Source organism: Bradyrhizobium sp. in8p8 (assembly GCF_000426845.1).
GTDB lineage: Bacteria > Pseudomonadota > Alphaproteobacteria > Rhizobiales > Xanthobacteraceae > Bradyrhizobium > Bradyrhizobium japonicum_C.
The window spans coordinates 520001-576163 of sequence record NZ_AUGD01000001.1 but is presented as its reverse complement, the minus strand read 5'-3'; the positions used below and the strand labels follow the sequence as shown (position 1 = coordinate 576163).

Here is a 56163-nt window from a genome sequence, read left to right as displayed (position 1 = left end):
TCAACTTCACCGACCCGCACACCGAGGTCGATGGCGAACGGTCGTCGATGAAGACCAAGCACCCGATCCTCTCGGATCCGAATGTGCGGAAGGCACTTGCCTTGCTGGTCGACCGCGAGTCCGTCAAGAAGGCGATCTACGGTCGTGCAGGCCGCACCACCGCCAACTACCTCAACGGTCCCGAGAAATTCGTTTCCAAGAACACCTCGTGGGAGTTCAACATCGAGAAGGCCTCGAAGATGCTCGACGATGCTGGATGGAAGGTCGGATCGGACGGCATCCGCGAGAAAGACGGAAAGAAGTTCAAACTTCTATACCAGACATCGACCAACGGTCCGCGCCAGAAGACCCAGGCGATCGTCAAGCAGGCCTGCCAGAAGGCCGGCATCGATGTGGAGCTGAAGTCGGTCGTTGCCTCGGTGTTCTTCTCGTCGGACGTTGCCAATCCCGACACCTACCCCAAATTCTATGCCGACATCGAGGAGTTCCAGATCCCGATGACGCAGCCGGATCCGGCGTTGCACATGCGCCGCTACATCTCCGCCAACGTGGCCACCAAGGAGAACAAATGGCAGGGGCAGAATTTCCCGCGATACGTCAACAAAGACTATGATGCCGCCATTGCGGCGGCCGAGACCGAAACCGATCCGGTCAAGCGCGCCGCGCTCTACATCAAGTGCAACGACCTGCTTTGGCAGGACACGGTGTTCATTCCGGTGATGCATCGCCTTAAGGTGGAAGCCGCGGCCAACACCCTGAGGCCAGCGCTGAGCGGCTGGGCGAACGAGACTGACAACATCCAGGACTGGTACCGGGAGGCTTGATCGCAGGCTAGACGGGGGTCCTCCCTATGAGTCAGTACGTCCTGCGTCGCCTCTTGATCGCCATTCCGAGCCTGCTGGCCATCTCGCTTGTGCTGTTCGTCGTGCTCGCGCTCGCCCCCGGCGATCCGTTCTCGGAATTGGCGACCAATCCGAACGTTCCGCCCGAAGTGCAGGCCGCACTTCGGGCCAAGTTCGGGCTCGACGATCCGATCTACCTTCGTTACCTGCACTGGCTCAACGCCATGCTGCACGGCGACTGGGGTTTCTCCTTCGTCAGCCGGATGGACGTCGACACGTTGATCCTCCAACGCCTTCCGGCCACGCTCTACGTGATCGGTTCGGCGCAGATCCTGGCGCTCCTGATCGCGATTCCCGTCGGCGTCTATGCCGCCACCAAGCCGTATTCGCTGTTCGACCAGATCGCGAATACGCTCGCCTTCGTCGGCTTCTCGCTGCCGACCTTCTTCACCGGCATTCTGTTCATCCTGATCTTCTCGGTCACGCTGGACTGGCTGCCTTTCGTCTATACCACCGACATCAAGGCGACCGGCATTCATTGGGTGCTGGAGATGATCCGGCAGGCGATCATGCCGGTGGCGGTGCTCGGCCTGTTCCAGGCGGCGTCGATGACGCGCTTCGTACGTTCGGCGATGCTCGACGTGATCCGGCTCGACTATGTCACCACGGCCCGTGCCAAGGGCCTTGGTCAGGCCACCGTCATCGTCAAGCATGTGATGCGCAACGCCATGATCCCGGTCGTCACGCTCATCGCGTTGCAGATGCCCGCGGTGTTCGGCGGCGCCATCGTCACCGAGCAGATCTTCCGCATCCCAGGCATCGGCTCGCTTCTGATCACCTCCATCCTTTCCAACGACACACCGGTGGTGATGGCCGTCACCTTCGTCTTCGCGTGCCTCGTCGTGCTGTTCAATCTCATCGCGGACGTCCTCTATGGCTGGCTTGACCCTCGCATCTCCCTCCGCTGAGCGGCGGGTCTACTCGCCCTGGCGCGAGACGTGGCGACGCTACAGCCGCCACAAGCTTGCCGTTGTCAGCGCTTTCCTGCTCCTGGTTCTTGTCCTGGCGGTGGTGTTCGGTCCGTTCGTTTGGCGGGTCAAGATCGATGAGATCGACATTGTGGCGGGTCTGCAGGGGCCGTCGCTGGCCCATCCGTTCGGTACTGACGACCTCGGGCAGGACATCCTCGCCCGCATGATCTATGGCGGGCGCATCTCGCTCGCGGTCGGTCTGGCCGCGATGCTGGTTTCGGTCTTTATCGGCGTGCTGATCGGCGCGCTGGCCGGTATGTCGCGCGGCGCGCTCGGACACGGCCTGATGTGGCTGACGGATCTGTTCCTGTCGCTGCCGCAATTGCCGCTGCTCTTGCTCCTGATCTATCTCTTCCGCGACGGGCTGAAGCAGGTGTTCGGGCCCGAAGGCGGCATCTTCATCCTGATCGTGCTGGTGATCGGGGGGCTCCGCTGGATGCCGGTCGCGCGCCTCGTGCGCGCGCAGTTCCTGTCGATCCGCGAAAAGGAATTCGTGGAGGCTGCACGTGCGCTCGGCGCAAGTCCGCTGCGGCAGGTGATAAAGCACATTCTGCCCAATGCGCTTGGTCCGGTGATCATCGCGGGCACCATCGACGTCGCCGCCGCCATCATCGCGGAATCGACGCTGTCGTTCCTCGGACTCGGCTTTCCGCCGGATACCCCGACCTGGGGCCGACTGCTGTACGATGCCAAGGATTTCCTCGATATCGGCCCGCATTGGGCGTTGTTTCCGGGCGGCGCGATCTTCATCGCGGTGGTCGCCATCAACTTCATCGGCGACGGCCTGCGTGACGCGCTCGATGCGCGGCGGGTGATCTGATGGCGCCGCTGCTCGAGATCAAGGGCCTCAAGACCCACTTCTCCACCGACGACGGCATCCTCCAGGCCGTCGACGGCGTCGACATCACCATCAACAAGGGGGAGACGCTCTGCGTCGTCGGCGAGTCCGGCTGCGGCAAGACCGTCACCGCAATGTCGATCCTGAAGCTGATCGCGATGCCGCCGGGCCGGATCGCGGCGGGCCAGATCATCTTCGAGGGCCGCGATCTCGTTCCGCTGACGAGCAATCAGCTCGACGAGATCAGGGCCAAGGAGATCGGCTTCATCTTCCAGGAGCCGATGACCTCGCTCAACCCGGTGCTCACCATCGGCGAGCAGATCGCCGAGAGCCTGCGCCGCCACGAGGCGGTGACGAGAAAACAGGCCCTGGAACGCACCATCGAGATGCTGAAGCTGGTGCAGATCCCGAACGCGGAAGGCCGCGTGCACAATTATCCGCACCAGTTCTCCGGCGGCATGCGCCAGCGCGTGATGATCGCGATGGCGCTCGCCTGCAAGCCGAAGCTGATCATCGCCGACGAGCCGACCACCGCGCTCGACGTCACCATCCAGGCGCAGATCCTCGACCTCTTGCAGGACATGAAGGACCGCTTCGGCATGGCGGTGATGCTGATCACCCATGCCATGGGCGTCGTCGCGGAGACGGCGCAGCGCGTGGTCGTGATGTATGCCGGCAAGGTGGTGGAGGAGGCGCTCGTCGACGACCTCTTCGGCGACCCCCGCCATCCCTATACGCAAGGGTTGATCCGCTCGATCCCGCGCATCGACCTCGACGCCGAGCACAAGACGCGGCTCGAGGCGATCGGCGGCTCGGTGCCGATCCTGATCAATCCGCCGGTCGGCTGTCGCTTCGCGCCGCGCTGCAAGTTCGCCATGAACGTCTGCACCGAGAGGGAGCCGCTGTTGCGCGAGATTGCGCCCGGCCATCGCATGGCCTGTCACTTGGGAGATACCGGCCTCGGAGGCGCAGCATGAGCGAACCGTTGCTGCGCGTCAGCGGCCTGAAGAAACATTTTCCCGTGCTCGGCGGCCTGCTGTCGCGGCAGGTCGGCACCGTCTATGCGGTCGACGGCGTGTCGTTCTCGGTCAACCGGGGCGAGACGCTCGGCCTCGTCGGCGAGTCCGGCTGCGGCAAATCGACGACGGGGCGCTGCGTGCTGCGCCTGATCGAGCCGACGGACGGCGAGGTCACCTTCGACGGCCAGGACGTGCGCAAGCTCGGCGGCAACGATCTGCGCGCGATGCGGCGGAACATGCAGCTGGTATTCCAGGACCCGTTCGCCTCGCTCAATCCGCGCATGACGGTCGGCGCGATCCTCGGCGAGGCCTTCACCATCCACAATCTGGCGACCTCCGCCAAGGAGCGTGAGGAGCGCGTCGCGGGCCTGCTGGTCAAGGTCGGGCTCAAGGCCGAGCACATGCGGCGCTATCCGCATGAATTCTCCGGCGGCCAGCGCCAGCGCATCGTGATCGCGCGCGCGCTCGCGGTCGAGCCGAAGCTGATCGTCTGCGATGAGCCGGTGTCCGCGCTCGACGTGTCGATCCAGGCCCAGGTCATCAACCTCCTTGAGGATCTTCAGGCCGAACTGAACCTCACCTATCTCTTCGTCGCGCACGACCTCTCGGTGGTCGAGCACATCTCCGACCGCGTCGCCGTGATGTATCTCGGCCGTATCGTCGAGCTGGCGAAAGCGAGCGACCTCTACCGCACTCCGCAGCATCCCTACACCAGGGCGCTGCTGTCTGCGGTGCCGGTGCCCGACCCAAAGCTCAAGCGCGAACGCATCCGTCTCAAGGGCGACGTGCCGAGTCCGATGAAGCCGCCGTCAGGCTGTCACTTCCACACCCGCTGCCCGATCGCTCAGCCGCGCTGCGCCGAGGTCGCGCCGGAGCTGAGGGAAGGGGCGGGCGGGCACTTCGTGGCGTGTCATCTGGCCTGACCTATGTTACCCGAAGGGAGCCGGTATTCCGAAGGACTTCCGTTCACCGATGTGGGATGTGCAAACAGGTCATGTGCCGAGATAGCGGATCGGCCGCGACCTCGGGACCGCCGTCACTCCTCCAGCGTGAAGCCGACGCGCAAGGTGACTTGAAAGTGGCCGACCGTACCGTTCTCGATGTGACCGCGCGTCTGCACCACCTCGAACCACTTCATTTCGCGAACGGTCTTCGAGGCGCGGCCGATCGCGTTCTTGATCGCGTCCTCGATCGAGGTCTCGGACGATCCGACCAGGTCCAGAATCTTGTAAACGTGGTCTTTCTCGGCTGCGGGCATGATGGCCTCCCTCGGTTGTGCGGCACGCATCGACGCGTGGGCTTCCATTTGAACGACCGCCGGCCGGTCCGGTTCCGTCCTGCGCGATGCCCCCGCATGCGCCATTCGAGGTGGAGCGGCTGGTGCTGGGCTGCTAAGCGCTATCCATGGACACGGCACGGCGCGACAGGACGATCGGCTCACTCTGCCTGGGCGTGACGGCATGCGGCTGGGCACTGAACTGGCCGCTGATGAAGCTTCTGCTCCAGCAATGGCCGCCGCTGTTCGCGCGCGGCCTTGCGGGCGTTTGCGCCTCGCTCATTCTCGCCGCCCTCGTGCTGAGCCGGAAGGAGTCCTTCGCCGTTCCGCGCGAAGCCGTCCCGCGGCTTCTGTTTGCGACCTTCACCAACGTCTTCGCCTGGATGGGGCTCGGCACGGTCGCGATGAAATATGTGAGCGTGAGCGAGGGCGCTCTGCTCGCCTACACCATGCCGATCTGGGCGATGCTGTTCGCCTGGCCGGTGCTCAACACGCGGCCGGCGCCCCGGGACATTTTCGGGCTCGTCCTCGGCGTTGCCGGCGTCACGCTGCTCCTGAGCGGCAACGGCCTTGCGTTCAGCGCCGACAAGCTGCTGGGCATCGTGCTCGCGCTGCTCTGCGCCATCCTCTTCGCCCTCGGCAACGTGCTCAACCGCAAGCCGCTGCCGATGCCGCCGCTGGTCGTCGTTGTCTGGCAGGTCGGGCTCGGCTGCGCCACGATGCTGATCCTCGGCGTCGTGTTCGAGCATCCCGATATCACCGCGATTACCCCGCTGGGACTCGGCTGCTTCGCCTACATGACGCTGGTGCCGATGGGCCTCTGCTACGTCACCTGGTTCGAGACGCTGCGCCGTCTGCCACCGACCACGGCCTCGACCGGCATGCTGATCGTGCCGGTGATCGGCGTGATCTCCGCCGCCATCATTCTGGGCGAGCCGCTGGGCTATCGCGAATGGACGGCGATGGCGCTCACGCTCGGCGGCGTGACGCTCGCTCTGCAGCGGGGATAACCTGCGGAGGCCCGCCCTACGGATCGAGCTCCGTATCCCAGTAGAGATAGTCGAGCCAGCTGTCGTGCAGATAGTTCGGCGGAAACAACCGGCCGTTGCGGTGGAGCTGGTGCACGGTCGGCGCGAACGCGCTCTGGCGCGGAAACATCTTTGCTTGCGCCGGCGTCAGGTTGCCCTTGCGCAGATTGCACGGCGAGCATGCCGCGACCACGTTCTCCCAGGTGGTCTGGCCGCCTTTGCTGCGCGGGATGATGTGATCGAAGGTGAGGTCTTCTGGCGAGCCGCAATATTGGCAGGCGAAACGATCGCGCAGGAAGACGTTGAAACGGGTGAAGGCCGGATGAGTGGTCGGCTTGACGAATGATTTGAGCGAGACGACGCTGGGAAGCTGCATCTGCAGCGTGGGACTGTGGACCGCCTGATCGTAATGCGCGACGATGTTGACGCGGTCGAGGAACACCGCCTTGATCGCGTCCTGCCACGACCACAACGACAGTGGGTAGTAACTCAGCGGCCGGAAGTCCGCATTCAGCACCAACACCGGCCAACTGCCTTGCGAGACATGTGCGTTCAAGTAACGCTCCCGGCCTCCAATGTACGCTGCGAAGCAGCATGTAGTGACATACTACATGCAGCGTGACGGGATTGTGAAGCCCGTTGAGCGACTTATTCAGGCGCGAGCAATGCGGCGGCGGGGTGGCAAAAGCGGTCAAAACGCTGCGATCCCGGCGGGCGTGTGAAACCGCTTGTCCGCACCTCATGGACTTGCAATGGCGGCTACTCCCGTACCCGCTCCAGCTTCTGCAGGCACCGCGTCGTGCGCACCGCGGCCGGCATCTCCTCGTCCGGAAAGCTGGACTGCCAGTTGGTGACGCCGACCTCGCCGACATAAATGTCGCCCTTCGAGTCCAGTGCGATGCCATGCGGTGCCAGGAACTTGCCGCTGGCAAGGCCCGGACCTTCCTCGCCGCCCAACCGTGCGATGCGATTTCCCTTGGCGTCCACGATCGACAGTCGGGGGCCGAGATTGGGTACATTGCGGTTGATGGAAAGGCCGGGGCCGAGTTCGCCGATCACGAAGGTGGGACTCCTGCCGCCGTAGCAGCACAGCGCACAGGGCCGATGCAGATTGTTCCACTGCGTCTCGTACTTGCCCTCGCCGTTGAACACTTGCACGCGATGGTTCTCGCGGTCGGCGACATAGACCCAGCCGTCGGCGTCTGTGGCGATATTGTGCACGATATTGAACTGGCCGGGATCGGTGCCCGGCTCGCCCCAGCTTTTTATCAGCTTGCCGTCCGGCGTGAACTTGTGCACGCGGGCGTTGCCGTAACCGTCGGAGACGTAGATCTCGCCCTTCGGCGAGAGCGCAGTGTGGGTGCAGCGGTGGAACGGCTCGCCGCTCATGAACGGCGCCGGCTTTGCCGGGATGCCGATCGTGAGCAACACCTTTCCTTCCGCAGTGCATTTTCGCACGGTGTGATCGCCGTCGTCGGTGCAATAGAGATGGTCGTCGGCATCGATGTGCAGTCCGTGCGCGCGGGAGAACAGGCCTTCGCCCCAACTGCGCAAAAAGTTTCCCTCGCGATCCAGCACCACCATCGGGTGTGCGCCGCGGTTGAAGACGTAGATGCGGTCCTTGCTGTCAACGGCGACCGAGGCGACGTCCGTGAGCTGCCAGCCGTCCGGGAGCTTGGCGAAGTCTTCGACAACGCGGTAGCGGTGCTCGCCGGCGCCGAGAATGGCGGGCATTGGTCTCTCCTCACCCGTTGCAGAGATACGCATCGCGTCCAACGACGCGAGGGTTAAGCCGTGCCCTCCTCACGCCCCAAAATCCCTTCCTCGATCGCCTTGATCTGGAGCGCGAGGTATTTCGAATTGATGCGGCATTGTGCGAGGCTACCGGCGATGAACCAGAGGCCGGGTTGCTTCGTGCGCGCATACATGTTGCGCAGCTCGAAGCCGTCGCCGAAGCCCCAGATCGGGCCGACATGGTCGGCGACACCATCGCCGAACAGCTTTCTCACCAGATATTCCTGCGGCTTGTAGCCGGTCGAAAGCACGATGAGGTCGGCCGCAATGGTCGAGCCGTCCTTCATCCGGGCGCCCTCGGCAACGAAGCTGTCGATATCGGAGAACTGCTTGAGCCTGATCTTGCCCTCGAGGATCAGGTTCGAGCAGCCGACGTTGAAATAATACCCGCCGCCACGGGTGAGGTATTTGAACTGCCAGCCGGTCCCGGCCTCGCCGAAGTCGAGCTTGAAGCCGACGCGGGCGAGGCCCTCGAGCAGCTCCTTGTCGAGCTCCTTCGACTGCTCGGTCAGCATCACGTGCGTCTTCTTCGCGAGCGGCGTCGGCATCGACGCCGCGATCAGATCATTGTCCTCGAGCGTACCCTCGTTGTAGGTGGCGTAAGCGAGCTGCGCTGAGGGCTCGATGTTGGTAACGAGTGTCGGCGAGCGCTGGACCAGCGTCACCTCGGCGCCGCTGGAATACAGGTCCTGCGCGATGTCGTGGCCGCTGTTGCCGGTGCCGATGACGATGGCGCGCTTGCCGGTCCAGTTCTCACCGTCTTCGTAGCGGCTCGAATGCACCAGCGTGCCCTTGAAATTGGAAAGCGTCGGAATGTCCGGAATATTGGCGATGCCGCTGACGCCGGTCGCCATGATCACATGGCGCGGATGCATGGTGCGTCGGCTGCCATCGGCACGGCGCAGCCTCACGGTCCAGTGGCCCTTCGCCTCCTCGTACGCGCCGCCTTCGAACTCGGTGCCGGTCCAGAAGTTCAGCTCCATGGCATCGACGTAAGCTTCGAACCAGTTGGCGAGCTTGTCCTTCGGGATGTAGGTCGGCCAGTTCGGCGGGAACGGCATGTAGGGGAGATGATTGACCTGCACCTGGTTGTGCAGGGTGAGCGCGTGATAGCGCTTGCGCCAATTGTCCCCGATCCGCGCCTCGCGATCGACGATCAGCGTGTCGACCTTCAATTGCTTCAGCCGCGCCGCTATCGCAAGCCCAGCCTGGCCGCCGCCAACCACCAGCACGGCCGGGTCGCGGTCGGCGTAGTCGCGCGAGGCGTTGCGGAGATCGAGCCAGTTCGGCCCGCGGAAATCGCGGGAATAGGCCTGACCGCGCGGCCGGGAGGTGCCGAGCTGTTCCTCGTAGCCTTTCAATTCATCGAGGGCGGTCAGCAGCGTCCATGCCTTCAGGCGGTCGCCGTCGGCAGGGTCCGGGACGAGCCGCACGATGCCGCTGCCGCGGCCGATTGCGGTCTCGAAATCGAAGATCGCTTCGATGGTATTGGTGCCGGCGCGGGTAACCCAGCGTGGCGGCGCGCGGTTCGGAGCGATCCTGAAATTGGTCGGCGCGGCCTTGGGCGCGCGCGCGGCCAATTCCCGCGTGATCGGATCGGCGCCCGCGATCGTCTGCAGGTTCCAGCTCAGCGCCAGTACGTCGCGCCAGAAGCCGTCTGCAAGGAAGAGGCGCTTCAGGGCGGCATCAGGCTTGCCCAGGGCGCGCTCGAATTCATCGAGCCAGGACTGTGCGGAGACGTAAATATCCTTGGTCTTGTCCAGCATGCGCGACCTCATGGCGGCCTTCGCGGCGTTTCCTCTGAGGCTGACGCTATACGCTTTCGCAGACCGCCAAAAGCCGGTGACCCGAGTAATGCCGGCATATAGCCCTGCTCGGGCGGAATAGGCCGCGTGATTCTTCAAGCCCGGGATTTCGGGGCCGCCGGCTCAGGCCCGTCCGGTTTCCAGTCCGCCCAATAGGGATCGCGCAGCTTGCGCTTGAAGATCTTCCCGGTTGCCTCGCGCGGCATCGCATCCAGGAACTGGACTTCCTTGGGCACCTTGAAGTTGGCCAGCCGCTCGCGCAGAAAGGCCTGCACCGCGGCAGCTGAGAGCTGCACGCCCCTTTCCGGCTCGATGCAGGCGCACAGCCGTTCGCCATATTCCGCATCCGGGATGCCGAACACGGCGCAGTCGCGCACCCCATGCATCCCGATCAGCACGTTCTCGATCTCGGCGGGGTAGATGTTGACCCCGCCTGATATCACCATGTCGCGCTTGCGGTCGCACAGGAACAGATAGCCGTCCTCGTCGAGATAGCCGACGTCGCCGACACTGACCAGACCGTCGCGCCCTGCTTCCGCCCGGGCTTGCGCCTTACCGTGATAATCAAAGTCGGGCACCGCCCTCTGGCGCATGTAGATCTCGCCGACTTCGCCAGCGCCGCACTGGCTGCCGTCGTCGCGGAAGATCCTGATGATGCCGCCCTCGATTGCCCGGCCGACCGTGCCGGGCTTCTTCAACGCTTCCTCGGCCGAGTGCCAGACCGGAATCCCGGTCTCGGTCGAGCCGAAATATTCGTTGATGACGGGTCCCCACCAATCGATCATCGCCTTCTTCACCTCGGGCGGGCAGGGCGCGGCGCCGTGCACGACGAAGCGCAGCGACGACAGGTCGTAGCGCCGCCTGACTGTGTCAGGAAGGCGCAACAGCCGGACGAACATGGTCGGTACCATGTGGATATGCGTCACACGGTGGCGCTCGATCAGAGCCAGCAGTTCCTCTGCCTCGAACCGCGGCTGCAGGACGATCGTGCAGCCGTTGCGGAACGCCATCATGCCATAGGAGTGCGGGGCCGAGTGGTACATGGGCCCGTTGATCAGCACGACCTGGCCCTCGCGCGGCTTGATGCCGTATGTGATCGCGCCGACGCGTTCTGATGCGGCGGCCTGATCCGGCTGCATCGGCATCCGGCGCACGCCCTTCGGCATGCCGGTGGTACCGGACGTATAGATCATTGCGGCAGCTCGCCTCGGCGGCTCCTGTGATTCCGGGTGATCCTCCCGCCAGCGATCCCAATCGGTCATTCCGGACGGGACCTGCGCCAGCGCCGCGGGCACGGCGAACGTAGCCTTGAGTTCGGGCGGGGTCTCGACCACGAGGAGGCGGAAGTCTGGTGGCAGGCCGGAGCGGATTTGCGGCAGCAGGTCGGCGTGGCAAACCAGGATGTTTGCGCCGCTATCGGCCAAAATGTATCGGACCTCTTCGGCCTTGAGATGCCAGTTGATCGGCACCACCGGGCTCCCCAGGGCGGCCGAAGCTGCCACCACCTCGAACAGGGCGAAATCGTTACGCAGCATCATTGCGACAGGTGCGCCCTCGGCAAGGCCAAGCGCGCGAAACCCGCTGGCGGCGCGTCTGATGCGTGCCTGGATTTCGCTGTAGCTAATCCGGCGGTCGCCGCTGATGATCATGGGCCTATCCTCCTTCCGGGATGTCAGCGGTCATCCAGCACGTCGCCGAATCCCACCCAGCTCTTGCCATTGAAGCGCCGGAGCCTCAGCTGCTGGAAAGGAAGATAATCGTCGGGCCCGGTCGCAACCGTTATGCCCGGTAGCAGCAACGGCAGCTGGACGTCCTTGAGCGAGGCTGCCTGGCGCATGATGTTGTCGCGGCTGAAGTCATCCTTGCAGGCCTTGAGTACGGTCATGAGCAGGGTCGCATAATGATAGCCGGCCGCATAGTTGGAGTTGGAGAGGTCGGCGGCGGGCATGTATTGCTTCATGAACGCGAAGTATTCCTTCACGCCAGGATCGTCGGCCCATTGCGGATCCATCGTGTCCTTTTGATTGCTGGACGAGATCAGGCCGACCGCGTTGTCGAGCCCAGCCGGCTCCAGGAACGAGATCGACGAGGCCGAGGTCGGCACGAAGAACAGTTCGGGTTTCCAGCCGAGCTCGGCTACGCCCTTGATCATCTGCGAGGTGAACTTTCCGAGCACGACCCCGAACAGCACGTCGGCGCCCGAAGCCTTCAAGGCCGATAGCTGCGAGCTGATCGTCGGCGCGCTGGTCTCGTATGTCGCTTCGGCCACGATCATGCTGTTGGCCTTGTCGCCGAGCGCGCGCTTGAAGCCTGCCACATAGTCGCGGCCGAAATCGTCGTTCTGGGACAGGATGGCGATCTTGGCGCCCGGCTTGGTGCGCAGCACGTGCTTGGCATAGACCACGCCCTCGGATTCGTAGGCGGCCATGCCGGGCATGGTCCACGGATATTTCTGCGGATCGGCCCATTTCGTCGCGCCGGAGAGCACGAACAGCTGGGGCACCTTCTTGCCGTTGAGATAGCGCTGCACGGCGCTGTTGGTGGCGGTGCCGAGCGAGCCGAACATCATCAGCACTTCGTCCTGCTCCACCAGCTTGCGGGTCTGCTCGACCGTCTTGGGCGGAGAGTAGGCATCGTCCAGCGTGATGAACTTGACCTTGCGACCGTTGATGCCGCCCTCGGCATTGATCTTCTCGAAGAAGGCTTCTTGCGTCCGCCCGATCGTGCCGAAGCCGGAGGCAGGGCCGCTATAAGGCAGGGTCTGCCCGATGCGGATCTCGCCGGCGCCTTCGGCATGGGCGCCGCTCGCGCCAAGTGTCAGCAACGATAGTCCGATCAGTGCGGCTGCCTGCTTCATGATGTCCTCCCGTGTTTATTCAGTCCGAGACGTCAGGCGCTCACGCGCATCAGGAAATCGCGCCGCGCCTGGTCGAATTCCCCCTTCATGCGCTCGACGAGCTCGGCGACCGGCGGGGCATCCACGATCTGGCCGATACCCTGGCCTGATCCCCAGATGTCGCGCCACGCTTTCGATTTCATGTTGCCGCCGGAGCCGAAATTCATCTTCGATTTGTCGGCAGCGGGAAGATTGTCCGGGTCCAGCCCTGCGGCCGCGATTGAGGGGCCCAGGTAATTGCCGTGCACGCCGGTGAACAGGTTGGTGTAGACGATGTCGTGCGCGGCGTGCCGCGTCAGCGCGGACTTGTAGGCGTCGTCCGCATTGGCTTCCTGGGTCGCGATGAAACGCGTGCCCATATAGGCGAGGTCGGCGCCGAGCGTCAGCGCGGAGGCGATGCCGAAGCCGTCACTGATCGCGCCCGACAGCAGGATCGCTCCACCAAACCACTGCTTGACTTCGCGCACCAATGCGAAGGGCGACAGCGTGCCGGCGTGTCCGCCCGCACCGGCGCAGACCAGGATCAGGCCGTCTACGCCCTGCTCGGCGGCTTTCCGCGCATGCTTGACGTTGATGACGTCGTGGAACACCAGCCCGCCATAAGAATGCGCGGCTTCAACAATCTCCGCCGGCGGCCGCAGCGAGGTGATGATGATCGGCGCCTTGTGCTTCACGCAGATCTCCATGTCCTTCATCAGTCGATCGTTGGAGGCATGGCAGATCTGGTTGACGGCGTAGGGGGCGACCTTCTTGCCGGGATTGCGCGATCTGTATTCCCCGAGCTCGTCCTCGATGCGGCTCAGCCACTCGTCGAGCTTCTCGACTGGGCGGGCATTGAGTGCAGGAAAGGAGCCGACGACGCCCGCCTTGCACTGGGCGATCACCAGCTCCGGCCCGGAAACGATGAAGAGGGGAGAGCCGACGACGGGCAGTTCCAGCGAATCCTTCAAGAGAGTGGGCAGCGCCATCTTGTCCTCCCGAAACGCGGCCCGCCGGCGGGCGGACGACGTGACGTTTCCTGTTGATTGTCGTGCGGGCGGAGTGCCGCCGGTTGCGGATTGACGGCCACTATAAGGTTGGACGGCGCGGTCCGGCCGTTCAATAATGAACGAAGGGCCATTCAAATGTGAACGGAGCTGCCGATGGACTGGGACCTTTGCAAGACCTTTGTCGCAGTCGCCGACACCGGCAGCTTCACCGCTGCCGCGCGCCGGCTGCACACCAGCCATCCTACGGTCAGCCGCAAGATCGCGGCCCTCGAAGCCCAGCTCGGCACGCGATTGGTGGCGCGCGCCGCAGATGGCCTGGCGCTGACCGCGGATGGAAGGACCTTGCGCGAGCACGCCGAGGCGATGGCGGCCGCGGCGCTACGGGCTGAGACCGCGGTGGCGGCGGGAGGGCACAAGGCGCGCGGCATCGTCAAGCTGTCGATCGGCGCGACGCTGGCCTCGCACTGGCTGATGCCGCGGTTGCCGACCTTCCTGCGTGCGCACGATCATATCCAGCTCGAGATCATCACTCATCCGTTTCCGGCAAGCGTACGCCGGCGTGAGGCCGACGTGGTGCTGCGGCCAGTCGACAGTGGAGAGGAGAATCTGGTCGGCCGCAAGATCGGCCGTCTCGGCACCGGCTTCTATGCCTCGCGCGACTATGCCGCCGGCCGGTCCCTGCCGGAGCGCCGCGGCGATTGGAAGGAGCACAGCGTCATCGGCTTCGCCGACCAAGCATCCAATGTGCAGCTCGCGCGCTGGAGCGATGTCGTCACGCAACAGGCGAGGGTGGTGATGCGCTGCTCGTCCCAGGGGGACATGCTGGCGGCGGTTCGTGCCGGAATTGGCATCTCCGCGCTGTCATGCTTCGTCGCTGAAACCTATTCGGATCTCGTGCGCGTCGCTCCGCAGAAGCTCGCGAGTATCGCCGATCTCTGGCTGCTGGCCCATCCCGACCTCGTGGAGCTCCCGGCGGTGCGCGCCGTGGTCGATTTCGTCGCCGAATGCGCCCGGGCCGACCGCGCCAGGCTGCGCGGCTAGCCTGATCCCGCCAGCACGCCCTCTCGCTTCTTCACGGCGCGGTAATAGCTCCACCACAGATGCGCCGCCGCACCGCGCAGCGGGCGCCAGGGTTCGGCGAGCGGTGCCATCTGCTTCTCCGTCGGTCGCGCCTTGAGGCCTAGCCCGATCCGGATGCCCTCCTGCACGGCGAGGTCGCCGGCCGGCCAGGCATCGCCATGGCCCAGGCAGAACAGCAGGTAGACGTCGGCGGTCCAGGGGCCGATGCCGGGCAGCGCGATCAGCGTGTGATGGGCGGCATCGGCATCTTCCTCCGCGAGCACGTCGAGGTTCAGCCGCTCGGCGGCGATCTCGCGGGCGAGATGTTTGAGCGTCTTGATCTTGGCGGCGGAGAGGCCGAGCCGTCCCAGCCGGTCGGTGCGGGCCCGTCGCACGGCATCGTGATCAAACGGATCGAAGGCGGCCGAAAGACGTCCCCAGATCGCCGCGGCGCTCGCGGTGGAAAGCTGCTGCCCGCAGACGATGTGCGCGAGCCCGGTAAAGCCCGGCTCGCGCCGCCGCAGCGCCGGCATGCCTGCGATCTCCAGAATCGGCTTCAGCCGCGGATCGCGCTTGATCAGCGCGTGGACGGCCTCTTCGAGATCGGACTGGGTTTCGAGATGGATGGTCATGGTGTTTGGCTCGTGCTGCGCGGGCTTGACCCGTGCATCCATCTCCTATCGTAACAGAGTCCTTGGACGATGGATGGCCGGGTCAAGCCCGGCCATGACGAGATTCATCTGATGGCACAACCCGTTTTCCGATTTGCCCCCAGCCCCAATGGCCTCCTGCATCTCGGCCACGCCTATTCCGCGCTGCTCAACTTTGATCGCGCGCAAGAGACCGGCGGGCGGATGTTGCTGCGGATCGAGGACATCGATGCGACACGCTGCCGGCCGGACTATGAGACGGCGATCTACGAGGATCTCGACTGGCTCGGAATTGCCTGGGAGACGCCGGTGCGACGGCAGTCGGAGCATCTCGCCGACTATCGTGCTGCGTTGGAAAAGCTGTCTGCGCTTGGTCTCGTCTATCCCGCCTTCGAAAGCCGCGCCGAGATCGCAAGGCTCATCGCCGCGCGCGAGGTGGAAGGGCCATGGCCGCGCGATCCCGACGGTGCGCCGCTTTATCCCGGCGCCGCCAGATCACTGTCGGCCGACGAGCGGTCGCAGTTGATCGCCTCGGGCGCGCCGTATGCGCTGCGGCTCGACATGCCTGCCGCCTGCCGCCGTGCCGCCCGTCTGAGTTGGAATGAACTCGGCGAGGGGCCGGCCGGCGAGTACGGCATCGTCGCGGCGCGGCCGGAGGCGTGGGGCGACGTGATCCTGGCCCGCAAGGAGACGCCGACCAGCTACCATCTGTCGGTGGTGGTCGACGACGCGCTCCAGGGCGTCAGCGAGATCGTGCGGGGCCGGGACCTGTTTTACGCCACCGCGGTGCACCGCTTGCTCCAGGTCCTGCTCGGCCTGCCGGAGCCCGCCTACCGCCATCACCGGCTGATTCGCGATGAGGCGGGCCGGAAGCTGTCGAAATCGAGCCGGTCGACCGGTTTGCGTGCCTTGCGCGCGGCCGGAGTCACGCCCGCTCGCATCCGCCAGCTGATGGGATTAGATTAAGTTTCTCTGGGGGTTAGCAAAACGTCGCCGTGACTCCGGGTGTTCCTCCGTGCCATGCTTGGCCAGCGCGGGGTTCGAAGAGAGTACTTCGAAGGGGATTCATGGCGGCGAAAACGCGTCCAGTGCGCACAACACGGACGTCCAGGCGGCTGCCTCGAAAGCGGTCCGGGACGGCCGGAAAGGCGCGTAAGCGCAGCAACACGACCGTCGCGCCGGGCGTGGTCCAGGCAGCGCTGGCTGCCTTTGCTCATGAGGTCCGCACCCCCCTGACCGGCATTCTGGCGATCAGCGACCTGCTCGCGACGTCAGATCTCGGGGAACGAGAGCGGCGCTGGGCCGACACCATCAAGGCCGGTGCCGAGCACCTGGCGAGCCTTGCCACGCTGTTCGTGGACGCTGCCCGAACCGGCAAGGGAACGGGGAAGGGTGGCAGCAAGCTGCGGCAGGACCTGTTTGACCTGAGGACGCTTGCCCGCAGCGCCGGCGATTCGCTGACCGGCCGCGCCGCTGCCAAGGGTCTCCAGGCCGAGGTTGATATCTCCGAAAAGCTTCCCGGACTTGTGGTCGGTGATCCCGTCCGCCTGCGCGCCGCGCTCGAGAACCTGATCGACAACGCGGTGAAATTCACCGACCAAGGCGGCGTGGCGCTCGCCGTCGCGCCATGGCGTCCCGGTAAAGGTCGAGCGAAGGGCAAAGGCAGGGTCGGCGTCGCCTTCGAGGTGTCCGACAGCGGCATCGGCCTCACCATGGCCGAGATCAAGCGGCTGTTCCGCCCGTTCACCCAGGCCAATGTCACCATCGCCTCGCGCTTCGGCGGCGCCGGCTTGGGGCTTTCCTCGGTCAAGCAATTGGCGCGTGCGATGGGCGGCGACATCACGGTCGCACCGCGTCGCGGTGGCGGTGCCACTTTCACATTGACGGTGTCGCTGGATGCGGCAGGATCGGGCAAGAGCCGCAAGGCGAAGGACGGCAGCGAGCCCGAGGCGATCGCCGCCCTTCGCGTGCTCAGCGTCGAGGATAATCCGTTCGGCCGCGTCGTGCTCAACACCATTCTGACCGAGCTTGGCCATCATGCCGAGTTCATCGGGCGCGGCGAGGATGCCGTGAACCGGCTGGAGCAGGGCGCATTCGACGCGGTGCTGATGGACATGGTGCTGCCGGGCATCGATGGCGTCGAAGCTATCCGGCGGATCCGGACCCTGCCGTCTCCGCTGGCTCAGATCCCGATCATCGGCGTGTCCGGCCGCGGCGAGGACGAGGCGGCCTCGCGCGAGGCCGGTGCCGACGCCTTCCTTGTCAAGCCTGTGTCTCCCCGGGCTTTAGCGACTGCGCTGCTTGAAGCGACACGCCGTGAGGAAGCCGAGACTTGATGATCGCGGCGTTGAGCTCGCCGCCGTAAACGAAGATCGCGGCGATGAAATACAGGAACACCAGCGCGATGATCACCGAGGCGAGGCCCGCATACATCGTCACGTAATTGTTGGCGAAGCGCGCCAGATACTGTCCGAAGACGATGCCGGAGATCAGCGACGCCACCACGGTGAAGATGATGCCCGGCATGATCTGGAGGAAGCTGCGTCGCCCCGCCGGCAGCCAAGCGTGCAGGATGAACAGCGCCAACACCAGCGCGCTGATGGTGATGCCGTAGCGCAGCCAAGTGAGAATGCTTTCGTTCGATTCGACGAACAGTGGAATGTGGCGTCGTGCGGCCTCGATGATCAGCGGACCGAGCACGATCAGGAACGCCATCGCGAGCGCAGTGAAGGCTGCGATGAGCGTGTAGGCAATGGATTCCAGCCGCAGCCAATACCAGCTCCGCATCTCCACCACCGCGTAGGCACGGTTGAGCGCCACCCGCAGCGCCTCGACGCCGTTGGAAGCGAAATAGACCGACAGCGCCGCGCCGATGGTCAGAAGTCCGGTGCGGGTAGTGGTGAGCACGTCATGGACCTCGCCCGAGATGGAATCGGCGACCTGCTTGGGCCAGACCTGAAGCATCAGGCTGGCGGCCTGATCGGCAAGCTCCTTGGAGCCGAAGAAGCCGGCGAGCGAGGTCAGCACGATCAGGAACGGGAACAGCGCCATCAGCGTCGACAGCGCGATGTGGCTTGCGATAGCCCAGCCGTCATCGGCGAGGAACGTGTAGAACGCGTCCATCACCACAGCGTAGATGTAGCGGATCGCTTTCATGCCCGGCCTAAACGACTGCTCTCTCCCCCCGCACGCTGGGAGATGTCAGGACAGCTGGCAATGGGCGCAAATCGGTAATCATGGTGCTACCATCTGATATTATCGGTCCGAAAGCCAGTTCGCGAAGCGCCCTGCCGTCATTCCGGGGGGCGCGAAGCGCGAGCCCGGAATCCATCTGGCCGCAGGCAGGTAGCCCGATGGATGCCCGGCTCGCGCTTCGCATCGCCCCGGAATCACGCCGGAGGCTGTCGCGGCGCCATGGCGCATCCGTGCACACAGTGTTATCTACCCTCAAATGGCATCTCTCCTGAGTACTTTCATCCTGCCGGCGGCAGCCGGCGCCGTGGCGTTGGTGCTGCTGCTCGGGCTCATCAACATGATGCGTGGCGGCTCGCCCAACACCTCGCAGAAGCTGATGCGCTGGCGCGTACTGCTTCAGTTCGTGGCGATCATCATCGCGATGGCCGCGGTCTGGGCGATGGGACGCTGACATGGTCGTATTGAACCGCATCTACACGAAGACCGGCGACGACGGCACGACGGCGCTGGGAACCGGTGAGCGCCGCCCCAAATACGATCTGCGCATCGAGGCCTATGGCACCGTTGACGAGACCAATGCCGCAATCGGCGTGGTCAGGCTCCACACCCGGGACATGCCCGAACTCGATGCGATGCTCGGCCGCATCCAGAATGATCTGTTCGATCTCGGTGCCGATCTCGCCGTGCCCGAACGGGAGGGGAAAGCCGAGCGGCTGCGGGTGGTGGCGAGCCAGGTCGAACGGCTCGAGCGCGACATCGACAGGCTCAACGACAAGCTCGCGCCGCTGACCTCCTTCGTGCTTCCGGGTGGCACGCCCGCCGCTGCCCATCTGCATGTGGCCCGAACGATATGCCGCCGGGCGGAACGTGTGATCGTGGAACTGGCGGCTCGGCCAGCCGAGACGGTTAACGCGGCTGGCATTCACTATATGAATCGCCTGTCCGACTTCCTGTTCGTGGCCAGCCGTGCTGCCAACGGCAATGGCGCCGGCGACGTGCTCTGGGTTCCCGGCCAGAACCGCTGACCCATCGCGCGCCCGCATCTCAGAGGGCCAAAATTAGAGCCGTTCGCGCGTTGACCGGGGCAGATCGGGCCTTTAGGTTCCGCGCCAGTTGATAACCCCCCTCCCAAATTGAGTGAAAGAGGATCGATGAAGGTCTTAGTGCCGGTAAAGCGGGTGGTCGATTACAACGTCAAGGTCCGCGTCAAGGGCGATGGATCGGGCGTTGAACTCGCCAACGTTAAAATGTCCATGAATCCGTTCGACGAGATCGCGGTCGAGGAAGCGCTGCGCCTGAAGGAAGCCGGCAAGGCCACTGAGGTTGTGGTGGTCTCGATCGGACCGGCGCAGGCGTCGGAGACGATCCGCACCGGCCTCGCCATGGGTGCCGACCGAGGCATCCTGGTGAAGGCCGAGGGCAATGTCGAGCCGCTCGCTGTCGCCAAGATCCTGAAGAAGGTCGCGGAAGAAGAGCAACCGGGCCTGATCATCCTCGGCAAGCAGGCGATCGACGATGACTCGAACCAGACCGGACAGATGCTGGCCGCGCTGCTCGGCTGGTCGCAGGCGACGTTCGCCTCCAAGCTCGAGGTCGAAGGGTCCGACTTCAAGGTCACCCGCGAAGTCGACGGCGGCCTGCAGACCGTGAAGCTGAAGGGGCCCGCGATCGTCACCACCGATCTTCGCCTCAACGAGCCACGCTACGCTTCGCTGCCCAACATCATGAAGGCCAAGAAGAAGCCGATCGCGGAGAAGACCGTGGCCGATTACGGCGTCGACGTCGCAGCGCGTCTCGAGATTCTCAAGACGACGGAGCCGGCCGGCCGCAAGGCAGGCGTCAAGGTCAAGGACGTCGCCGAGCTCGTGTCGAAACTCAAGAACGAAGCCGGGGTGCTCTGATGACGACGCTTCTAATTGCCGAACACGACAACGCGTCGCTCAAGGACGCTACCAACAAGGCTCTCACCGCAGCTGCCGCGCTCGGCGCGGACGTCGAGGTGCTGGTCGCCGGGCAGAATGCCAAGGCCGCGGCCGATGCCGCCGCGAAGCTTGCCGGCGTGAAGAAGGTGTTGCTCGCCGATGGCGATCTCTACGCGCACGACCTGGCCGAGCCGCTGGCCGCGCTGGTCGTATCGCTGGCGTCCGGCTACGACGCGATCGTCGCGCCGGCGACCTCGCGCTTCAAGAACGTGATGCCGCGCATTGCCGCCCTGCTTGACGTCATGCAGGTCTCGGAGATCATCAAGGTGGTCGCGCCCGACACATTCGAGCGGCCGATCTATGCCGGCAACGCCATCCAGACCGTGAAGTCGAAGGATGCCAAGAAGGTGATCACGGTGCGGACCTCCACCTTCGCCGCAGCGGGCGAAGGCGGCAGTGCGCCGGTCGAGAACGTTGCCGCGGCGGCCGATCCCGGCCTGTCGACCTTCGTCGGTGAGGAGGTCGCCAAGAGCGATCGTCCCGAGCTGACCTCGGCCAAGATCATCGTCTCCGGTGGCCGCGCGATGCAAAGCCGCGAGAACTTCGCCAAGTACATCGAGCCGCTCGCCGACAAGCTCGGCGCTGGCGTCGGTGCCTCGCGCGCCGCGGTCGACGCCGGCTATGCGCCGAACGACTGGCAGGTCGGCCAGACCGGCAAGGTCGTGGCCCCGGAGCTTTACGTTGCCGTCGGCATTTCCGGCGCCATCCAGCATCTGGCCGGCATGAAGGATTCCAAGGTGATCGTCGCGATCAACAAGGATGAGGACGCGCCGATCTTCCAGGTCGCCGATTACGGCTTGGTTGCAGATCTCTACCAGGCGGTTCCGGAGCTTACGGCCGAGCTCGGCAAGCTCGGCAAGTAAAAGGCAGGAAAAACACCGGCCGGAGGTATAAGCTCCGGCCGGTGTTGCATTTCTGAGGCGCTTTCTTTGGCGTTGGGCGCGCCTTCGAAGCGATCCAATCTAGGTTTCGAGCCAAGGTTCTGATTAAATCGATCCTCCCGGCTCGGGGGATAGGCAGGCGCGACATGCGCGCCGTTCCGGTGGATGACATTATGGCGGCAGAGATCAAGAAGGTCGGCGTGATCGGCGCGGGTCAGATGGGCAATGGCATCGCGCATGTCGCGGCGCTCGCCGGCTTCGACGTGATGCTCAACGACGTTTCGGCCGACCGCCTCAAGTCCGGCATGGCCACCATCAACGGCAATCTGGCGCGCCAGGTCTCCAAGAAGGTCGTCACCGAGGAGGCCAAGACCAAGGCGCTGGCGCGCATCTCGCCCGCGGAGAAGCTCGACGACCTCGCCGATTGCGACCTCGTCATCGAAACCGCGGTCGAGAAGGAAGAGGTCAAGCGCAAGATCTTCCACGAGCTCTGCGCCGTGTTGAAACCGGAGGCGATCATCGCCTCCGACACGTCGTCGATCTCGATCACGCGGCTGGCCGCCGCCACCGACCGGCCCGAGCGCTTCATCGGCATTCACTTCATGAATCCGGTGCCGTTGATGGAGTTGGTCGAGCTGATCCGCGGCATCGCTACTGACGACTCCACCTTCGAGACCGCCAAGGAATTCGTTGGCAAGCTCGGCAAGCAGGTCGCGGTCTCCGAGGATTTCCCCGCCTTCATCGTCAACCGCATCCTGCTGCCGATGATCAACGAGGCGATCTACACGCTGTACGAAGGCGTCGGCAATGTCGAGGCGATCGACGCCGCCATGAAGCTCGGGGCGCACCATCCCATGGGCCCGCTGGAGCTTGCCGACTTCATCGGTCTCGATACCTGCCTCTCCATCATGCAGGTGCTGCATGAGGGGCTGGCCGACTCCAAGTACCGCCCGTGCCCGTTGCTGGTGAAGTACGTCGAGGCCGGCTGGCTCGGCCGCAAGACCCAGCGCGGCTTCTACGATTACCGCGGCGCCAAGCCGGTTCCGACTCGTTGATCCGTTTCGTGACAATTCATGTCGCGTTAACCTCTCGCGCCTAGGTTACGGCCGGTAAGAGGGTTCGCGTAATGGACATGATGGCAATGGTCAGCACCATGCTGGCCGCTCAGCAAGGTGCGCTGCAGTCGAACATCGCGGCGACGCTGACCATGCAGAACATGGACATGGAGAAATCCACCGTCCTGACCCTGATGGGTGCCGGGCAGCCCTCGCTTGCCAATGTCGGTCCTGGCGTGGGCGGCAATCTCAACGTCACCGCCTGAGCTATTCTAGAGCGACGCGGCGGCCTTGCCGGTAGCGGCCCGGATCAGCTTGAGCGCGTCTTCGCTCGCCCATTCCGCCGGCCCCGCGATCGTCGCGATCTCGCAGCCTTGGGGATCGACCAGCACCGAGGTCGGCATGCCCAGCGCCCGGCCCACAGCCTTAAGATCCTGGAAAACCTTGGCTTTTTGGTCGCTGAAATAGGCGAGCCTGACAAGATTGGCCTCTTTCAGGAACGTCTTGGGCTTGTCCGGGTCGCGGGTGTCGATGTTGATCGCCACCACCTCGAAATTCGGGCCCGACAGCTTGCCCTGGAGCTCGTCCAGCGCCGGCATCTCCTTGCGGCAGGGCACGCACCACGTGGCCCAGAGGTTCACCAGCAGCGTCTTGCCGCGAAAGTCGGACAGTTTTTTCGGCTTGCCGTCGGCGTCCTCGAAGGCGAGGTCGGGCAGCTTCAACGGGGCGCTCGCCATGGTCAGCGCCGCCAACTCACCGTGGGCGAGGGGGGCGATCTTTTGCGCCGTCGCCACCGCCGGCTTGCAGGTCGGGTCGCCGGAAGGCGCCCGGCTCAGGCCGAACCCGTACAGTGCGGCGAAGCCGGCCAGGCCCACGACCGTCACGGCGGCGACGATGAGGGGGATCCGGCGCGTGGCCGAGGGCGTCTTGTCGAGCATATCGTTTGTCATCCGGTCGCAGATATGGCTATCAGGGGCCTCTTAATACGGCTGGTTGCGGCCAGCAAATGCGCGGTAATTCGAGGCGTGAGCACGGGATCATGAGCAACAAGATGTGGGGCGGCCGATTCTCGGAACGTCCCGACGAGATCATGGAAGAGATCAACGTCTCCATCGACGTCGATCGTCACCTGTTCGCCCAGGACATTGCCGCGTCCAAGGCCCACGCCGCGATGCTGGCCGACCAGGGCATCATCACGGCCTCTGATGCGAAAAATATCGGCAAGGGTCTAGACACGATCTTGTCAGAGATCGGCAAGGGCGGCTTCGAGTTCAAGCGCGCGCTCGAGGACATTCACATGAACGTCGAGAGCCGCCTGTCGGAGCTGATCGGTCCGGCGGCCGGGAGGCTGCACACCGCGCGCTCGCGCAACGACCAGGTCGCGACTGATTTCCGCCTGTTCGTCCGCGACGTCATCGACGAGACCGATGCGGCGCTGGCCGCGTTCCAGCAGGCGCTGGTCGAGCGCGCGCTGGAGCATGCCGCGACCGTCATGCCCGGTTTCACGCATCTGCAGACCGCGCAGCCCGTGACCTTCGGCCACCATTTGCTCGCCTATGTCGAGATGGCCGCGCGCGACCGCGGCCGGTTCCAGGATGCGCGCAAGCGGCTCAATGAATCCCCGCTCGGCGCGGCCGCGCTGGCCGGCACCTCGTTCCCGATCGATCGCCACGCCACCGCGAAGGCGCTTCTGTTCGACCGGCCGATGGCGAACTCGCTCGACGCGGTCTCCGACCGCGACTTCGTGCTGGAGACGTTGTCGGCGGCCGCGATTTGCGCCGTGCACATGTCGCGCTTTGCCGAGGAGATCGTGATCTGGACCTCGCCTTTGGTCGGCCTGATCCGACTCAGCGACAAGTTCACGACCGGCTCCTCGATCATGCCGCAGAAGCGCAACCCGGATGCTGCCGAGCTGGTGCGCGCCAAGACCGGCCGCGTCATCGGCGCGCTCAATGGCCTCCTGATCGTCATGAAGGGCCTGCCGCTCGCCTATCAAAAGGACATGCAGGAGGACAAGCAGGGCGCCATGGAAGGGTTCGCTGCGCTGTCGCTGGCGATCCGCGCCATGACCGGCATGGTCCACGACCTCGTGCCCGACGAAGCCAAGATGAAGGCGGCCGCAGGCGAGGGCTACGCCACCGCGACCGACCTCGCCGACTGGCTGGTGCGGACCTTGAAGATGCCGTTCCGCGAGGCCCATCACGTCACCGGCCGCATCGTCGCCAAGGCCGCCGAGGGCGGCGTCGCCCTGCACGAACTGCCGCTCAAGGAGATGCAGGCGATCGAGCCAAGAATCACCAAGGATGTCCTCGGTGTGCTCTCGGTCGAATCCTCGGTGAAGAGCCGCACCAGCTTTGGCGGCACTGCGCCGAAGAACGTGGCGGCTCAGGCCAAGGCCTGGGCGAAGCGGCTGGAAAAAGAGCGAAAACGGGGCTGAGGGTAAAATTTCGCTGATGTTTCATAGTCATCCGGCTCTCGCCAGAGCGCGCCAATCTCTGTATGGTGCGGCCCGCGTAGTGGGGATTTCGTCGTGACGTCAAAGTTTCGCCCGGCCGGCTCGGGGTGGGCCATCATTGTCTTGAGCCTGACGGCGCTCGCGCTCGCCGGCTGCGGCCGCAAGGGCCCGCTGGACTTGCCGCCGACCGCGTCAACCGCCGGCGGTGCCGCACCGACCGATACCGAGACCGAAGCCCAGAGGACGCCGAGCGTGTTCAACCCAACCTACGGTGCGGATGCCGCACCCGCGGCAGGCAGGGGCAGGAAGAAACCGTTCATTCTCGACCCGCTCCTGGACGAACCTCCCGGCAAGAGATAAGCCGGCACAACCGAGCCCACGCCATGAACCATTTCGATTATCGCAACGGCGTGCTGCACGCCGAGGCGGTGAATCTGTCCGAGCTGGCCGCGACCGTCGGCACGCCGTTCTATTGCTATTCGACTGCAACGCTCGAGCGGCACTACCGCGTCTTCGCGGACGCCTTCGCCGGCGAGAAGGTGCTGGTCTGCTACGCCATGAAGGCGAACTCGAACCAGTCGGTGCTGCGCACGCTGGCCAAGCTCGGCGCCGGTGCTGACGTCGTCTCCGGCGGCGAGCTGAAGCGCGCACTGGCCGCCGGCATTCCCGCCAGCAAGATCGTCTTCTCCGGCGTCGGCAAGACGGAAGAGGAGCTGCGCGCAGCGCTCGCTGCCGACATCCTTTGTCTCAACGTCGAATCGGAGCCCGAGCTCGAATTGTTGTCGCGCCTGGCGACAGAGACGGGCAAGACCGCCCGGATCTCGCTGCGCGTCAACCCCGACGTCGATGCCGGCACGCATGCAAAAATCTCCACCGGCAAGTCCGAGAACAAGTTCGGCATCCCGATCGTGCATGCCCGCGAGGTCTACGCGCGCGCCGCGAAGCTCCCGGGCATCGAGGTGACCGGGGCCGACGTGCATATCGGCAGCCAGATCACCGACCTTTCCGGCATGGAGACCGCGTTCCGCATCCTCTCCGAATTCGTGCAGACGCTGCGCGCCGATGGCCACAACATCAGCCACGTCGATTTCGGCGGCGGCCTCGGCATTCCCTATGACATGGACGGCGAGGTGCCGCCGGCGCCGGATGCCTATGCCGCCATGGTCAAGCGCGTCAGCCACAATCTCGGTTGCACGCTGATGTTCGAGCCGGGCCGTATGATCGTCGGCAACGCCGGCATCCTGGTCACGAAGGTCATTTATGTGAAGCACGGCGACGGCAAGAATTTCGTCATCATCGATGCAGCCATGAACGATTTGATCCGCCCGACGCTGTATGAGGCCTATCACGACATCTTGCCGGTGAAGCAGCCCGCGAAGGGTGCCGCCTCCATCAAGGCGGACGTCGTCGGCCCCGTCTGCGAAACCGGCGACTATCTCGCCCTCGATCGCACGCTGCCGACGCCGAAGGCGGGCGATCTCCTCGCCATCATGACCGCAGGCGCCTACGGTGCGGTGCAGGCCGGTACATACAACACCAGGCCGCTGGTGCCCGAGGTGCTGGTGAAGGGCGACCAATATGCCGTGGTGCGCCCGCGCGTCGAGGTCGAGCAGCTGATCGCGATGGACAAGCCTGCGCCGTGGCTGTGAGCTGACGACCCGCTGCAACGACCTCGGTGTCGTCCCCGCGAAGGCGGGGACCCATAACAACAGGGATAAGTTGCTCCGCGAAATCGGTCACTACGAGTCTTCGCCAAATCCTGCCCCGTGATTATGGGTCCCGGGCTCGCGCTTCGCGCGCCCCGGGGACGACAGCGGAGATTGGGGCGGCTATTTTCCTGCCAATCCACCCTTCGCTCCACCCACCACCACCCCCGCCTTCTTCTCGATCGGCTTGATCGCCGCGGTGAAATCGGACTCGGCGCCTTCCGTGCTGATCACCGTCTCCCATAGCCGCCCGACTGCGTCCGCAACCTCCATCGACAGGCCGAGCTGCTTCATCTCCTCCAGCGCCAGGCGCACGTCCTTCACCATCAATCCGGTGGCGAAGCCGAAATCGAACGTGCGCGGCAGCACCGCGCGCGGGAATTTATCGCGGCTCGCGGTATTCATGCCCGAGCCCGCATTGATGACGTCGATCATCACTGCGGGATCGAGGCCGGCCTTCACGCCCATCACCACCGCTTCCGAGGTCGCCACGATCGCGGTCGCTGACAGGAAATTGTTGGCGAGCTTCATGGTCTGCGCCGCGCCGGGCTTCTCGCCGATGAAGAAGACCTTTCCGATGACGTCGAGCGCAGGCTTCAACAGCTCGAACTCGGCCCTAGGCCCCGACACCATCACCGCAAGCGTGCCCTTCTCGGCGCCGCCGACGCCGCCGGAGACGGGACAGTCGATCTGCACGATGTTGCGCTTGGCGAGCAGGCCATGAATCTTCGCAGCCATCGCCGAGCCGACGGTCGACAGATCGACGAAGCGCTTGGCGCGTCTGCCCTCGATCACGCCGTTTGCGCCCGTCGCGACCTCGAGCGAAGCCTGCAGCGAGGGCAGGCTCGCCATGACCGTCTCGACCTGATCGGCGACGTCCTTTGGCGAAGTCGCCGGCGTGGCGCCGCGCACCACGAGCTTGTCCATGATCTCCTTACGCGTATCGAAAACGACGAGCCTGTGTCCCGCCTCGATCAGCCGCCGCGCCATCGGGAAGCCCATGTTTCCAAGCCCGATGAATCCGATGTCCATGGTGATCCTTCCTCCCGTCGTCATTGCTTCGTTGCTTCGCTCCCGATCACGGAGCAATACGATTTCAGAGCGGCTATCCTGTCTTACGCCTTGCCGTCGATCTCCGCGAACACCTCGCGCGCGATCCGAAAGCTGTCGACTGCGGCCGGCATGCCGCCGTAGATCGCGACCTGCATCAGGATCTCGCGGATCTCGTCGCGCGTCACGCCATTGGTCAGGGCGCCCTTCAAATGCGCCCGAAACTCGTGCTGGCGGTTGAGGATCGCGATCATCGCGATGTTGAGCATGCTGCGGGTCTTGCGCGGCAGCTCCTCGCGGCCCCATACCGTGCCCCAGCAATATTCGTTGAGCATCTCCTGGAACGGGCGATTGAAATCGTCGACGTTTTTCAGGGCGTTGTTGACATAGGCCTCGCCCAGCACCGCTTTGCGGACTTCCAGGCCCTTGTCGTGCATCTTCTTGTCCATGACGTTTCCTTCGTTTCTCTGGTGGATGGCGCGCGGAAATTACGGGGTTGTTCCGAGCCAGTCACGTCCTCGTGTTATGCGGGAAAAGGGGGCTCTCCCGTACAGGAACGGATGCCTCAGTGCTGCCGTTGTGATACGCTTTGCTCTACCGGGCAACCTGGAGAGTTGATTGAACGGCGTCACCCCCGACCCGTCAGACCCGATCCGCAACAGTGATGCGCTGTCGCGGCTGAAGCTGGCGCAGGCCCTCGACCGGGCTACTTATGCCATCGCGTGGGAGCGTGCCTGGCCCAATGTGGCGCGCCTCCTGACCGTCGTCGGCCTGTTTCTGGTGGTGTCCTGGGCCGGCCTCTGGCTGGCGGTGCCGTTCCTGGCCCGGGCCATTGGCCTGGGGCTCTTCGCCGCCGTCGCACTTGCCGCCCTGTTCCCGTTGAGTCGCTTCCGCTGGCCGAGCCGCGAGGAAGCGCTCGCCCGGCTCGATCGTGGCTCCGGCATCCGTCACCGCCCGGCCACCACGCTCACGGACACGCTGACCTCGCAGGATCCGGTCGCGCAGGCGCTGTGGCAGGCGCAGCGCGAGCGTACGCTGGCCTCCCTCAAGCGCATCCACGCCGGTCTGCCGCACCCGCGGCTCGCGCTTCACGACCCCTGGGCGCTGCGGGCGCTGGTCATGGTGATGCTGGTTGCGACCTTCTTCGCCGCCGGTGACGAGCGTGCGATGCGGCTTGGCGCCGCCTTCAACTGGAATGGGGTGCTGGCGCCGACCAATGTTCGCGTCGACGCCTGGGTCACGCCGCCGCTCTATACCGGCAAGCCGCCGGTTATCCTGTCGGCCGCCAACAAGGAGGCCGCGGCGCTGCCCGCCAGCGGTCCTCTCGCCGTTCCCGCCGGCTCGACCCTGATCGTGCGCTCGTCCGGCGGTAGCCTCGATGTCGCCGTCTCGGGCGGCCTCAAGGAGGTGGCTCCCACCGAGGCTAGCCCCCAGGGGACCAACGAAAGGCATTTTGCCATTTCCGGCGACGGCACTGCACATGTCCGCGCGCCCTCCGGACAGCCGCAATGGGCCTTTGCGGCAACGCCAGACCGTGCGCCGACGATCGCGCTCGCCAAGGACCCGGAGCGCCAGGCGCGCGGCGCACTCCAGCTCTCCTACAAGATCGAGGACGATTACGGCGTCACCGGCGCCGAGGCGAAATTTGCCCTGCGTTCGACCGATGCCCCGGACGACACCAAGGACCCCGCCAAGGATGCGCCGAAGGCTGCCGGCGACGGCGACACCAGGACGGCTGCGCGTCCGCTGTTCCAGCCACCGCGATTCCCGCTCGCGCTGCCGAATGCGCGGACCCGCAACGCTGTCGGACAGTCGGTGAAGGATCTCAGCGAGGATCCCTATGCCGGCGCCGAGGTCGCGCTGACCCTCACGGCCAAGGACGAGGCCGGCAATGAGGCCACAAGCGAGGCATTCAATATGCGCCTGCCCGAACGGCTCTTCACGAAGCCGGTGGCACGTGCACTGATCGAGCAGCGCCGCATTCTCGCGCTCGACGCCAACAAGAACTCCGACGTGTATGCGGCGCTCGACGCCCTGATGATTGCGCCGGAAATGTTTACGCCGGAGCCCGGACAATATCTCGGCCTGCACAGCGTGGCCCGGCAGCTCGAGGCCGCGCGCACCGACGATGCCCTGCGCGAGGTCGTGGCGAGCCTGTGGGCGCTTGCGGTGACGATCGAGGACGGCAAGATCTCCGACGTCGAGAAGGCCCTGCGCGCAGCTCAGGATGCGCTGAAGCAGGCCTTGGAGCGCGGCGCGAGCGATGAAGAGATCAAGAAGCTCACGCAGGATCTGCGTCAGGCGCTGAACGATTTCATGCGCCAGCTTGCCGAGCAGCTCCGCAACAACAATGATCCGCAGCAGCTGGCGCGGCCGCTCGACCCTAATACCAAGGTCCTGCGGCAGCAGGATCTGCAGAACATGATCGACCGGATGGAGCGTCTGTCGCGGTCCGGCGACAAGGATGCCGCCAAGCAGCTGCTCGACCAGCTCCAGCAGATGCTGGAGGGCCTCCAGATGGCGCAGCCGGGGCAAGCCGGCGAGAGCGACATGGAGCAGGCGCTCAACGAGCTCGGCGATATGATCCGCAAGCAGCAGCAATTGCGCGACAAGACTTTCAAGCAGGGCCAGGATTCCCGGCGCGAACGCTCGCGCGGCAAGCAGCAACAGGGCGATCAGTCCATGTCCGAGCTGCAGCAGGACCAGCAGGGGCTGCGCGATCGGCTGAAGAAGTTGCAGGACGAGCTTGCCAAGCGCGGCCTTGGGCAGAAGGGAGAGAAGGGGCAGAAAGGACAGCAGGGACAGAAGGGCCAGCAAGGCGACCAGGGCCAGCCGGGTCAGAACGGCGATCAGGACGGCGACCAGGGCGATGACGACGGCGGTCTGGATGCCGCCGACGGTGCCATGGGCGATGCGGGATCAAAGCTCGGGGAGGGCAACGCCGACGGCGCCGTGGATTCGCAGGGCAAGGCGCTCGACGCGATGCGCAAGGGTGCGCAGAAGATGGCCGAGGCCATGCAGCAGGGCGATGGCGACGGCCAGGGCGATGGCCCTGGACAGCGCGCCGGGCGCCAGCAGAGCGGCGGCAACCAGACCGATCCGCTCGGCCGTCCGCTGCACGGGCGCGAATATGGCGACGATTACACGGTCAAGATTCCCGGCGAGATCGACACCCAGCGTGTTCGCCGCATTCTCGAAGAGCTCCGCCGCCGTCTCGGCGATCCCTCGCGCCCGCAGATCGAGCTCGATTACATCGAGCGGCTGCTGAAGGAGTTTTGAGCGGCAATCTGGAGAAGCAGCGCCGCTATCTCTTCTTCACTGCCAGCGCATCGGCAACCGCCGTGCGAATATCTGCGACCGAGAACGGCTTGGTCACGACATCATGGACCAGCGCATTCAGGTTCGAGGCGCGCTCGCGCTGGTCGGCAAAGCCGGTCATCAGCAAAATCGTCAGATCGGGGAAATCGCGCGCGGCGGAGAGCGCCAGCGCGATGCCGTCCATGACCGGCATCTGGATGTCGGTGAGCAGCAGGTCGAAAGCGCCGTGTTCGCGGGTCAGGATCTCCAGCGCCTCGGCGCCGTCCTGGGCGGTGACGGTCTCGTGGCCGTCCATCGCGATGGCGCGCGCCACAAGCGTGCGCATCGAGTCCTCGTCGTCGGCGATCAAGATTTTCGGCATGAGACCAACCTTTGGGCCCTGCGGGGTCGATTATACGCTGTCGCCGGCAATGTCGCGCCGGTTGAAGAAGCGAACGTCGATGTTGCGGCCCTCCGGCGGGGGCGAGGCGAGGCGCGAGCGGAAGAAGGCGCGCTCGCCGGGCCGCAGCACGGTCTGTTCCAGTACCGTATTCCAGGCGTAGATCTCCGCGCCTTGCGCGTCGCGCACGGCAAAGCGCAAGCGTGGGATATCGAGCGGCTTCTTACCCTGGCCGACGATCACGCCCTCGATGACCAGCACCTGCTTACCGTCTACGGTCTCGCTGGAGAGCTTGACGTCCTTGAAGGCGAGGCTCCGCAGGTTCACCTCGAGGCCGACCATCTTGTAGAACGCCGCCGTCTGCGGCAGCAGCCGCACCACGTCGCCGCGCCAGATCACCAGCGCCAGCACCAGTGCGCCCATCGCGGCGCAGGCGGTCGGCAGGCCAAAATAGGACCTGGGCGGAGCCGCGGTAGCAACCGGGCGACTTACCCGTGCGCCGCGGCGGCGGAACAGGCCGGAGAACCAGGATTGATGCTGCGCGCCGACGACCTCCGCCTCGGCCTGCCGAGCCGCCGCTGACCATTCGTCCTCGGCTTCCCTGGCAGCTTCGTCCGGCCAGTCGCTGGCAATCGAGGGACTGTCAACGACCGGCGCATCAGCGACGCCGTCGTCCTTGGCATAGGAGTTCCATTGCTCGGCGAGATCGGACTGCTCGTCGGCTCGGCCGGCCGCGGCCATGGCCGGAACGGAGGCCTCCTCGATCGCGTCCTCGGGATGAGCGATCCAGGTCTCTTTGCAGCGGGAACAGCGGACGGCCCGTCCGTTCGCCCCCAGGCTCGCAAGCTTGATCGCGTAGGATGTCATACAATGGGGGCAGACGATATGCATGGACGAGCCTTGATGCATGGACTGGTCTTGAAGAAGCCGCAGGCCCGGACAACCGGGCTGCCTGTATGCTACCGGGGGAGCGTTAACGAACCGGAAACCATAACGGTCGCAAAAGCCGTTAATCGCATATTGCGGGGCGATGGCGTGCAGCCTGCCGCCCCTCTCGAACGGAGCTGAGCTTGGTTCGGTTCGAAAATGTCGGATTGCGTTATGGCCTGGGGCCGGAGATCCTGCGCGATCTCAGCTTCCAGATTCCGGCGCATTCCTTCCAGTTTCTCACCGGACCGTCCGGCGCCGGCAAGACCTCCCTGCTGCGCCTGTTGTTTCTGTCGCATCGGCCGACGCGGGGCCTCGTCAACCTTTTCGGCCACGATATCTCGCAACTGGGCAAGGACGAGATCGCGGATTTGCGCAAGCGCATCGGCATCGTGCTCCAGGATTTCCGCCTGCTCGATCACATGACGACCTACGAGAACGTCGCGCTGCCGTTCCGCGTCATGGGCCGCAGCGAGTCGAGCTACCGCAAGGAGGTGATCGACCTGTTGCGCTGGGTCGGTCTCGGCGATCGCATGGACGCGCTGCCGCCGATCCTGTCGGGCGGCGAGAAGCAGCGCGCGGCGATCGCCCGCGCCGTGATCTCGCGGCCGCAGCTGCTGCTCGCGGACGAGCCGACCGGCAGCGTCGACCCGACGCTCGGACGCCGCCTGCTGCGGCTGTTCATCGAGCTCAACAAGTCAGGTACCGCCGTCATCATCGCTACCCACGACATCGGCCTGATGGATCAATACGAAGCACGACGGTTGGTGCTGCACCAGGGACGGCTGCACGTCTATGAGTAGGACCGACGAGCGCGGCGTCCTGGTCGACCTCGGGCAGGAGCGTCCGCAGCTTCCCGCCAAGGCGCGCAACATGTCGCCGATCGTCCCGCGCGCCTCGATCCACGGCCGCGCGCTGGTCGCCGTCGTCGCCATCATGAGCTTCCTCGCCTCGATGGCCACGGGCACGGTGCTGCTGGTGAGTGCCTCGGCCGCCGAATGGCAGTCCGACGTCGCGAGCGAGATCACCATCCAGGTTCGTCCGCAGGCCGGTCGTGACCTTGATCGTGACACCGCAGCCGTGACCGAGGCAATGCGTACGCAAGCCGGCATAGTCGAGGTCAAGCCGTTCACCAGGGAAGAGAGCGGCAGGCTGCTCGAGCCCTGGCTCGGCACCGGCCTGTCGATGGACGATCTGCCGGTGCCGCGCATGATCATCGCGCGCGTGCAGCCGGGCACGCCACTCGATCTCGGCGCCTTGCGCGCGCTCGTGACACAGGTTGCGCCGGGTGCCAGCGTCGACGATCACCGGGCCTGGATCGAGCGCATGCGCTCGATGACCAACGCGACCGTGCTGGCCGGCCTCGGCATCCTCGCGCTTGTCATCATCGCCACCATCATATCGGTCTCGTTCGCAACCCGCGGCGCCATGGCGGCGAACCGTCCGATCGTCGAAGTCCTGCATTTCGTCGGCGCCGGCGATCGCTACATTGCCAATCACTTCCTGCGTCATTTCCTCAGGCTGGGCCTTGAGGGCGGTCTGATCGGCGGCGGCGCGGCCATGCTGGTGTTCGGCTTCTCCGAGTCCGTCGCGGGCTGGTTCTCCGGTACCCCCGTCGGCGACCAGTTCGCCGCGCTGCTCGGCACCTTCTCGCTGCGGCCATCCGGCTACATCGTGCTCGCCGTCCAGGCCGTGCTGATCGGCGCCATCACCGCGGCGGCCGCACGCCAGACTCTGTTTGCGACGTTGAATGATGTTGATTGAGTTCTTTCTTTCCCGCTTGCTGTTGTAGAAGGCGACCGGTCTCAGACCGAGTTGTTCTTCGCACTAACCGGACTCCACTTCGCCCAAAAACGTCTTAAAATCATCTCAGGGAAGGGATCACCGACATCGCATGACCTCGCCGACCGACGATCGATCGCCGAAACTGCCGCGCGGCTGGCTGCGCGCGGCCATCGTGTCGACGATCGCGCTTGCCCTCGTCGCCGCGGCCGCAGGCTTCCTTGCATTCCTGTCGCAATTGCGCGGCGTGGAGACGGTGCCCGACCGCAAGGCGGACGGGATCGTGGTGTTGACCGGCGGCTCCTCGCGGGTATCGGACGCGATGGAGCTGCTCGCTGCCGGCTACGGCAGGCGGCTCCTGATCTCCGGCGTGCATCCGACTTCGACGGCGAGCGACATCTCCCGGACCCTGCCGGAGAACCAGTCATTCATGACCTGTTGCGTCGATCTCGACCGTACCGCGCTCACGACCCGCGGCAACGCAGCGGAGGCGCGCCGCTGGGCCGAGGGGCGCCGGTTCAGATCGCTGATCGTGGTCACCTCCAACTATCATATGCCGCGCGCGCTGGTGGAATTTTCACATGCGATGCCACAGACGACGCTGATCCCGTTCGCCGTGGTCGGCGAAAAATGGCGCGAGGAGCCGTGGTGGACGTCGGGCTCGACGCTCCGGCTGCTTCTGTCGGAATATGTCAAATACATCGCGGCCGAGCTCAGGGTGCGGCTGGAGGATCTCGGGATTGACCTTTGGCCCGAGATATCGGAGCAGCCTGCAGGTCAGCAGCCGAAGCGGCCCGCCACCGCACAGGCCAATTGATCGGACCATCGATGTTTCTGATATTTCTCCGCTCGCTCGTATTCAACGTGCTGTTCTACGCCGTGCTGGTGTGTCTTGCGATCGTGGCGCTGCCGACCTTCGCATTGCCGCCGCGAGCCATGCTCACGGTGGCGGAATGGTGGGCCAAGACGACGCTGTTCCTGATGCGCGTGGTCTGCAACATCAAGGTGGAATTCCGGGGTGTCGAGAAGATTCCGAAGGGACCGCTGCTGATCGTGGCCAAGCATCAGTCGTTCTGGGAGACCTTCGTGCTGCCGGGTTTCTTCCACCGGCCCATCTTCATCCTCAAACGCCAGCTCATGCAGATCCCGGTGTTCGGTCAATTCCTGGTCAAGACCGGGATGATCGCGATCGACCGCAATGCCGGCGTGAAGGCGCTGCTCGACATGACGCGGCGGGCGCGCGAGGCGGTGCGCAGCGGAAAGCAGCTCGTGATCTTTCCGGAAGGCACGCGCCGTGCTCCCGGGGCGGCGCCCGACTACAAGACCGGCTTTGCGCAGATCTATTCGTCCTGCGGCGTGCCGTGCCTTCCGATCGCGCTGAACTCCGGTCTGTTCTGGCCGCGCCGCACCTTCATGCGCTATCCTGGAACCCTGGTGGTGGAGTTTCTCGACCCGCTGCCGGCGGGGCTGCCGAAGGACGAGTTTCTTTCGCGCGTGCAGACGGCGATCGAGGACGCGACCGGCCGTCTCGTCGAAGCCGGCCGCAAGGAGCAGGAGCAATTGATTGGCTCCGCGCCAAGCTACGCGCCGACCGGTGGCTAGCGGCTTTCGCGATCTCCGGTCGGGGCCGGCACGTGCAGCGCATCACCATGCAGCATCAATGCAAGCTGGTGCAGCTGGGCGTCGCGAAAGCCTTCCGCCTCGATCGCCTTTACCGTTGCCGTGACGTAATCGCGGTTGGCGCCGGACTGCCCATGGCCCTGGAGCACATGACGGTGCTGCTCGGCCAGCGACAGCCGGCCGGCATATTGCACATGGCTGCGGTCGACGACGTAGGCGAGCGCCGAGACACGCTGGCGCGCATCGTTCTCCAGCCACACCGAACGCATCACCTCTCGATAGACCGACGTGACCTGCTCGCGTGCGCGCAAATAGGCGACAACGTCGGCGCGGTTCTTCTCGGCGACACGAAAGGCGATGCCGCGGCAGGCGCCGCCGCGGTCGAGTCCAAGGACCAGACCCGGCTTTTCCGGCGTACCGCGATGCACGAAGGAATAGACGCAGAGCGCGCGATGCTCGCCGACCAGCCGTGCCGGGACGCGTTCCTCGAACTCGAAGCCCGGCCGCCACATCAGCGAACCGTAGCCGAACACCCAGAGGTCGCCCTTGGCGGTGGTGACGGAGGGGACGGTGATTTCCGACATTTCGGGCACGGCTACCAGAACCATGCCCCGAAGCGAAGCGATTTCTCGGCCTTTCGTCGCAGGCCGGCCCCGCTTACATTTGCCTGAATCTGGCGTCAAAGGGTCGCCGCATGTCCAATATGACCGTTGCCACAGGCCGCCGCTCCCGTTGGGGCCTTTTCATCGCCCCCGTCTTTGTCCTGATCCTCGCCGTTGCGTGGAGCGGCTTCTGGTTCTATGCGGCGTCGCAGGCCGAAATCGCCGCCGACGCTTGGCGCGCGCAGGAGGCCAAGTCCGGCCGCATCTATGATTGCGCCAAGCGCTCGATCGCGGGCTTCCCGTTCCGCTTCGAGGTGCAATGCTCCGGCGCCAGCGTCGCCCTGGTGTCGCAGAACGCGAGCAAGACACCGTTCACGGCGAAGCTCGACAACATCCTGGTCGTGGCCCAGGTCTACGACCCCAAGCGCGTCATCGCGGAATTCTCCGCGCCGGCCACGCTGACCGACGGCATCACGCAGAACACCTTCGCGGTGAACTGGAGCAAGGGGCGCGCCAGCGTGGCTGGCCTGCCGGCCGTGCCGGACCGTGCCTCCATCGTGTTCGACGACCCCAGCCTCAATCGGCTCGACGGCAGCGTCCAGGTGCCGCTTGCGCGCGCCAGGCAGGTCGAGCTGCACGGACGTCTCGCGGAGGGATCAAAGCCCGATCATCCCGTGATCGAGACCGTGCTTCACGTCGCGCAGGGCAGCATTCAGGGCGTGCACCCGCTGTTAGCCGAGCCGTTCGAAGCCGACACCCGCGCCAAGATCACCGGCCTCTCCGACCTCACGCCAAAGCCCTGGCCGCAGCGCTTTCGCGAGATCCAGGCCGCCGGCGGCCATATCGAGATCGTGCAGTCGCGCATCCAGCAGGGCGAGATGATCGCGGTCGCGGCCGGCAAGCTCGGCCTCTCGCCCAATGGCCGGCTCGACGGCGAATTGCAGATGACCGTCACAGGCCTCGAGCGCGTGATCCCGGCGCTCGGCATCGAGAAGATGCTGGAGGAGGGCGTGCCGCAGGCGACGCTGGATCGACTCGCGCCGGGCGTGAAGTCGCAGGACCTCAACAATCTCTTTGGAGCGCTCGACCGCGCCGTTCCCGGCCTCGGCAAGGTCATCAAGCAGAACGCCAATGCGGGCGTTGCGGCCGGCATCAATTCGATCGGCACAGAGAGCACGCTGGAAGGCAAGAAGGCGCGAAGCTTCCCGCTGAAATTCGTCGATGGCGCGGTGCTGCTCGGCCCGGTCAAGGTCGGCCAGATTCCGCCGCTGTATTGACTTGCCGTCACTCCGGGGCATCCGCAAAGCGAATGAACCCGGAACCTCGAGTGTGAAGCTACGGCTTCTTGAGCGCAGCCAGGCGACCAAAGTCGGGCGCCGCCGAGTCCTGGCCGATCTCGACGATGCCGCGGCGGATGGCGCGGGTGCGGGTGAAGTGGTCGAACAGCGCCTCGCCATCGCCGCGCCGTATCGCGCGGGTGAGTTTTGCGAGATCCTCGGTGAAGGTGCCCAGCATCTCCAGCACGGCCTCCTTGTTGGCGAGGAAGACGTCGCGCCACATCGTCGGGTCGGACGCCGCGATGCGGGTGAAATCGCGGAAGCCGCCGGCGGAGAATTTGATCACCTCGGATTCCGTCACCTGCGCCAGCTCGTCGGCGGTGCCGACGATGGTGTAGGCGATCAGATGCGGCAGATGGCTGGTGATCGCGAGCACGAGATCGTGATGATCCGGCGTCATGATCTCGACCTTGGCGCCCATCGCCGCCCAGAACGCCCTCAGATGCTCCGTGGCCGCCGCATCGGTATCTTCCGGCGGGGTCAGGATGCACCAACGATTGATGAACAGCTCGGCGAAACCCGAATCCGGGCCGGAATGCTCGGTGCCCGCAACCGGATGCGCCGGCACGAAATGAATGCCTTTCGGCAGATGCGGAACCATGTCGCGGACAACCGCGCCCTTGACCGAGCCGACGTCGGAGACGATCGCGCCCGGCTTCAGATGCGCGGCGATCTCCTGCGCCACAGCTCCGCAGGCGCCGACCGGAATGCAGAGGATGACGAGATCGGCATCCTTCACCGCCTCCGCATTGGTCGCCACCACCTGATCGACGATGCCGAGCTCGGCGACGCGCGCGCGGGTCTTCTCCGAGCGCGCGGTGGTGACGATCTCGGAAGCCAGGCCCTGGAGCTTCGCAGCGCGCGCGATCGAGCCGCCGATCAGGCCGAAGCCGATCAGTGCGACGCGCTGGAAGTGCGCCTGTTCGCTCATTTGCCGGCCATGAAGTCGCGCAAGCCCTCGACGACGAGGCGGTTGGCCTCTTCGGTACCGATCGTCATGCGCAGCGCATGCGGCAGTCCGTAGTTCTTCAGCGCACGCAGGACGAGACCGCGCCTGGTCAGGAAAGCGTCCGCGTCATCAGCGGTCCTGCCCTTGTCGGTCGGGAAATGGATCAGAACGAAATTGGCGACGCTTGGCGTCACCTTCAGTCCGAGCTTGCCGATTTCCTCGGTGAGCCAGTTGCGCCAGGTCTCGGTGAACTGCTTCGACATCGCCTGGTGCGCGGTGTCCTCGATCGCGGCGACGGCGGCGTACATCGCCGGTGTCGACACGTTGAAGGGACCGCGGATGCGGTTGACGGCATCGATGATGTGCTCGGGCCCGAACATCCAGCCGATGCGCAGCGCAGCGAGCCCGTGGATCTTGGAGAAGGTGTGCGTCACCACTGTGTTCTCGGTGGTGGCGACGAGCTCGATCCCCATCTCGTAGTCGTTGCGCGAGACGTAGTCGCAATAGGCGGCGTCGAGCACCAGCAGCACGTGCGAGGGCAGGCCGGCGCGCAGCCGTTTGACCTCGTCGAACGGAAGATAGGTGCCGGTCGGATTGTTGGGATTGGCGAGCCAGACCAGCTTTGTCCGCGGCGTCACGGCCTTCAGGATGGCGTCGACGTCGGCGGTGAGGTTGCTCTCCTGCGCCACCACGTTCTTGGCGCCGACGGCCATGGTCGCGATCGGGTAGACCAGGAAGCCGTGCGTGGTGGAGATCGCCTCGTCGCCGTGGCTGAGATAGGTGTGGGCGAGCAGGTTGAGGATCTCGTCCGAACCGGCGCCGCAGATGATGCGGTTGGGATCGAGCCCGAAAGAGCGGCCGATCGCCTCGCGCAGCACGCGCGAGGTGCCTTCCGGATAGTCCTCGAGATGATCCGCCACGCGCTTGAAGGCTTCGATCGCCTTGGGCGAGGGCCCGAATGGCGTCTCGTTCGCGGAGAGCTTGAACACCTTGCGGCCCGGCTCCGGCACCGGGCTCTTGCCGGGGGTATAGGGCGCAATATCGAGAATGCCGGGATTCGGCACGGGGCGGGACATCTGGGACTCCGGATAGGCTGGGCTGCTCGCGATTTACTATTTCGTGCCGGTCGGGGGCACCGTATAGCGCGTTGCGTGGCTGCCGACGAGGGCCGTGGAGCGCACCGAGGCCCCCGCCTCGATCAGGGCAGCCTTGATTTTGTCGATGCTGGTTGCGCTCGTGACCGAGACCAGCAGCGCCGCGCCGTCGAAGGCCGTGTCCGGCACCGCCACGATCTCCGCCAGCGGCGACAGGGCGCGTGCGACCTCGGCGTTCCACCCGGAGACGCGCACGCTGAAGGTCTCGACCTCCGTAACCAGCGCGCTGTCGGCGACCCGCGAGATCGTAAACACCGGCAAGGCGGCCGGATGGTCTGCGCGTTCGACGAATGGCAGCCGCGCGATGATTTTCGGCGCGCCATCGGCTTCCAACTCCAGCCACCACGGCGTGCGGCTCGACGTCGCCGAGACCAGCGCCAGATCGCCCTTGGACTTTGCTGCCGCTTCGACTGCGGCCTGCGCGCTGAAATGCGCGACGTAAGGCACGGTAAAACCGAAATGGAAGCGCGCGGAATCGCGCATCGCCGGCTCGCTCGCCGAGATGTCGGCATGCACCGAGAACGGCGCCTGCACGTAAGTGAAGGTCGAGATGATGACGCGCCAGATGCTCTCGACCGTGTCGAGCGGCAGGATGCCGCGATGGCGCTGCACGAGGTGGCGCATCATGTCGGCCTCGCGCGCAGGCCGAAACGCCGAGCCGACCTCCTGTGTCTGCTTGACCTGGATCAGGCGGTCGATGATGTCGCCGCGCTGCATCAGCAAGCGATGCATGCTCTCGTCGATCGCATCGATCTCCTTGCGCAGTTCCTGAAGCGAGGGTGGCGCGGGGGGACGTTGGGACATATCTGGCGAGGTCTGTTGAAGACGTTCCGATGCGGATCAGCCTTAGGGGTGGATCCGCTGCGAGCAACATCCTGATTAGGCAGTCGGCCCGGCGAAAGCAAAGAGAAATGACGGCTCTTTCTGCGGGCGGCGCCGCACTGATCTTAGCTCATTCGGGCCGCGACTTGACGAAAACCGCCCAAGACGGTAGCTTTTGCCCCGTTCCGTGGTCATTTGAGCCGGCCGGCTTGCAGCCACGTTAAAAAACTCGCTAAACAGGCCGGGGACGCTTCCGATCCCGGCCGAACCTATCGTTCAGGCCGGGTTTTTCATGGCCTGATTCCAGCGGCGGTCTGAGGGCAGTCGCAAACGAGGTCGATGATGGTTGGCGTCAAGTCGGTACCCAGTCCTGCGATCAGCGCCGACGAACGGTCGCATGAAGTGGATCATCCAAGCTCGCAGGTCGCGCATTTCGGCGCCGAGCAGCCGCTGCGGCTCGATTGCGGCGTCGATCTCACCCCGTTCCAGATCGCCTATCAGACCTATGGCGAGCTCAACGCCGATCGCTCCAACGCCGTGCTGATCTGCCATGCGCTGACCGGCGATCAACATGTCGCCAATGTGCATCCCGTCACCGGCAAGCCGGGCTGGTGGGAGACGCTGGTGGGCCCGGGACGGCCCATCGATCCCAAGCACTACTTCATCATCTGCTCCAACGTGATCGGCGGCTGCATGGGCTCGACCGGGCCGGCCTCGATCAATCCCGCCACCGGCAAGGTCTGGGGCCTGGATTTTCCCGTCATCACCATTCCCGACATGGTCCGCGCGCAGGCGATGCTGATCGACAGGCTCGGCATCGAGACGCTGTTTGCCGTCGTCGGCGGCTCGATGGGCGGCATGCAGGTGCTGCAATGGACCGCGGCCTATCCCGCCCGCGTGTTCTCCGCGCTGGCAATTGCATGCTCGACGCGTCACTCGGCGCAGAACATCGCCTTCCACGAGCTCGGCCGCCAGGCGGTGATGGCCGACCCCGACTGGCACGGCGGCGGCTATGCAGATCGCGGCATCCATCCGCATCGCGGGCTCGCCGTGGCGCGGATGGCGGCGCACATCACCTATCTCTCGGACGCGGCGCTGCATCGCAAGTTCGGCCGGCGCATGCAGGATCGAGATCTGCCGACCTTCTCGTTCGACGCCGACTTCCAGGTCGAGTCCTATCTGCGTTACCAGGGCTCGTCCTTCGTCGAGCGTTTCGATGCCAACTCCTACCTCTACCTGACGCGTGCGATGGACTATTTCGACATCGCCGCCGATCACGGCGGCGTGCTGGCGAAGGCGTTTGCGGGCATCAAGACGCGTTTCTGCGTGGTGTCCTTCACCAGCGACTGGCTGTTCCCGACTTCGGAATCGCGCGCGCTGGTGCACGCGTTGAACGCTTCCAGCGCGCGGGTGTCGTTTGCCGAGATCGAGACCGATCGTGGCCACGACGCCTTCCTGCTCGACGTTCCCGAGTTCTTCGACATCTCGCGCGCGTTCCTGCAGTCCGCCGGGAAGGCCCGCGGGCTCACGGGCAGAAAGGACGGCTAGCGATGTCTGTGCAGGAAGTGCTGCCGCTGAACGGCGTGACGAGCGGGGCGGCCGGTCAGTATCGCGTCGATCATCTGCTGGTGGCCGAGATGGTCAAGCCGGGCTCGAAGGTGCTCGATGTCGGCTGCGGCGAGGGCGATCTGCTTCAACTGCTGGAGACCCGCGGCATCGACGGCCGCGGCATCGAGCTGTCGCGCGAGGGCGTCAACCGCTGCGTCGCCAAGGGGCTCGCGGTGGTGCAGGGCGATGCCGACACCGATCTCGTGAATTATCCCGATGACGCCTTCGACTACGTCATCCTGTCGCAGACGCTGCAGGCGACGCGGCAGCCGCGTGTCGTGCTGGAGAATCTCCTGCGCATCGGCCGCCGCGCCATCGTGTCGTTCCCGAATTTCGGCTTCTGGAAGATGCGACTCCAGCTGCTGATCGGGGGCCACATGCCACGCACCGAGAACTTGCCGGCGACATGGTACGACACCGCCAACATCCATTTCTGCACGATCAAGGATTTCGTCGAGCTTTGCGACGAGATCAACGTCAAGATGGAACGCTCCGTCGCGCTCGATCTCTATGGCCGGCCCGTGCCGCTGAACCTGCCTTGGTGGGTGTGGAACATGTTCGGCGAGCAGGCGGTGTTCTTGCTGAGCAGGGGCGGCGGGAAATAGTTTGCCGTCGCCCGGATGGAGCGGAGCGCAATCCGGGGCAGGTCGCGCCGCGCTCGAGAGTCCCGGATTACGCTTGCGCTCCATCCGGGCTACGAGACGGAGTGTTTGGCGACGCCTTCGCTCTAGTGCGCCGCCAGCGACCGCGGATCGCGCACCGGCCAACGACCGGCTTCCACCAGCGTGACGAACCGCGCCACGCTCTCGTTGAACAGTGCGGGCTCTTCCAGGTTGAGGACGTGGCCCGATTTCGGAAACATCGCGAGGCCGGCCGCGGGCAGGTGCTTCTTCAGGAACAGGCTCGGCCCGACGCACGGATCGTCCTCGTCGCCGCAGATGATCAGTGCGGGCGTCGCTACGCCCCTGATCGCGTCCGTCATGGTGTAGATCGAGGGGCGACCGCCCTGGAAGCCGCGCATCGTATTGGCCGACCCCTTGGCGTCGTGCCGGGCCAGCGCGGCATAGAAATCGGCATGCCCGCGTGGATCCTTCACCAGGAACGGAATCCGGCTCGGTGCCTCGCGCGTGATCTTTGCGACCTCGACGGAGCCGAGGGTCTCGAACTGCTCGGCATTGGCGCGGCACTGCTTGCGCCAGTTCTCGAGATTCTCGATCTCCGACCCGGAGCCGACGCCGGCGAGCGTCATCGATAAGGCGCGCTGCGGGGCGTTCAATCCGATCTGAAGCGAGGAATAGGCTCCCATCGACAGGCCGACCAGATGCGCGCGATCTATGCCGAGATGGTCGAGCACCGCGAGCGCATCGGAGTAGAAATGCGTGTAGGTGTAGACCTCGCCGTCGGGCACATCCGACGGCGTATAGCCGCGCGCCGAATAGGTGATGCAGCGATGGCCGCGCGAGAAGTAGCGCATCTGCGGCTCCCAATTGGTGTAGTCGGCCGCAAATTCGTGCAGGAAGATGATCGGCGTGCCGCTGCCGGCTTCCTCGAAATAAAGTCGGCACTTGTCCCTCGTCATGGCGTAAGGCATCGGGTTTGCTCCCTGAGAGTGCTGCGGCATTGGAATGCCGTTCTGCAGTTCACGCATGCGAGTTCTAGCACCGTTAACCTCCGCGCAAAATCTCCAAGAACGTGTCTTGATCTCGCCACATCCGGATTCTGATACGCGCCTGCATGTTTGGCCCACCGCACGGGCCGATCGGGAAAGTGGGGTGTAACGAAGGATGAAGAATGGTTGAGTTGTTTGCGTTTCGCCTGTCGCGTTGTGTTGTCGCGCTGGCGCTTTTCTTTGCGGCGGTCACCGCGTTCGTTTCTCCGGCCTCGGCACGGCCGCTTCATCGTCATAGCGCAGAGCGGCACAGTCACGTGCACCACGCCAGACATCATCATCACCGCCATCATGCACGCAGCTCGCGCTTCGCGCGGAGCGCGGCACAGCTGCAGGCGAGTGGCTTCGCCAACACCCAGGCCAGCTATGATCCGAATGCCAACGCCGGCGGTGCGGGGATGAACGGCGGCTTCGGCGGCGGATCGGGTCTCGTGTCCGAAGCGCGCCGCTATCTCGGCGGCAATCCGACCGGGCGCGGCAGACTTTGGTGCGCGCGCTTCATGAATGTGGTGCTGCAACAGACCGGCCATCAGGGCACCGGCTCCGACATGGCGAGCTCTTTCGCGCGCTACGGCACGCGCGTGTCCGGCCCGCAGGTCGGCGCCATCGCGGTGATGTCGCGCGGGCGCCGGGGCGGCCATGTCGGTATCATCACCGGCATCGATGCGCAGGGCAATCCGATCATGATCTCCGGCAACAGCGGCAACCGCGTCCGCGAAGCGCCTGTCTCGCGCGGCCGGATCTATGCGTATGTGATGCCCAATTGAGGTGACGCCTCGTCATTGCGAGCGAAGCAATCCAGAATCCCTCCGCGGAAATGGTCTGGATTGCTTCGTCGCATCGCTCCTCGCAATGACGGAGTGTGCGCAGCCGGCGCAGCAGCTCACACCAGCTTCGGCTCCTCCACCGCCACCGCATCGCCGACGCCAATGTCACCGTCGGCGATGACCTCGGCGTAGATGCCGCAATCCATGTGGCCGAGATGGCGCGAGAGCGTCGGTGGTATCTCGAGATCGCGCTTGGCCGTTTCAGGATCGACATTGGTGGCCGGGCAGCGGACGATGCGCTTGACTACCTGCAGCCGGGCCTGCCCGACCGCAAGCGTCCGGCCGACGAGGTCGAGCTCCGACCAGGCCGGCCAGCCCTTGACGTAGAGATTGGCGCGGAAGCGCAGGGGATGCACGGCGACGCCGTCCAGCATGTTCTCGATCGCGCGGACGCTGTCGAGATTGATGATCGAGACGACCTTGCGGGCGACGTCGGAGAAGCTGTGGTCGCGGCCGGACAGAACCTTGGGCGGGCCCTTCAGCTCCGGCTGGAAGTTCTCACTGAAATAGGCCTCGATGGCCGCACGTCCGGCGGCGGTCTCGAGGTCCGCGCTCGCGACGATTCTGCCGTCCCTGCGGATGGTCAGCACATGGCTGGCGTCGTCGAACCGGGTATCGAGTTCAGCCAGCCGCTCGTTGCGCGCCAGCATCAGAAACTGGATTTTCGGCTTCCACTGGGGCGCATCAGGATCGAAGCCGCTCGGGCCGTTCTCGATGGCGTAGCGGCGATCGGCGGGCAGGGTCTTGCCGACCCGCAGAGGGACCCGCGACAGGCGTTCGGGCGTCAGGCCCTTGATCGGGTATCGGTAGAGACCGGTAATCTCGGCAATGTGGCTGTCTATCATGCCGTTACTTAAGGGATTCGGCCTGTCTGCGCCAAGCCGTCCCACAAGCGCACGAAATTGTGAACTTGCCTCTTTCGCACCCGCCCCCAGCTTCCCACATCTGCCTCAGGCCGGCGGCAACGTCGGCAAAACACGACCGTTCCCGCTTGAGAAACGTCAATGCGGACAGCGGAAACCCAATGAAGATGCCGTATTGGGGTGCCTGAGAGGGCCCCAAGGGCAGGCCGAGGGACAGAAAAGATGAACATTGAGAAGTACACCGAACGCTCCAGGGGCTTCATCCAGTCTGCGCAGTCGCTCGCGATGCGCGAGGGGCACCAGCAATTCTCCACCCTGCACGTTCTGAAAGTCCTGCTGGACGACAATGAGGGCCTCGCTGCCGGTCTGATCGACCGTGCCGGCGGCAATTCCCGTGCAATCCTGAAGGCGACCGAGGACGCGCTCGGCAAGGTGCCGAAGGTCTCCGGCGGTGGCGCCGGGCAGATCTACCTCGCGCCGGAGCTTGCCCGCACCTTCGACGCGGCCGAGAAGGCCGGCGAGAAGGCTGGCGACAGTTTCGTCACCGTCGAGCGGCTGCTGCTCGGCCTCACGCTGGAGAAGACCAGCGAGGCCGGCACGATCCTCAATAAGGGCGGCGTCACCCCGCAAAACCTCAATGCGGCGATCGAGGCGTTGCGCAAGGGCCGCACCGCGGATTCGGCGACCGCCGAGAACGCCTATGACGCCCTGAAGAAATATGCCCGCGACCTGACCCAGGCTGCGCGCGACGGCAAGCTCGATCCGGTCATCGGCCGCGACGAGGAGATCCGCCGCACCATCCAGGTGCTGTCGCGCCGGACCAAGAATAATCCCGTGCTGATCGGCGAGCCCGGCGTCGGCAAGACCGCCATCGCGGAAGGCCTTGCGCTGCGCATCGTCAACGGCGACGTGCCGGAGAGCCTGAAAGACAAGAAGCTGCTCTCGCTCGACCTGGGCGCACTGATCGCCGGTGCGAAGTACCGCGGCGAGTTCGAGGAGCGGCTGAAGGCCGTGCTCCAGGAAGTGACCGGGAGCGAGGGCACTTTCATCCTGTTCATCGACGAAATGCACACGCTGATCGGCGCCGGGAAGGGCGACGGCGCGATGGACGCCTCCAACCTGCTCAAGCCTGCGCTCGCTCGCGGCGAGCTGCACTGCATCGGCGCGACCACGCTGGACGAGTATCAGAAGCACGTGGAGAAGGACGCGGCGCTGGCGCGGCGCTTCCAGCCGATCTTCGTCAGCGAGCCCTCGGTCGAGGACACTATCTCGATCCTGCGCGGCCTGAAGGACAAGTACGAGCAGCACCATGGCGTGCGGATCACCGATTCCGCGCTTGTTGCGGCGACGACGCTGTCCAACCGCTACATCACCGACCGCTTCCTGCCGGACAAGGCGATCGACCTCATGGACGAGGCCGCGGCGCGGCTGAAGATGCAGGTCGATTCCAAGCCGGAAGAGCTGGATTCGCTCGACCGCGAGATCATTCGGCTCAAGATCGAGCAGGAGGCGCTGAAGAAGGAAAGCGATCTCGGCTCCAAGTCCCGGCTCCAGACCCTGGAGAAGGACCTTGCCGAGCTAGAGGAGAAGTCGGCTGCCCTGACGGCGCGCTGGAGCGCGGAGAAGAGCAAGCTCTCCGATGCCCAGAAGCTGAAGGCCGAGCTCGATGGCCTGCGTGTCGAACTCGCCAACGCCCAGCGGCGCGGCGAATTCCAGAAAGCCGGCGAGCTGGCCTATGGCCGCATCCCGCAGCTCGAGAAGCAGCTAGCCGACATCGAGGCCAAGGAGAACTCCGGCGAGATGATGGAGGAGGCGGTGACCGCCAACCACATCGCGCAGGTGGTCTCGCGGTGGACTGGCGTGCCCGTCGACAAGATGCTGGAAGGCGAGAAGGAGAAGCTTCTCAAGATGGAGGAGCAGCTGGGGCAGCGTGTCGTCGGCCAGGCCGAGGCCGTGCGTGCGGTCGCGACCGCCGTGCGCCGTTCGCGAGCGGGCTTGCAGGACCCGAACCGGCCGACAGGCTCGTTCATGTTCTTGGGCCCCACCGGCGTCGGCAAGACCGAGCTGACCAAAGCCTTGGCGGAGTACCTGTTCAACGACGAGACCGCGATGGTCCGCCTCGACATGTCCGAATACATGGAGAAGCACTCGGTCTCGCGGCTGATCGGCGCGCCTCCGGGCTATGTCGGCTATGACGAGGGCGGCGCGCTCACCGAGGCGGTACGGCGCCGGCCCTACCAAGTGGTGTTGTTCGATGAGATCGAGAAAGCGCATCCCGATGTCTTCAACGTCCTGTTGCAGGTGCTCGACGACGGCCGCCTGACCGATGGCCAGGGCCGCACCGTCGATTTCCGCAACACGCTGATCATCATGACCTCGAACCTCGGTTCGGAGTATCTGGTGAACCAGCCGGAGGGCGAGGACACCTCGGCGGTGCGCGAGCAGGTGATGGGAATGGTGCGGGGGCACTTCCGCCCCGAATTCCTCAACCGCGTCGACGAGATCATCCTGTTCCACCGCCTGCAGCGCAGCGAGATGGGCCGCATCGTCGAGATCCAGTTCACGCGGCTGCAGAAGCTGCTGACCGATCGCAAGATCGTGCTGACGCTCGATGCCGCCGGCCGCGACTGGCTCGCCGCCAAGGGCTGGGATCCCGCCTACGGTGCAAGGCCGCTGAAGCGGGTGATCCAGCGCTATCTCCAGGACCCGCTCGCCGAGATGATCCTCGCCGGCGACGTCAGGGACGGCGACAGCGTTGCGATCTCGTCCGAAGGCAATGTGCTGACCTTCAACGGCAAGGCGCCGCAGACCGCCGAGATTGCGCAGTTCGAGGCGCCGGTGGCGAAGCGCAAGCTGAATTGATCGGCAATGCCGCGATTACCCGCCCCGGAGAGGTTTCGCCTCTCCGGGGCGAATTATGTTTGGTGAAGGTTGCGCGCAGTCCTAGCCGGCTGCGGGCGCTGAGCCCGCTTTCGCCGGTCCAGCCTCCTCGTCGTCCTCTTCCAGCTCCGACAGAATATCAACCAACTCGCGCACCCGTCCCTGCGCCAGCGGCCGCAAATCGTTGATCATGGGCTCGTCATTGGCGAGCCAGGCCTGGGCCTCGGCGAGCTCCTCAGCGGTCGCGCCTGTTCCGATGATCTGGGCAATGGTGACATCGTCGGCGCGGTCCACGGCTTTGACGACATCGTCGCGTGAGAGGCGCGTCATGGGCGATTCTCCTGCTGGTCGGCTTCCGTCTGCGTCTAACCGAGAACCGGCGCGCAGGTTCCGCGCGGCGGACCTGCACGAGCGCTCCTACTTCTTCACCGCCTTGTAGATCGCGTTCTCGACGTCCGAGCTGAAGTAGATCGCGCCCGTTGCACCGACGGCGACGCCGGTCGGGATATGCGTCGGCAGGCCGCCAGGGGCGCCGGTGAGGCCGATCGGGAGATTGGCCGCGATCTCGGTGATTTTGCCGCTCTCCGGTGCGATCGCGATCAGCCGTTTGGCGCCGACCTCCGCCACGATCAGTTGGCCGTCGCTGGTGCGCGCGATGCCTTCGGGCATTTTCAGCTCCTTGGCGACCAGCGCCTTCTTGCCATTGCCGTCGATCCTGGAGACGGTGCCGGCAAAGGCTTCGGTGACGTAGACCTCGTCGCCGGCGCCGCGGACCAGCCCCACCGGTCCCTCGAGATCGCCGATCAGTGTGACGCGATCCTTGCCATGCTCACCGCTCACCTTGACCAGTGACTTGGTCCCAAGCTCGGCCACCAGGATGCTGCCGTCCGCGAGCACGACCGCGTCATGTGGTGCCTTGAAGCCGTGCAGCATGTCTCGCGTCGCGCCGGTCTTGCCGTCGATGACCTGCACGGTGCCGGTGAACCAGCTCGACAGGATCACGTCGTTGCCCTTCGCCGTCGCGCTCATGGGGTATTCGAGCGTCCTGCCGGCGGCATGCATGCGCGTCTTCTCGGTGACCTCGCCGGTGGCCCCGTCCACCGTGCGATAGGCGAACACGTCGGCGACGTGGATCGTGTCCTTGCCGTTCTCCGAGGTGACGCCGATCCCGCCGGGTAGCGCGAGCTTGCCGATGATGATCTGCTTGGCTTGGCCGGTCGCCGGATCGATCTCCTGGATGCCGTTGTCGGCCATGTTGGAGACGTAGATGCGATCCCTGCCGTCGATGGCGAGATTGTCCAGCGACGGCTTCAATTGCGCGACGGTGGCCTTGGCGCCCGATTTGGGGTCGACCCGGACGAGCTGGCCGAGCGCGGTGTCGATCACGAACAGGTTGCCCCTGGAATCGAAGTTCACCGCGGCCGGCACTTTGAAGCCCTCGGCGACGACGGTCAGCTCCGCCTTGTCGACATCGACCTTGGCGACCTGGCCCTTGAACCAGAGCGGACCGTACAGCTTGTCGTCGGGACCGAACTCGAAGCCGTTGAGTCCGCCCATCTTCTCCATGATCTGATGCGGCGGCTTGATGCCCTCGACGTCGATTTCATAAAGCGCGTCGCCGAGGAAGACGGTGGTGGCGTAGAGCCTGCCGTCCTTGCGGAAGGCGAGCGAGTTGATGCCGGGAAGGCCGCTCGCGAGCTTCTTGATCGGGCCGTCGCCCTTGCGTGCATAGAGCTCGCCGGCGAGAAATCCGGTCCAGGCCATGGTGCCATCGGGCGCGAACGCGATGTCGTCGGCCATTCCGACCGGCGCCGGGATTGCAACCTTGGCGCTACCGCTGGCAATGTCGACCTCGTAGAGCGCCGCGCCCGCGACGCTGCCGGCAAACAAATGGCCGGCCTTGTCGACCGCGAGCCCGTGCACGCCGTGGAAGGCCGAGCCTGGAACAAGCCTTGTGACCTCCCAGCCGCCGGCCGAAGCGGTCGTGGCTGAGAGCAGCGCAGCGACGACAGCTGCGCAGGCGAGCCCATTCTTCATGGCGAGACCTCCCGTTTTTTTGGAAAGTATTCGCCCGTGCTGCGGCTTTGGCAAACGAAACTTGACGTTGCGACACCGCCAAGCGCGCCTCGCTGTGCCGCGTCATCGTTTGAAATCTTGTTCGAAAATGTCCGTCGAAATCGGCGTTGCCGACCTACCGGTTGGTGACCTGCAAGGGACCGCCCGTTGCGTCCGACATGCGGGCGATGGCGCTGCCACGGCCGCTCATCATGCCCTCGAGCCGGTCGCGCTCCTTTTCGAAGCTTGCCAGCATCGGGCCTTCCAGCGAACGACCGCGCGGCAGCTTCACGCGCATCGGATCGACGAAGCGGCCGTTGACCAGGATCTCGTAGTGGACGTGCGGACCGGTCGACAGGCCCGACGAACCGACGAAGCCGATCACCTGGCCCTGCCGCACCTTCTTGCCGGGCTCCATGCCCTTGGCGAAGGCCGACATGTGGCCATAGGCGGTCTCATAGCCGTTGGCGTGCTTGATGCGGATGTACTTGCCGTAGCCGCCCTCGGGGCCGGCCTTCTCGATCATGCCGTTTCCGGAGGCGAAGATCGGCGTGCCGTAGGAGGTGGACCAGTCGACGCCGGTATGCATCTTCACATAGCCCAGGATCGGGTGACGGCGGCCGCCGAAACCGGAGCGCATGATGGCGTTGTTGACGGGCTTTCTGACCAGGAACTTTTTCGCGCTCTTGCCGGTCTCGTCGTAGTAGTCGACGACGCCATCGTCGGGGCTCTGGTAGCGATAGTATTTCTTGGTCTCGCCGCCGACGGTCAGCGAGGCGAACAGCACCTCGTTCTTTTCGCTCGACGTCACGCCCTCGTCCTCGCCGGCGTAGAAAACATCGAACGAGTCGCCCGGCTGCACCTTGCGCTGGAAATCGACGTCGTAGGAGTAGATCTTGATCATGTCCTCGATGACGGGCATCGGCACCTTGTTGCGCATCGCCGTCTCGTAGATGCTCTGGTAGAGGCGCACGCCGGAGCCGTCGTCATCGCTGTCGTCGTCGCTGCTGGCGTTGGCCGCAGCGTCCGCCACGGTATTCATGCTGGAGACGTCGACCGCGACGTATTTGCCGAGATCGGACAATGCGGCAATCGCCTCGACCATGGTCTCGTTGGCGATGACGACACGGTAGGGTTGCAGGCGCGCGCCGGGGCTTGCGGGCGCCATCAGGATGCGGAGCTTCTCGCCTTCCTTGAGGCCGCCATCGCGGCCGCGCGGGCCGAGCGTCGCCGTGATGGCCTTGATCTCCTCGGCGGTCGCGCCGAGATCGCGCAGCACGCCAGCGACGCTGTCGCCCTTCTTGACCATGTGGACGCGTTCGCCGTTGGGATTGCCGCCGGTGATCTGCTCCTTGGTCTTGGGCAGCAGCGTGACGTTCTCCGGCACCACGCGCGTCTCGAAACCGGCATAGGGATCGGACGAGGACGTTTCGGTGGCGTAGGCCATCTTGATGTCGGAGGGGCCGGTCGCGCCGGAGACGTCGGCCGTGGCATTGGCAAGCGAGGCGTAACGCACGCCGCCATTGCCGCGCCAGTTGGCGGCGTCGCGGACCCGCATCAGGATATCGTCGAGCGCCACCACCGCGGAAATCTTGGCCTTCGGCAGCACCGCCGACAGGTCCTTGGTGACGAAGGACACTTCCGCGTCGGGCTCGACGGCTTCCGGATTGTTGGGATCGTCGGATGCCGTCTTCGGATCGGAGCCGACATCGGTGAGCAGGCGCTGGGCGTTGAACGGTGGGATCTTCGCCGACAGGTCGCTCGTCGTCATCGACAAATTGCCGGCGATCCGGACGAAGGGGCGCACCCGCATCACGTCGCGGCTACCGACGCGGGCAACCGTCGAGACGCGCACGATGTTGCGCGAGGCCGTGGATTCGCTCGGCGGCGGCAGGCGATCGCTCTTGTGCAGCGTGGCCGCGCGATCGGCGGCGCCGAATGCACCGCGCAGCGCTCCTTCGACCCGCTCCGGCACCTTGGCGAAGGTCATTTCGCCGTCGAGCGATGCGAAAACGGCGCCGCCGATCAGGGCTGCGCCGCAGAGTCCGGTCAGAATTGTCCCACTGAACCATTGCACCGAGACGCGGCGACGGTCGATCACGGCGGCTTCGGAGCCATCGACGGACAGCGGCGGCTCGTGGCCGAGATCGATGATCCCGGTCTCGCGCCCGAAAGTGCCGCGTGACGTCCTGTGGTTCAACCCAAGTCCCCCAATCAACGACCCCGAGAAAGCTCGCTTCGAACCTTTTCCCTGGTCGCCCTCTTCAAGGGGGATCGCCGGAAAAGGCAAGCCGCACAGGCGTCCGCGCTCAGAAAGCCCCTTCGCTGGGGCCGGCCGAAATTACGAACAACTGGACGGATAAAGCTCTCTCGATGTCTCTCGAACGCCGAAGGAAGGTCGCGTCATCTGCAAGATCGCCTTCCTCTGACCCCATGAAAATCGCCGGCAGCCCCCACAGGCATCCCGCGATTCAAGCTTGTCTCTTATCAGAACGCCGCGGGAATGTGGCTCAAGTACGGCGCCTGACATGGAAAATACTTGCTGAAGCGGACGGCGCCAGGGGCAGCCCCGGCGCGGCGCCGTGAGCCCGTCCCATGGGCCCTGCGGAGCCCTCCAGGGCCCAAACTTTTTTTCAGTTTTTTCTTCGGGCGAACTCGGTTCGTCCGCCCAGCGTCTTCCTAAGTGCCTGCAAACACGCAATTTTTTTCGTCATCCCGCTGTGCGACGATTTGTTGACGATTGGCGTTGACAGCCCGGAAGGCGGGGCCTATAACCCCAACCACTGAGCGCGGCGCCGCCGGGTCACTGACCAAGGCGAGCGAACGCGCCACTGATGCTCCTCACCTTGTTGAGTGACACAACAATCGACACCAGTCGGTTGGAGTCATTCATCGTCGGTAAGGGTGTCGGAACCCTTCCAAGCCGGAAGGTTGGGGCCTCCACGGTCCCGGGCTGTTTGACAAGTGAAGATGAAGAAAGAGAAACGTGGACGGCGGAGTCCTTGCGGGTCTCGCTTCTGGAAAGCTTCGGCTTTTCTGATCGAGACCGGACGAAAGACTTCGGCGGTACACGTTTTAAAGGAAACACCATCGTTGCCAGCGATGTGAATCGCAGGCAGCACATCGACTTCGGTCGATAATGGTGGGACCTCGTCAAACGTTGTGATCAGCCGGTTCAAAGTTCAAGTCCAACTTGAGAGTTTGATCCTGGCTCAGAGCGAACGCTGGCGGCAGGCTTAACACATGCAAGTCGAGCGGGCGTAGCAATACGTCAGCGGCAGACGGGTGAGTAACGCGTGGGAACGTACCTTTTGGTTCGGAACAACACAGGGAAACTTGTGCTAATACCGGATAAGCCCTTACGGGGAAAGATTTATCGCCGAAAGATCGGCCCGCGTCTGATTAGCTAGTTGGTAGGGTAATGGCCTACCAAGGCGACGATCAGTAGCTGGTCTGAGAGGATGATCAGCCACATTGGGACTGAGACACGGCCCAAACTCCTACGGGAGGCAGCAGTGGGGAATATTGGACAATGGGGGCAACCCTGATCCAGCCATGCCGCGTGAGTGATGAAGGCCCTAGGGTTGTAAAGCTCTTTTGTGCGGGAAGATAATGACGGTACCGCAAGAATAAGCCCCGGCTAACTTCGTGCCAGCAGCCGCGGTAATACGAAGGGGGCTAGCGTTGCTCGGAATCACTGGGCGTAAAGGGTGCGTAGGCGGGTCTTTAAGTCAGGGGTGAAATCCTGGAGCTCAACTCCAGAACTGCCTTTGATACTGAAGATCTTGAGTTCGGGAGAGGTGAGTGGAACTGCGAGTGTAGAGGTGAAATTCGTAGATATTCGCAAGAACACCAGTGGCGAAGGCGGCTCACTGGCCCGATACTGACGCTGAGGCACGAAAGCGTGGGGAGCAAACAGGATTAGATACCCTGGTAGTCCACGCCGTAAACGATGAATGCCAGCCGTTAGTGGGTTTACTCACTAGTGGCGCAGCTAACGCTTTAAGCATTCCGCCTGGGGAGTACGGTCGCAAGATTAAAACTCAAAGGAATTGACGGGGGCCCGCACAAGCGGTGGAGCATGTGGTTTAATTCGACGCAACGCGCAGAACCTTACCAGCCCTTGACATGTCCAGGACCGGTCGCAGAGATGTGACCCTCTCTTCGGAGCCTGGAGCACAGGTGCTGCATGGCTGTCGTCAGCTCGTGTCGTGAGATGTTGGGTTAAGTCCCGCAACGAGCGCAACCCCCGTCCTTAGTTGCTACCATTTAGTTGAGCACTCTAAGGAGACTGCCGGTGATAAGCCGCGAGGAAGGTGGGGATGACGTCAAGTCCTCATGGCCCTTACGGGCTGGGCTACACACGTGCTACAATGGCGGTGACAATGGGATGCTAAGGGGCGACCCTTCGCAAATCTCAAAAAGCCGTCTCAGTTCGGATTGGGCTCTGCAACTCGAGCCCATGAAGTTGGAATCGCTAGTAATCGTGGATCAGCACGCCACGGTGAATACGTTCCCGGGCCTTGTACACACCGCCCGTCACACCATGGGAGTTGGTTTTACCTGAAGACGGTGCGCTAACCCGCAAGGGAGGCAGCCGGCCACGGTAGGGTCAGCGACTGGGGTGAAGTCGTAACAAGGTAGCCGTAGGGGAACCTGCGGCTGGATCACCTCCTTTCTAAGGATGGTTCTTCAGAAGCTTGCTTCTATCGAACCGTTTTAGAAACATCAGTGGCCAACAGATCGCCAGATCGTTGAGCTGCATTGGCGGGATTTCGCCGTCTTCGTTTCTCTTTCTTCGCGGACGAACACGCGCCGGGGCTGCGCTGTGCGATTGCATTCGGCGCTGGTCGCCGGTGTGCGCAAGCAAGACCCTAGTCCTGATGAGGATAGCGTTAGGGGCTTGTAGCTCAGTTGGTTAGAGCGCGCGCTTGATAAGCGTGAGGTCGGAAGTTCAAGTCTTCCCAGGCCCACCACTTTCATCGAGTGAGCATTCGTCTTCTGGTTACGGGGCCATAGCTCAGCTGGGAGAGCGCGTGCTTTGCAAGCATGAGGTCGTCGGTTCGATCCCGTCTGGCTCCACCAGATGGTTTGATCACCGAGATCTGGTACCGTCGTCCGCGAAACATCACTTCGCATCCTGCTAGTCTGGATAGACAGCAAGATGCGTGTTTTCTGACATCGTAAAGAGGAGATCGATCCGAGTTGGGTCGTGCAGCAGGTTGTTGCGCGGATCCTTCATTATCTCCGGATCATTTTCGGCGCTCGCCTTCAACCGTAAGGTTGAATGCGAGTTGTAAAATGATCCTTTTAGCGAAGCTTGACCGCCTCGCTATCGGAACGATCTTACGAAGCAAGCTGGTCTTTCTAGTCAATGTCCGGCTGTAGATAGCGTTCATCGAGGGCGCGTGCCGCAAGGCAATTCTGCAGACAGCATTCTGCCGAGTGTGTGGACATTGATAATGAGAGCAATCAAGTGCCTTAAGGGTGTTCGGTGGATGCCTTGGCGCTGAGAGGCGATGAAGGACGTGCTACGCTGCGATAAGCCGTGGGGAGCTGCGAAGAAGCTTTGATCCGCGGATTTCCGAATGGGGAAACCCACCTTCGATAGCCGGAACTCCAAGACCTTAGGTTTTGGGGTTCGACCAGAAATGATCGGGACCATGACCGCAAGGTTTTGGATTTCCGGTTATCAAGAGAAGGTATGAGACTTCTGAATACATAGGAGGTTTCAAGCGAACCCAGGGAACTGAAACATCTAAGTACCTGGAGGAAAGGACATCAACAGAGACTCCGTTAGTAGTGGCGAGCGAACGCGGA

Annotated in this window: 52 protein-coding genes, 2 tRNA genes and 1 riboswitch (1 of these 55 running past the window's edge); of the genes, 30 read left to right on the top strand and 24 right to left on the bottom strand. The window is 64.4% G+C overall.

What is annotated here, in order from left to right; all coding sequences use genetic code 11:
* The 5 genes in view from K408_RS0102735 to K408_RS0102715 are tightly spaced (at most 26 nt apart) and all read left to right on the top strand, a layout consistent with a single transcriptional unit that may run on beyond the window.
* Positions 1–824: the final stretch of a peptide ABC transporter substrate-binding protein gene (locus tag K408_RS0102735; RefSeq protein WP_024337259.1), read on the top strand. The gene continues 967 nt to the left of window position 1, outside the view; only the last 824 of its 1791 coding nucleotides appear in the window; its start codon lies beyond the left edge, outside the window; it ends in the stop codon at positions 822–824.
* 26 nt (positions 825–850) lie between these two features.
* Entirely contained in the window at positions 851–1810 is a 960-nt protein-coding gene (locus K408_RS0102730; protein ID WP_024337260.1) for an ABC transporter permease, read from the top strand.
* Complete coding sequence (locus K408_RS0102725) at positions 1776–2693, top strand: ABC transporter permease (RefSeq protein WP_024337759.1); 918 nt, start codon at positions 1776–1778, stop codon at positions 2691–2693. The genes K408_RS0102730 and K408_RS0102725 overlap by 35 nt, the downstream gene beginning before the upstream one ends.
* Positions 2693–3688: an ABC transporter ATP-binding protein gene (locus tag K408_RS0102720; protein ID WP_024337261.1), complete on the top strand. Its 996-nt coding sequence runs from the start codon at positions 2693–2695 to the stop codon at positions 3686–3688. The genes K408_RS0102725 and K408_RS0102720 overlap by 1 nt, the downstream gene beginning before the upstream one ends.
* On the top strand, positions 3685–4653 hold the full coding sequence (locus K408_RS0102715) for an ABC transporter ATP-binding protein (RefSeq protein ID WP_024337262.1): 969 nt from the start codon (positions 3685–3687) through the stop codon (positions 4651–4653). The genes K408_RS0102720 and K408_RS0102715 overlap by 4 nt, the downstream gene beginning before the upstream one ends.
* 113 nt (positions 4654–4766) lie before the next feature.
* Here K408_RS0102715 and K408_RS0102710 read toward each other — a convergent pair whose 3' ends face one another.
* Positions 4767–4988, bottom strand: a complete 222-nt coding sequence (locus K408_RS0102710; RefSeq protein ID WP_024337263.1) for a dodecin — start codon at positions 4986–4988, stop codon at positions 4767–4769.
* A 146-nt stretch (positions 4989–5134) separates the two neighbouring features.
* On the opposite strand from K408_RS0102710, the gene K408_RS0102705 reads away from it, so the two are divergent.
* The gene (locus K408_RS0102705; protein ID WP_024337264.1) at positions 5135–6016 is read left to right on the top strand and encodes a DMT family transporter; all 882 of its coding nucleotides are present in this window, start codon (positions 5135–5137) and stop codon (positions 6014–6016) included.
* Positions 6017–6032: 16 nt separating this feature from the next.
* Here K408_RS0102705 and K408_RS0102700 read toward each other — a convergent pair whose 3' ends face one another.
* The 6 genes from K408_RS0102700 to K408_RS0102675 form a co-directional block, all read right to left on the bottom strand.
* Complete coding sequence (locus tag K408_RS0102700; protein WP_008142962.1) at positions 6033–6590, bottom strand: HNH endonuclease; 558 nt, start codon at positions 6588–6590, stop codon at positions 6033–6035.
* A 203-nt stretch (positions 6591–6793) separates the two neighbouring features.
* Positions 6794–7768, bottom strand: coding sequence for a peptidyl-alpha-hydroxyglycine alpha-amidating lyase family protein (locus tag K408_RS0102695; RefSeq protein ID WP_024337265.1), 975 nt, complete (start codon positions 7766–7768; stop codon positions 6794–6796).
* Positions 7769–7821: 53 nt separating this feature from the next.
* A complete protein-coding gene (locus K408_RS0102690) occupies positions 7822–9594 on the bottom strand; it encodes a flavin-containing monooxygenase (RefSeq protein WP_024337266.1) in 1773 nt (590 codons plus the stop codon).
* Positions 9595–9728: 134 nt separating this feature from the next.
* Positions 9729–11309, bottom strand: a complete 1581-nt coding sequence (locus K408_RS0102685) for an acyl-CoA synthetase (RefSeq protein WP_283805261.1) — start codon at positions 11307–11309, stop codon at positions 9729–9731.
* Positions 11306–12490 carry an ABC transporter substrate-binding protein gene (locus K408_RS0102680; RefSeq protein ID WP_024337268.1) on the bottom strand — a complete coding sequence of 395 codons (1185 nt, stop codon included), beginning with the start codon at positions 12488–12490 and terminating at the stop codon, positions 11306–11308. The genes K408_RS0102685 and K408_RS0102680 overlap by 4 nt, the downstream gene beginning before the upstream one ends.
* 32 nt (positions 12491–12522) lie before the next feature.
* The gene (locus K408_RS0102675) at positions 12523–13497 is read right to left on the bottom strand and encodes an NAD(P)H-dependent flavin oxidoreductase (RefSeq protein WP_024337269.1); all 975 of its coding nucleotides are present in this window, start codon (positions 13495–13497) and stop codon (positions 12523–12525) included.
* 174 nt (positions 13498–13671) lie between these two features.
* Here K408_RS0102675 and K408_RS0102670 point away from each other — a divergent pair, with 174 nt between their 5' ends.
* A complete protein-coding gene (locus K408_RS0102670; RefSeq protein WP_024337270.1) occupies positions 13672–14559 on the top strand; it encodes a LysR family transcriptional regulator in 888 nt (295 codons plus the stop codon).
* Here K408_RS0102670 and K408_RS0102665 read toward each other — a convergent pair.
* A complete protein-coding gene (locus K408_RS0102665) occupies positions 14556–15209 on the bottom strand; it encodes a DNA-3-methyladenine glycosylase family protein (RefSeq protein WP_024337271.1) in 654 nt (217 codons plus the stop codon). The genes K408_RS0102670 and K408_RS0102665 overlap by 4 nt on opposite strands.
* Before the next feature lie 111 nt (positions 15210–15320).
* Here K408_RS0102665 and gluQRS point away from each other — a divergent pair, with 111 nt between their 5' ends.
* The gene (gene gluQRS / locus K408_RS0102660) at positions 15321–16193 is read left to right on the top strand and encodes a tRNA glutamyl-Q(34) synthetase GluQRS (protein WP_028145787.1); all 873 of its coding nucleotides are present in this window, start codon (positions 15321–15323) and stop codon (positions 16191–16193) included.
* A gap of 101 nt (positions 16194–16294) precedes the next feature.
* Complete coding sequence (locus tag K408_RS0102655; RefSeq protein ID WP_028145786.1) at positions 16295–17563, top strand: ATP-binding protein; 1269 nt, start codon at positions 16295–16297, stop codon at positions 17561–17563.
* Here K408_RS0102655 and K408_RS0102650 read toward each other — a convergent pair.
* Complete coding sequence (locus tag K408_RS0102650) at positions 17490–18383, bottom strand: YihY/virulence factor BrkB family protein (RefSeq protein WP_024337273.1); 894 nt, start codon at positions 18381–18383, stop codon at positions 17490–17492. The two genes, K408_RS0102655 and K408_RS0102650, sit on opposite strands and share 74 nt — an antisense overlap.
* 295 nt (positions 18384–18678) lie before the next feature.
* On the opposite strand from K408_RS0102650, the gene K408_RS0102645 reads away from it, so the two are divergent.
* From K408_RS0102645 to K408_RS0102620, 6 genes are all read left to right on the top strand, one after another.
* Positions 18679–18873 carry a twin transmembrane helix small protein gene (locus K408_RS0102645; RefSeq protein WP_024337274.1) on the top strand — a complete coding sequence of 65 codons (195 nt, stop codon included), beginning with the start codon at positions 18679–18681 and terminating at the stop codon, positions 18871–18873.
* Position 18874: 1 nt separating this feature from the next.
* Positions 18875–19447 (top strand): cob(I)yrinic acid a,c-diamide adenosyltransferase, encoded by a 573-nt coding sequence (locus K408_RS0102640; RefSeq protein WP_024337275.1) that lies wholly within the window; start codon positions 18875–18877, stop codon positions 19445–19447.
* A gap of 126 nt (positions 19448–19573) precedes the next feature.
* Positions 19574–20323: an electron transfer flavoprotein subunit beta/FixA family protein gene (locus K408_RS0102635; RefSeq protein WP_024337276.1), complete on the top strand. Its 750-nt coding sequence runs from the start codon at positions 19574–19576 to the stop codon at positions 20321–20323.
* Positions 20323–21267, top strand: a complete 945-nt coding sequence (locus K408_RS0102630) for an electron transfer flavoprotein subunit alpha/FixB family protein (RefSeq protein WP_024337277.1) — start codon at positions 20323–20325, stop codon at positions 21265–21267. Before K408_RS0102635 ends, K408_RS0102630 begins: the two co-directional genes overlap by 1 nt.
* A gap of 191 nt (positions 21268–21458) precedes the next feature.
* Positions 21459–22340, top strand: coding sequence for a 3-hydroxybutyryl-CoA dehydrogenase (locus tag K408_RS0102625; protein ID WP_024337278.1), 882 nt, complete (start codon positions 21459–21461; stop codon positions 22338–22340).
* A gap of 71 nt (positions 22341–22411) precedes the next feature.
* The gene (locus K408_RS0102620; protein WP_024337279.1) at positions 22412–22606 is read left to right on the top strand and encodes a hypothetical protein; all 195 of its coding nucleotides are present in this window, start codon (positions 22412–22414) and stop codon (positions 22604–22606) included.
* 6 nt (positions 22607–22612) lie between these two features.
* Here K408_RS0102620 and tlpA read toward each other — a convergent pair whose 3' ends face one another.
* Complete coding sequence (gene tlpA, locus K408_RS0102615; protein WP_024337280.1) at positions 22613–23278, bottom strand: thiol:disulfide interchange protein TlpA; 666 nt, start codon at positions 23276–23278, stop codon at positions 22613–22615.
* Positions 23279–23379: 101 nt separating this feature from the next.
* Between tlpA and argH the strand changes: the two genes are divergently transcribed.
* The 3 genes from argH (at position 23380) to lysA (ending at position 26444) form a co-directional block, all read left to right on the top strand.
* Positions 23380–24777 (top strand): argininosuccinate lyase, encoded by a 1398-nt coding sequence (gene argH, locus K408_RS0102610; protein WP_024337281.1) that lies wholly within the window; start codon positions 23380–23382, stop codon positions 24775–24777.
* Between the two features lie 93 nt (positions 24778–24870).
* A complete protein-coding gene (gene lptM, locus K408_RS0102605) occupies positions 24871–25155 on the top strand; it encodes an LPS translocon maturation chaperone LptM (RefSeq protein WP_024337282.1) in 285 nt (94 codons plus the stop codon).
* A gap of 23 nt (positions 25156–25178) precedes the next feature.
* The gene (lysA, locus tag K408_RS0102600) at positions 25179–26444 is read left to right on the top strand and encodes a diaminopimelate decarboxylase (protein WP_024337283.1); all 1266 of its coding nucleotides are present in this window, start codon (positions 25179–25181) and stop codon (positions 26442–26444) included.
* Positions 26445–26624: 180 nt separating this feature from the next.
* Here the strand turns inward: lysA and K408_RS0102595 are convergent, their stop codons facing one another.
* Entirely contained in the window at positions 26625–27533 is a 909-nt protein-coding gene (locus K408_RS0102595; RefSeq protein ID WP_024337284.1) for an NAD(P)-dependent oxidoreductase, read from the bottom strand.
* A gap of 83 nt (positions 27534–27616) precedes the next feature.
* On the bottom strand, positions 27617–28000 hold the full coding sequence (locus K408_RS0102590; protein WP_008567285.1) for a carboxymuconolactone decarboxylase family protein: 384 nt from the start codon (positions 27998–28000) through the stop codon (positions 27617–27619).
* A 169-nt stretch (positions 28001–28169) separates the two neighbouring features.
* On the opposite strand from K408_RS0102590, the gene K408_RS0102585 reads away from it, so the two are divergent.
* Positions 28170–30830, top strand: coding sequence for a TIGR02302 family protein (locus K408_RS0102585; protein ID WP_024337285.1), 2661 nt, complete (start codon positions 28170–28172; stop codon positions 30828–30830).
* Positions 30831–30855: 25 nt separating this feature from the next.
* Here K408_RS0102585 and K408_RS0102580 read toward each other — a convergent pair whose 3' ends face one another.
* Positions 30856–31230: a response regulator gene (locus K408_RS0102580; protein WP_024337286.1), complete on the bottom strand. Its 375-nt coding sequence runs from the start codon at positions 31228–31230 to the stop codon at positions 30856–30858.
* Between the two features lie 30 nt (positions 31231–31260).
* Positions 31261–32139 (bottom strand): MJ0042-type zinc finger domain-containing protein, encoded by an 879-nt coding sequence (locus K408_RS0102575; protein ID WP_024337287.1) that lies wholly within the window; start codon positions 32137–32139, stop codon positions 31261–31263.
* 179 nt (positions 32140–32318) lie between these two features.
* On the opposite strand from K408_RS0102575, the gene ftsE reads away from it, so the two are divergent.
* From ftsE to K408_RS0102555, 4 genes are all read left to right on the top strand, one after another.
* Positions 32319–32978: a cell division ATP-binding protein FtsE gene (ftsE, locus tag K408_RS0102570; RefSeq protein ID WP_018646542.1), complete on the top strand. Its 660-nt coding sequence runs from the start codon at positions 32319–32321 to the stop codon at positions 32976–32978.
* A complete protein-coding gene (locus K408_RS0102565) occupies positions 32971–33939 on the top strand; it encodes a cell division protein FtsX (protein WP_024337288.1) in 969 nt (322 codons plus the stop codon). Before ftsE ends, K408_RS0102565 begins: the two co-directional genes overlap by 8 nt.
* Before the next feature lie 130 nt (positions 33940–34069).
* Complete coding sequence (locus K408_RS0102560) at positions 34070–34774, top strand: YdcF family protein (RefSeq protein WP_024337289.1); 705 nt, start codon at positions 34070–34072, stop codon at positions 34772–34774.
* 11 nt (positions 34775–34785) lie between these two features.
* Positions 34786–35559, top strand: coding sequence for a lysophospholipid acyltransferase family protein (locus tag K408_RS0102555; protein ID WP_024337290.1), 774 nt, complete (start codon positions 34786–34788; stop codon positions 35557–35559).
* Here K408_RS0102555 and K408_RS0102550 read toward each other — a convergent pair.
* Positions 35556–36161 carry a gamma-glutamylcyclotransferase gene (locus K408_RS0102550; protein ID WP_024337291.1) on the bottom strand — a complete coding sequence of 202 codons (606 nt, stop codon included), beginning with the start codon at positions 36159–36161 and terminating at the stop codon, positions 35556–35558. The genes K408_RS0102555 and K408_RS0102550 overlap by 4 nt on opposite strands.
* Before the next feature lie 110 nt (positions 36162–36271).
* Between K408_RS0102550 and K408_RS0102545 the strand changes: the two genes are divergently transcribed.
* Entirely contained in the window at positions 36272–37456 is a 1185-nt protein-coding gene (locus K408_RS0102545) for a DUF2125 domain-containing protein (protein WP_024337292.1), read from the top strand.
* 58 nt (positions 37457–37514) lie between these two features.
* On the opposite strand, the gene K408_RS0102540 is transcribed toward K408_RS0102545, so the two are convergent.
* Genes K408_RS0102540 through K408_RS0102530 form a run of 3 tightly spaced genes read right to left on the bottom strand, consistent with a single transcriptional unit; the run spans position 37515 to position 40423 of the window.
* The gene (locus K408_RS0102540) at positions 37515–38447 is read right to left on the bottom strand and encodes a prephenate/arogenate dehydrogenase family protein (protein WP_024337293.1); all 933 of its coding nucleotides are present in this window, start codon (positions 38445–38447) and stop codon (positions 37515–37517) included.
* Entirely contained in the window at positions 38444–39541 is a 1098-nt protein-coding gene (gene hisC, locus K408_RS0102535; RefSeq protein ID WP_024337294.1) for a histidinol-phosphate transaminase, read from the bottom strand. Before hisC ends, K408_RS0102540 begins: the two co-directional genes overlap by 4 nt.
* 36 nt (positions 39542–39577) lie before the next feature.
* A complete protein-coding gene (locus K408_RS0102530) occupies positions 39578–40423 on the bottom strand; it encodes a chorismate mutase (RefSeq protein WP_024337295.1) in 846 nt (281 codons plus the stop codon).
* Between the two features lie 195 nt (positions 40424–40618).
* Positions 40619–40698: riboswitch (SAM riboswitch) on the top strand.
* A gap of 85 nt (positions 40699–40783) precedes the next feature.
* Here K408_RS0102530 and metX point away from each other — a divergent pair.
* Both metX and metW read left to right on the top strand, forming a co-directional pair.
* Complete coding sequence (gene metX / locus K408_RS0102525) at positions 40784–41989, top strand: homoserine O-acetyltransferase MetX (protein ID WP_024337296.1); 1206 nt, start codon at positions 40784–40786, stop codon at positions 41987–41989.
* Positions 41990–41991: 2 nt separating this feature from the next.
* Positions 41992–42654, top strand: coding sequence for a methionine biosynthesis protein MetW (gene metW, locus K408_RS0102520; RefSeq protein ID WP_024337297.1), 663 nt, complete (start codon positions 41992–41994; stop codon positions 42652–42654).
* A gap of 122 nt (positions 42655–42776) precedes the next feature.
* Here metW and K408_RS0102515 read toward each other — a convergent pair whose 3' ends face one another.
* Entirely contained in the window at positions 42777–43640 is an 864-nt protein-coding gene (locus tag K408_RS0102515; RefSeq protein WP_024337298.1) for an alpha/beta fold hydrolase, read from the bottom strand.
* 200 nt (positions 43641–43840) lie between these two features.
* On the opposite strand from K408_RS0102515, the gene K408_RS0102510 reads away from it, so the two are divergent.
* Positions 43841–44485 carry a TIGR02594 family protein gene (locus K408_RS0102510; RefSeq protein WP_024337299.1) on the top strand — a complete coding sequence of 215 codons (645 nt, stop codon included), beginning with the start codon at positions 43841–43843 and terminating at the stop codon, positions 44483–44485.
* 116 nt (positions 44486–44601) lie between these two features.
* On the opposite strand, the gene K408_RS0102505 is transcribed toward K408_RS0102510, so the two are convergent.
* Positions 44602–45390 carry an MOSC domain-containing protein gene (locus K408_RS0102505; protein WP_024337300.1) on the bottom strand — a complete coding sequence of 263 codons (789 nt, stop codon included), beginning with the start codon at positions 45388–45390 and terminating at the stop codon, positions 44602–44604.
* A 240-nt stretch (positions 45391–45630) separates the two neighbouring features.
* On the opposite strand from K408_RS0102505, the gene clpB reads away from it, so the two are divergent.
* Positions 45631–48270, top strand: coding sequence for an ATP-dependent chaperone ClpB (gene clpB / locus K408_RS0102500; protein ID WP_024337301.1), 2640 nt, complete (start codon positions 45631–45633; stop codon positions 48268–48270).
* An 81-nt stretch (positions 48271–48351) separates the two neighbouring features.
* Here clpB and K408_RS0102495 read toward each other — a convergent pair whose 3' ends face one another.
* The 4 genes from K408_RS0102495 to K408_RS41865 form a co-directional block, all read right to left on the bottom strand.
* The gene (locus K408_RS0102495) at positions 48352–48618 is read right to left on the bottom strand and encodes a hypothetical protein (RefSeq protein ID WP_024337302.1); all 267 of its coding nucleotides are present in this window, start codon (positions 48616–48618) and stop codon (positions 48352–48354) included.
* An 87-nt stretch (positions 48619–48705) separates the two neighbouring features.
* On the bottom strand, positions 48706–50325 hold the full coding sequence (locus K408_RS0102490) for an NHL repeat-containing protein (RefSeq protein WP_024337303.1): 1620 nt from the start codon (positions 50323–50325) through the stop codon (positions 48706–48708).
* 154 nt (positions 50326–50479) lie between these two features.
* Positions 50480–52543: a M23 family metallopeptidase gene (locus K408_RS0102485; protein WP_024337304.1), complete on the bottom strand. Its 2064-nt coding sequence runs from the start codon at positions 52541–52543 to the stop codon at positions 50480–50482.
* A 685-nt stretch (positions 52544–53228) separates the two neighbouring features.
* Positions 53229–53522 carry a hypothetical protein gene (locus tag K408_RS41865; protein ID WP_155248234.1) on the bottom strand — a complete coding sequence of 98 codons (294 nt, stop codon included), beginning with the start codon at positions 53520–53522 and terminating at the stop codon, positions 53229–53231.
* A 1720-nt stretch (positions 53523–55242) separates the two neighbouring features.
* On the opposite strand from K408_RS41865, the gene K408_RS0102470 reads away from it, so the two are divergent.
* Together K408_RS0102470 and K408_RS0102465 are read left to right on the top strand one after the other, a co-directional pair.
* A tRNA-Ile gene (locus K408_RS0102470) sits at positions 55243–55319 on the top strand.
* Between the two features lie 33 nt (positions 55320–55352).
* Positions 55353–55428, top strand: a tRNA-Ala gene (locus K408_RS0102465).
* Positions 55429–56163 lie beyond the last annotated feature (735 nt).

What these genes read in the sequence shown, in the direction of transcription:
- gluQRS (WP_028145787.1), top strand. Translation starts at nt 15,321, where the DNA reads ATGGCACAACCCGTTTTCCGATTTGCCCCCAGCCCCAATGGCCTCCTG.
- K408_RS0102490 (WP_024337303.1), bottom strand. Translation starts at nt 50,325, where the DNA reads ATGAAGAATGGGCTCGCCTGCGCAGCTGTCGTCGCTGCGCTGCTCTCA.
- K408_RS0102540 (WP_024337293.1), bottom strand. Translation starts at nt 38,447, where the DNA reads ATGAGCGAACAGGCGCACTTCCAGCGCGTCGCACTGATCGGCTTCGGC.
- K408_RS0102720 (WP_024337261.1), top strand. Translation starts at nt 2,693, where the DNA reads ATGGCGCCGCTGCTCGAGATCAAGGGCCTCAAGACCCACTTCTCCACC.
- K408_RS0102705 (WP_024337264.1), top strand. Translation starts at nt 5,135, where the DNA reads ATGGACACGGCACGGCGCGACAGGACGATCGGCTCACTCTGCCTGGGC.
- K408_RS0102560 (WP_024337289.1), top strand. Translation starts at nt 34,070, where the DNA reads ATGACCTCGCCGACCGACGATCGATCGCCGAAACTGCCGCGCGGCTGG.
- K408_RS0102650 (WP_024337273.1), bottom strand. Translation starts at nt 18,383, where the DNA reads ATGAAAGCGATCCGCTACATCTACGCTGTGGTGATGGACGCGTTCTAC.
- K408_RS0102530 (WP_024337295.1), bottom strand. Translation starts at nt 40,423, where the DNA reads ATGTCCCAACGTCCCCCCGCGCCACCCTCGCTTCAGGAACTGCGCAAG.
- K408_RS0102655 (WP_028145786.1), top strand. Translation starts at nt 16,295, where the DNA reads ATGGCGGCGAAAACGCGTCCAGTGCGCACAACACGGACGTCCAGGCGG.
- K408_RS0102675 (WP_024337269.1), bottom strand. Translation starts at nt 13,497, where the DNA reads ATGGCGCTGCCCACTCTCTTGAAGGATTCGCTGGAACTGCCCGTCGTC.
- K408_RS0102715 (WP_024337262.1), top strand. Translation starts at nt 3,685, where the DNA reads ATGAGCGAACCGTTGCTGCGCGTCAGCGGCCTGAAGAAACATTTTCCC.
- clpB (WP_024337301.1), top strand. Translation starts at nt 45,631, where the DNA reads ATGAACATTGAGAAGTACACCGAACGCTCCAGGGGCTTCATCCAGTCT.
- K408_RS0102580 (WP_024337286.1), bottom strand. Translation starts at nt 31,230, where the DNA reads ATGCCGAAAATCTTGATCGCCGACGACGAGGACTCGATGCGCACGCTT.
- K408_RS0102550 (WP_024337291.1), bottom strand. Translation starts at nt 36,161, where the DNA reads ATGTCGGAAATCACCGTCCCCTCCGTCACCACCGCCAAGGGCGACCTC.
- K408_RS0102620 (WP_024337279.1), top strand. Translation starts at nt 22,412, where the DNA reads ATGGACATGATGGCAATGGTCAGCACCATGCTGGCCGCTCAGCAAGGT.
- K408_RS0102670 (WP_024337270.1), top strand. Translation starts at nt 13,672, where the DNA reads ATGGACTGGGACCTTTGCAAGACCTTTGTCGCAGTCGCCGACACCGGC.
- K408_RS0102665 (WP_024337271.1), bottom strand. Translation starts at nt 15,209, where the DNA reads ATGACCATCCATCTCGAAACCCAGTCCGATCTCGAAGAGGCCGTCCAC.
- K408_RS0102595 (WP_024337284.1), bottom strand. Translation starts at nt 27,533, where the DNA reads ATGGACATCGGATTCATCGGGCTTGGAAACATGGGCTTCCCGATGGCG.
- K408_RS0102555 (WP_024337290.1), top strand. Translation starts at nt 34,786, where the DNA reads ATGTTTCTGATATTTCTCCGCTCGCTCGTATTCAACGTGCTGTTCTAC.
- metX (WP_024337296.1), top strand. Translation starts at nt 40,784, where the DNA reads ATGGTTGGCGTCAAGTCGGTACCCAGTCCTGCGATCAGCGCCGACGAA.
- K408_RS0102635 (WP_024337276.1), top strand. Translation starts at nt 19,574, where the DNA reads ATGAAGGTCTTAGTGCCGGTAAAGCGGGTGGTCGATTACAACGTCAAG.
- K408_RS0102590 (WP_008567285.1), bottom strand. Translation starts at nt 28,000, where the DNA reads ATGGACAAGAAGATGCACGACAAGGGCCTGGAAGTCCGCAAAGCGGTG.
- K408_RS0102710 (WP_024337263.1), bottom strand. Translation starts at nt 4,988, where the DNA reads ATGCCCGCAGCCGAGAAAGACCACGTTTACAAGATTCTGGACCTGGTC.
- K408_RS0102625 (WP_024337278.1), top strand. Translation starts at nt 21,459, where the DNA reads ATGGCGGCAGAGATCAAGAAGGTCGGCGTGATCGGCGCGGGTCAGATG.
- K408_RS0102545 (WP_024337292.1), top strand. Translation starts at nt 36,272, where the DNA reads ATGTCCAATATGACCGTTGCCACAGGCCGCCGCTCCCGTTGGGGCCTT.
- K408_RS0102690 (WP_024337266.1), bottom strand. Translation starts at nt 9,594, where the DNA reads ATGCTGGACAAGACCAAGGATATTTACGTCTCCGCACAGTCCTGGCTC.
- K408_RS0102505 (WP_024337300.1), bottom strand. Translation starts at nt 45,390, where the DNA reads ATGATAGACAGCCACATTGCCGAGATTACCGGTCTCTACCGATACCCG.
- argH (WP_024337281.1), top strand. Translation starts at nt 23,380, where the DNA reads ATGAGCAACAAGATGTGGGGCGGCCGATTCTCGGAACGTCCCGACGAG.
- K408_RS0102515 (WP_024337298.1), bottom strand. Translation starts at nt 43,640, where the DNA reads ATGCCTTACGCCATGACGAGGGACAAGTGCCGACTTTATTTCGAGGAA.
- hisC (WP_024337294.1), bottom strand. Translation starts at nt 39,541, where the DNA reads ATGTCCCGCCCCGTGCCGAATCCCGGCATTCTCGATATTGCGCCCTAT.
- K408_RS0102495 (WP_024337302.1), bottom strand. Translation starts at nt 48,618, where the DNA reads ATGACGCGCCTCTCACGCGACGATGTCGTCAAAGCCGTGGACCGCGCC.
- K408_RS0102695 (WP_024337265.1), bottom strand. Translation starts at nt 7,768, where the DNA reads ATGCCCGCCATTCTCGGCGCCGGCGAGCACCGCTACCGCGTTGTCGAA.
- lysA (WP_024337283.1), top strand. Translation starts at nt 25,179, where the DNA reads ATGAACCATTTCGATTATCGCAACGGCGTGCTGCACGCCGAGGCGGTG.
- metW (WP_024337297.1), top strand. Translation starts at nt 41,992, where the DNA reads ATGTCTGTGCAGGAAGTGCTGCCGCTGAACGGCGTGACGAGCGGGGCG.
- K408_RS0102565 (WP_024337288.1), top strand. Translation starts at nt 32,971, where the DNA reads ATGAGTAGGACCGACGAGCGCGGCGTCCTGGTCGACCTCGGGCAGGAG.
- K408_RS0102725 (WP_024337759.1), top strand. Translation starts at nt 1,776, where the DNA reads ATGGCTGGCTTGACCCTCGCATCTCCCTCCGCTGAGCGGCGGGTCTAC.
- K408_RS0102680 (WP_024337268.1), bottom strand. Translation starts at nt 12,490, where the DNA reads ATGAAGCAGGCAGCCGCACTGATCGGACTATCGTTGCTGACACTTGGC.
- K408_RS0102640 (WP_024337275.1), top strand. Translation starts at nt 18,875, where the DNA reads ATGGTCGTATTGAACCGCATCTACACGAAGACCGGCGACGACGGCACG.
- K408_RS0102645 (WP_024337274.1), top strand. Translation starts at nt 18,679, where the DNA reads ATGGCATCTCTCCTGAGTACTTTCATCCTGCCGGCGGCAGCCGGCGCC.
- K408_RS0102510 (WP_024337299.1), top strand. Translation starts at nt 43,841, where the DNA reads ATGGTTGAGTTGTTTGCGTTTCGCCTGTCGCGTTGTGTTGTCGCGCTG.
- K408_RS0102630 (WP_024337277.1), top strand. Translation starts at nt 20,323, where the DNA reads ATGACGACGCTTCTAATTGCCGAACACGACAACGCGTCGCTCAAGGAC.
- tlpA (WP_024337280.1), bottom strand. Translation starts at nt 23,278, where the DNA reads ATGCTCGACAAGACGCCCTCGGCCACGCGCCGGATCCCCCTCATCGTC.
- K408_RS0102730 (WP_024337260.1), top strand. Translation starts at nt 851, where the DNA reads ATGAGTCAGTACGTCCTGCGTCGCCTCTTGATCGCCATTCCGAGCCTG.
- K408_RS0102575 (WP_024337287.1), bottom strand. Translation starts at nt 32,139, where the DNA reads ATGCATATCGTCTGCCCCCATTGTATGACATCCTACGCGATCAAGCTT.